The sequence below is a fragment of the Collinsella sp. AF36-3AT genome (assembly GCF_003475205.1).
Classification (GTDB): Bacteria; Actinomycetota; Coriobacteriia; order Coriobacteriales; family Coriobacteriaceae; genus Collinsella; species Collinsella aerofaciens_AF.
Genome location: NZ_QROZ01000002.1, coordinates 57672 through 115342, shown reverse-complemented (window position 1 = coordinate 115342; position 57671 = coordinate 57672). Strand labels below are relative to the sequence as shown.

Sequence of the window (57671 nt, the reverse complement as noted above, 5' to 3'; positions counted from 1 at the left end):
GCTCGGCATTGGCGCGAACGGCCTCGACCGTGCGGTAGCCAACCGAGACAATCGGCGTTCCGCCAACACGCTCGACCTCGGCAAAAATCGACTTGTCCTCAAGATCGGCCGTCAACAGCTCACGGTAGGCGTCAAACGGCACAAAGATGTTCTCCTCAAAGATGGGCTCACCGTCGGCCGTACGCACGCGCTTGATATGCAGCAGCAACGCATCCTTCTGCAGGCCAAAGAACTCCATCTCGTTTTGGCGCGCCGGAACGATCTGGCGATCGACCACATGTGCGCCCGCCTTCATGCCGTTGTCGGCACACAGCGCGGTAAACGTCTGCAGCGTCGAGGCGTGAAACTGGCGATTGATGTGCGGCGTGGAAACAAAGGTGCCGCGGCCCTGCTGCTTAACCAGGTAGCCATCGGAGCACAACTCCTCGACGGCGCGGCGCACCGTAATGCGGCTCACCTCGTACTGCTCGGCTAGCTCAAGCTCGGAAGGAATACGCTCCTTGGGTGCATAAACACCTTTCTCGATCGCATCCTTGATTTCGTCGTAAATCTGCTGGTAAAGCGGTGCATTTTTGGGCGCAGGCATATCTAATCACTCTTATCGAAATATCGAAAGTACTAATACGTATATAACGTCTAGTTTTATGATACCTCAGTTTGATAAAACGATACACCGCATACAGCAAATCCTTACCTGCCGTCGTCCTGCTGCAAACTGTCCTGCTCGCTGAGGCGCGCCTGCCTGCTGGCCATGCGCGCGGGCTTGTCGGGATCGGGTACGGCCGTGGGCATGGGCTCGTCGACATGACCGCCCCACCAGCCGCCCACAAAGTTGAGCGTGTGGAACACGTTGATCACGGCGCCGGGATCAATGTCGCACACCAGCTTGATAATATCCTGGCTCTCGTAGGTCGAGACAACGGTGTTCAGCAGGTACATCTTTTCGCGGCTATATCCGCCGATGACCTCGGCGCAGCTAATACCATGCTGAAAATGGTCAACATAGGCGGTCATGACCTCGTCTGCCTTGCGCGTCGTGATCTGCAGCGTCACGCGGTCGTAGCGATGATAGAAACTGTCGATGGTCTTGGTCGAAATAAACTGGAACACGATGGAGTACGCTGCGTTATCCCAGCCAAACATAAAACCAAAGATCGCCAGGATAAAGCAGTTGAAACCAAAGATGACGCCCCAGATGGTCTTGCCCGTGTGGTTGGAGACCCACAGCGCGATAAAGTCGGTGCCGCCGGTGGATGCGCCAGACTTAAGCGCGATGGCAGCGCCCAGGCCCGAGACCACGCCGCCAAAAATGATGAGCATGATCTTGTCGCCCAAAAACGGAGCGAAGTGAAAGATGTTGAGAAACAGCGATGAGAGCACAACCTGCATCATCGAGAAGATGACGAAGCGCTTGCTAATGCCGCTCCAGCATAGGAGCGCCACAGGGATGTTGAGCGCGAGCATACCGAGCGAGATGTCGATGTGAACGCCGCCAAGCGAGGTAACGCGATCGAGCAGGACCGCGACGCCGGTGAGACCGCTCGGAAGCAGATCAGCGGGCTGAATGAACGCCTGGATCAGAAATGTCTGGAGAACGGCGGAAATGGTGACCGCCACGGCGGTAATGGCGCGGCGGACGATGGTAAGGCGGCCGAGCACGAGCACGCGGTCCGTGAGCTGATCGATGGCATTCGCCACGTAGGCTCCCTTCGAAGGCAGATGTGGTTGTGGGGCATGCCCGCGATTGTAGCATGGAGCGAGATGAGGCGCTTTAATTCACCCTCTCTCGACGACCAAAACGGGACCAGCAACCCCCACGACCAAAGGCCCAAATTACAAGTGAGTAGACTTTACGCGACCTGCAGAGCACACCCAAAACCGCCACACCTGTGACCTGCGGTTTTGCTAAAGCAAATCCACTTTGTGCTCGGCATGTGCCAAAAAGTCTACTCACTTAGTCCGAGTCGAAGCCAAACGGATCTAAATTGAAGCCAAAATGAGCCAATCCACCGCAAGAGACGTGTGAATCCGCACTTCTTGCGGCGAATTGACGCTACAAAGCGGTCAGAATGTCGGCGAGGTTGTCGATGACGGCGTCGGCTCCCGTTTGGTCCAGGTTAACGCCCTCGTGCGGACGCAGTGCCAGGACGCGCGCGCCGGAGCGCTTGCCGGCCTCGATGCCCAAAGGCGAGTCCTCGATAACCAGGCACTCGGCAGGCTCCACCCCCAGCGCCTCCATGGCACGCAGGTAGATCTCGGGGTCGGGCTTAAACGCACTGCACTCGTGCCCGCTGATGGTGTAGTCCAGCACGTCGGCGATACCGGCAATCTCCACCAGCTCGTCAATGAGCTCGCGATAGGATGAGCTTGCGATGGCGCACTTCACGCCGCGCTCGTGCAGCTCACGCATCACCGGCTCCGTCTGCTCGTTGAGCAGCTCGGCATACGGAACGGGGTGGTCCGGGCTGTAGACCTGCTTGTACTCCACGCGCAGGCGCTCGCGCAGCTCAATATCGTCAGGCACCAGCGCCTCCCAAATGGCAGGCTCGTTAGACCCCGAAAGATCGGGGATCTCGTCAAAGTGGAAGCCCTTCTCTTCCATAAATGCCACGCGGCGACGGTTGTAGAACCACTCGGTATCGACCAGCACGCCGTCCATGTCAAACAGCACTGCCTTGATCATACGCATCTCCTCCCACCTGCCAAAAAGGGACAGGTTCATTTTGGTAGGTATTATCTGGGGTTTTGCGGCGCGACGAACACGCCCCCCAAAGCAAAAAAGGGGACGGGGCGCAAACCCCATCCCCTCTCAATCAACCCGTAAGGTCTACTTACTTGTGATTAGTAGGAAAGCTTCCACATGTAGCGACGCATGGTCAGCGGGTGCTGACGGGCCTCGGCGATCTGGTTGCCGTACTCGCGCATAACGGCGAGGTGCAGCAGCGGGTTGAAGTAGGTGACGACGCTCGCGGGCACGGCGTCAGCCAGGCCGTAGTCCTTGGAGTCGATCAGAGCGACCTTGGCGCCCATGCGCTCAAGGAAGGTGAGGGCGCGAGCGTCCATCGGACGGGTAGCACCATCGGACATGAAGAAGACGTAGGGCTTACCCTCGGTGGAAACCTCGAACGGGCCGTGGAAGTACTCGCCGGTGTTGTAGGCGGCGGCGTCGATCCACTGCATCTCGGTGAACAGGAAGGCGGCGTGAGAATAAGCCATCTTCTCGGAGGCACCGGAGGCCATGAAGTAGATCATCTTGTCGTCCTTGAAGTCCTCGGCGAACTTCTTGGCGAGCTTCTTGCAGTGCTGAGCGGCGTTCTCGCAGAGATCGAAAACGTTGGTGAGGCCGGTGATCATGTCCTCGTAGTGGTCATAGCCCTCGGTCTGCTGAAGGATCTCGAGAGCAAGAGCGATGGCATAGCCGGGCTTCTCGCACTTGGCAGCGTAGTTGGCGTGGAAGCCGTGGACGATGACGTGGTCCGCGTCGACGGTCAGAGCGGAGCCAGCCTTGTTGGTGAGGGAGACGACCGGGCAGTTGTGCTTCTTGGCGGTCTTGTTGGCCTCGACGGTCTCGGGCGTGGAGCCACCGAGGGAGCAGGTGATCACGAAGGTGTGCTCGTTGACCCAGGAAGGCGTGTCGTAGTTGAACTCGTTAGCGGTGAAGATCTGAACGTTCAGCTTGTCCGTGTTGTTGGCCAGGAAGTACTTGGCAGGGTAAAGGTCGGACATGGAAGCACCGCAGCCGACGAAGGCGACGCTGTGGATCTCGTGGTTGGACAGGACGTCAGCGACGATCTGCTTAGGGAGGTTAAGGTCGATCTCGTACATCTGACACATTCCTTTCGATTTTTTGCGGCGCCACATTGCCGGGCGCTCGCAGGGTTACCGTGGTTTGGACCGAGTCGCCGGCCCGTTGAGGATGTGTCAAAGGAACTGTCCCTTTGACACATCAAGGGATGGAAGCCTGCCTGGGGTATGGGATGCCAGGCAGGCCCCCGGGGGAAAGCGGTTAGGCGCTTGGTCGCGACTAGGCCAGGATGCCGGCCGCGGAGAGGGCGATGCCGCCCACGATGGCGATCACGAGAAGCCAACCGGTGTTGACGTTCTTCTTGATGAGCCAGTACATAAGGCCGGTGAGGCCGAGGGAGATCATCTGGGGCATCATGCCGTCCAGGATGTCCTGGATCACGACGGTGCCGTCAGCGAACTGCAGCGGGGTGGTGGCGCCGATCAGCGTGGCGATCATGCCGCCCACGGACATAAGACCCACGATACCGCAGACATACATGAGCTTCTCCATGAGGTCGCCGCCCTGGAGCTTGCTCAGGCACTCGTGGCCACCCTGGTAGCCGATCTTGGCTGCGAACCAAGTGATCAGCACGGAGGGCACGATGGAGATGAGCATGGCCAGGATCGGGCCCATGATGGAGCCCTGCTGAGCCAGCTGAACACCCAGGCCAAAGGCGATAACGCGGATGGTGCCCTGGAAGAAGGAGTCACCGATGCCGGAAAGCGGACCCATGAGGGAGGTCTTGACCGCGTTGATCGAATCGGGATCGAAGTTCTCGGGATCCTTGGCGTACTCCTCCTCCATGGAGGCGGCGAGGCCCAGGATGAAAGCGCTCGTCTGCGGGGTGCAGTTGTAGAACGCCATGTGACGGTGGTAAGCCTCTTTCTTAGCGGCGAGCTGCTTGGGGTCGGACTCGTCCGGATAGAGGCGATCGAGCGTGGGAACCATGCCGTAGAGGAAGCCCATGTTCATCTGACGCTCGTAGTTCCAAGAGGCCTGGATGGCCCAGGAGCGCCAGAAGAACTGGCTGACCTTCTTGTTCAGGGACACGTCCTTGGTTGCGGTTGCCATAGTGTGTTCCTCCTTAGTCTTCGTCGTCTTCGAGCGGATCGTAGTCGGAATCGGCACCGGCGGCTGCATGGGAACCGTTGAACTTGAAGCCCATGAAGACGACAGCCAGGCACACACCGATCAGAGCGACCGCGATGACGGACAGGTTGAGGTAAGCGGCGAGCAGGAAACCGATGAACAGGAACGGAGTCATACCCTTCTTGATCATCATGGTGAGCAGCAGGGCCAAGCCGTAGGCGGTCATGATCTTGGTCGAAACGTTAAGACCAGTGGACAGCCACTCGGGAACCATGTTGACGATGGCCTGAACCAGGTCGGTGCCAACAAAGACGGCGAGGAAGATCGGCAGGAAGTACATGACGGCGTACAGACCGGAGCCGGCGCAGATGTGCATACGGTAAGCGGTCTTGAACTTTCCGTTATCGATCGCGCTATCTGCCACATGGGTGAGGGCGGCGATGATGGAACGGAACACGATGCCGAGGAGCTGACCCAGGACGGCGACCGGGATGGCGATCGTCATGGCGGTCTCGGCGGAAGCATCGGTCAGGCACGCAAAGGCAGCGGCCACGATGCCGCCCAGGACCATATCGGGCGGAACGGCGGCGCCGACCTGCACCAGGCCCATGGACACGAGCTCGACGGCGGCACCGACGGCAAGGCCGGTGGGCACATCGCCCAGCAGCAGACCGACGAGCGTAGCGCCAACGAGGGGCTGCTCGAAGTTAAGACGACCGAGCAGGCGGGAGTCCCACATGCAGAACACGCCGACGAGGCCGACGAGCACCGCACTGATGAACGTATTCATACCCTTCTCCTTTCAGTCAGGCAAACGCCTGGTTGATTACAGCTTGGCGTCGATGTCGACGCTCTGATACGTAGGGGTCTGCTGGACGTAGAGCTTAATGCCCATGTCGAGCAGCTGGTTGACGTCGGCCTTCTGGGTGGCGTCGAAGAAGACGGAGCTGTCCTTGCCGCCGACCTGCTCGGCACCGTCGTGGTTGGCGGTGGCGCCCAGGTTGATGGCGTCGAGCTTGTAGCCCTGGCAGAACTGCAGCATCTCGGCAGTGTTGCCAAAGACGAACATGACGCGCTCGCCGAGGGTGTTGAGCTTGTCCATCTTGGCAAGGGCACGCTCAACGGTGAAGACGTTCAGGCGCACGCCCTGGGGCTTGGCCAGCTTAAGAGCGCCCTTCTTGATGTCATCGTTGGCGGCAGCGTTGTCGACGACGATGATGCGCTCGGCCTGAACCTTGGTGGTCCAGGTAAAGACGACCTGGCCGTGCAGCAGACGGTAGTCAAGACGTGCGAGGACGATCTTGGCGGGACCGGAGCTGTGACGGGACGCCTTGGCTTTCTTGGCGGGAGCCGCGACGACCTCGACCGGTGCGTTGGGGTTGGTCAGACCGGTGCGGGCCTCGTTGATGAGGGCCGCGAGCTCGGCGCCCTTGACGGGGACGGGGCTCATAGCGAGCGTGAGCGCCAGCGGGATGTTGAAACCGCTGACAACCGTGAACTTCGTGCCGTTCTTGGAAAGCTCGACCATGCTGTTGTTGACCGAGCTGCCGAGCATATCGGTCAGCACATAGACGGTGTCGTCCGCGTTGAACGTGGCGATCATGGCGTCCACCTTATTGGTGATGGGCTCCTTGTCGTCACGAGCAAGCGACACGACGTGGACGTTCGACACGTCGCCGAGAACCATCTCGAGCGTGTCTTTGGCGCCTGCGGCCAGGCCGCCATGAGATGCGAGAATGATCTGATTCATCTTGCCTCCTCCTTTTCGTTATGGTCATTATAACGTCTTATACGTTGCTTATATTGCTAATTAGTATAAAGACCGTTCGCGGGTGAAAATCGACCGTTGACGGGTTTAACGTACTTGAAACGTTGGGGCTGGGTAGGCCGGCGCTGGCTGGATAATCCCAGGTCGGACGCCGTGCGCAATCCCTTATCGCACGAAGTACCAGGGGCTTTCCTGCACGGTGGGCTCCAGCGCGATGCCGGTGCGTTCCTTAAACAGATCCATGTCCTGAGATTTTTCGGTCCACCACGCGTTGGGCTTAAAGGTCATGCTCTCGACAATACGTTTGGCAATGACGCTGTTGCGCAGCTTGGAGAAGTCGGTGTTCATAATCAGGATAGACGCGAGCACCAGCACGATGCCCAGGACTTTGATCGCACCGGCGGGCTCGGCGTAGACACCAATGCCCAGCAGTACGGTGACGACTGTCTCGAATGACATTACGACGGGAACTTTCGACGTCTCGAGCCCCATGGACAGGCCCTGCATATATAAGATGTAAGCCACGGCTGTGGGGATGAGTCCAAAGCCAAGGAACAGCAGCAGCAGCTGTGGCGACATTGCCGCGGCGACATCCGGCCACGGAGCCGCGATAGCCGCCATAACCGCACCGCCAAAAACAAAGCCCCAAAACGTGACAGCCAGCGGGTGGACCGTCTTGGTTGCTATTCGGCTAAACACCGCGAGCGACGCACCACAAAGGCCTGCAATCACGCCCGACGTGACGCCCCAAACCGAAAAATGAAAACCGGAAAGGTCGCCATTGGTCACTGCAAGCACGCAGCCAACGATGTTAAAGACAATGGCAACGAGCTTGTTGGGGGTCACGTCCTCGCGATAAAGCACGCGGCCGAGCATGACGCCAAACACCGGCGAGGTGTAGAGCAGCACCGAGGCCGTGGACATGCCCACCTCGCCCATGCACTCGTAATAGCAGGTGTTGGCGGCGGCCAAACCGACGATACCGACAAGCGCGCAGGGAACAAGCTCTTTAGGGCTTGCCTTGAACAGTGCCAGGGGACCCGATGCCTTTCCCTCACGAGCACCTCCCTGGCAACCCATGAATGCCAAGACCGGAGCCATTAAGACGGCACCCGACAACAAGCGAAAGGCAGCCATACTCTGGGACGTAACGCCCATGGCCGAGATGCCGTTTACAAAGATTCCGATGCTGCCCCACATAAGCGCGGCGATCAGCACCAGCACATAGCCCAGATTGCTTTTCTTCAACGCAGCCTCCTCGGTATTGTTTCCAATATGTTTCACACTACGTTATAGTCGTTATATACATTTTTCAAGGCACAAATCGGCAGACGGGAAAATCTGCTTTTCCGCTACAACCCATTAGTGCAAAGAGGCCAGGTTCATATGCACCAACTTGGTGCATATGAACCTGGCCCCAATGCACCAACCCCTTAACAAACACGACGACGCCGACGTTTTGGCAACGTCAGCGAGCGCCCGTCATTTGAGCCAAGGTGCCGTGAAATGAAAAGGCGCTGACCTTCTGGTCGCGCCTTTGAAATTGAACGGCAGATTGGCCAAATGCCGGGCGCGCAGCGTCGAGCCGTTACGCCGTTCGGTAGAACGGCGTAACTAGTAGTCCAGCTTCCACATGTAGCGGCGCGTCATGTAGTCCTTGTGGGTAACGGCAGAGAGTGCACGCATGTACACGTTGTTGAGGATCGGGGCAAAGATCAGGTGGTTGAAGTACTCGCTCACGCTGTCCTTGATGTCGTTGAGGCCGAGCTCCTTGGCGTCGAGCTGATAGACGCGCTCGCCACCGTACTGGTTGACAAAGCGGATGCCGCGCTCGTCGTTGCAGCGGCTGCGGCCGACGCTGATGAGCTGGAACAGCGAGGTGCGCTTGTCCAGGATCTCGAAGGGGCCGTGAAAGAAGTCGCAGGTGTTGATGGTGCAGGAGTCGATCTGCAGCATCTCCTGCACGTTGCAGATGCTAAAGACATAGGCGGCGCCAAAGAGCGGACCCTGAGCCATGACGTTGATGCAGGGCTTGTCGGCGTTCTGCTCGGCCCACTTGGCAGCGAGCGGACGGGTGTACTCGACGGCCTTGCGATAGATGGGATCGACCAGGTCGAAGGCGGCCATAGCGGTCTCGTACTCGGCATAGCCCTCGGTCTGCTGCGTAAGCTCCATGGCGATCATGGTCACGACGGCGGAGTTGGTGCGGCCCATGCAGGACTCATCGACGGCCAGGCTGTCATACTGGATCTTGTAGTCGCAGACTTCGGTGAGGCCAGACTCGTCGACATAGATGGCGATGGTGCTGGCGCCGTGATCCTTGGCGACCTGGGCGGCGACGATGGTCTCTTTGGTGCCGCGCATGGACACGACGACGGCCAGGGTGTTCTCGTTGACGTAGGCAGGCGTGGCGTGCACGAACTCGTTGCTGGTGTAGCTGGAGCTCACGACCTGCGTGGCCTCGTGCTCCATAAAGTACTGGGCAGGATAGTTGCCGCCGTTGGATCCACCGGCGCCAATCCACACGACGCGCTTGATGCCGCCCTTGTCTGCCTTGTCAGCCAAAACCTGGGAGACGACGTCCTTAACCTGTTCCTGAGTAGTCATCGTGCATCAGCCTTTCTTCTCGTTTGATGCTCTCGATGGCATACAAGTTACATACATGTTTTGGTTATGTCGACTAGTTGTATGCTATATTTGTCTTAGAAATTTTGCTGGTAAAGTTTTCGGCAAGCCATTACCAGCGGTTTTGTTGTCATGTTGGATACATGCTTGGTTCTGTAAGCATACAAGTTAGATACAGGTTGTTCGCATGAGCACTTCGTCGAAAAAGAACTTGACCCAATACGAGCGTCTGGCGGCAACGCTTCGCGACCGCATTGCCGCCGGCACCTACGCCCGCGGAGATAAACTGCCGTCCGAGATGGAACTCATGGACGAATCGGGCCTGTCGCGCAGCACCGTGCGCCATGCCCTTAAGGTGCTTGTTGACGAGGGCCTGATTCGAACCGAGCGCGGGCGCGGCGCCTTTGTGGCCGACACGCCCGCGCTCCACGAGAACAACCTGGTGTTTTCGAGCTATACGGCACAAGTCCAGGGTCAGGGCATGAAGCCCACCACGCGCACCGTGGACTCGGGCTTTGCCAAGGCGGCCGGCAGCATAGCTAAGTTCTTTGACGCCGCCATGGGCAGCAAGCTCGTCAAACTTGTCCGCCTGCGCTACCTGGACGACGCGCCACTGTGCCTGGAAACCACCTATCTACCACCGAGCTTTGAGGCACTCATCGATCGCGATATCAACGGTTCGCTCTACGCCATGCTGCGCCAAGAATTCCATCGCGCGCCGGCACAGGGACATAAGACCTTTGAGGTGTGCTATGCCTCGCAAAACGAGGCGTTTTTGCTCAACGTTGAGCGTGGGCAGGCGCTGATCTTGATCACCGACTACGTCTACGACACCGACGGCCGCCCGCTCCATATCTCCAAGCGTATCCAGCGCACCGACCGCGCCAAATACACCGAGCCCATCGGCTAGCGCACCAAACGAGGCAAAATGTACCTAATAAACGTTTTACCTGCGGTTTTTATTAAATCTCAAGCCGGCATGGCGCAAATGCCAACATCGCCTGGCAACACTCGCCGCCCAAGCTCAACTGTTCCTGCCCAAAATATCCAGCACCGTAAATCTAAGTGAGTAGACTTTTCGCGACCTGTCGAGCACATTCAAAACAGCCACCTCCGTGACCTGCGGTTTTACTAAGGCAGATACGCTTTGTGCTCGGCCTGCGCCAAAAAAGCCTACTCACTTAGCCCGCAAGGCGTCCCGAGGGGACAATCCAGGTCAAAATAGCGTACAAACGCCACGCTACTTGCGGCGATTTGATACCACAAGACAGCCAAAAACCTGCCAAAATAAACCTGTCCCTAAATGGTAGGTTTAGGAAGGTCGGGGAACCAGGTTGGTTTGGGCTGGTTGGGGGTGCGCTCGGCCAGGACCAGCTCCATCCAGCACATGTCGTACCAGCGGCCGAACTTTTGGGCACAGCGGTCGAAAGCACCCACCAAGCGATATCCCATATGGGCATGGAAGTCCTGGCTGTTGTGCGTTAGATACTCGTCGTCCTTGTCGTGCGGCACGGCGATGAGCGCGCACATGTTGGTGATGCCCATCGCGATCAGGCACTGCTTGAGCGCATCGTGCAGCTTGCGGCCCAGCCCGCCGTGGCGCACGTCGCGTGCCAGGTAAATCGACGTCTCGACCGACCAGTCGTATGCCTCGCGGCTGTTGAGCGGACTCGCATAGGCATAGCCTACCGGACGCCCGTCCAGCTCCATCACCAGATACGGATAGCGCTTGAGCGTACGCTCGATGCGCCCGGCGAACTCCTCAACGCTCGGCACCTCGTATTCGCAGGTAATCGCCGTCTGGCGCACATACGGCTCATAGATGGCAAGCAACGCCGGCGCGTCTTCGGGCGTCGCCAGGCGAATCGCCGGCTCGGACATCTCGGTCATACAACCCTTCTCTCTCAAAAACAAAGGCCGCCTTGCGCCAAACCCAGCGCAAGGCGGCCCCTCGTCATTACATCAGGCTACAGGACAGCCGCCAGCGCGTCGATGTCCTCCTGCGTCGTGGCCCAGCTGGTGCAAAAGCGCACCACCGTGTGGGTATCGTCGTACTTTTCCCAGTACTCGATCGCCGCATGCTCGCGAATGCGGGCCATGTCCTCGTTGGGCAGAATCACGAACTGCTGGTTTGTGGGCGTCTCCAAAAAGAACTGGTAGCCGCGCTCGTGCAGCACTCGACGAAGCGCCTGAGCCGTCTCGATCGCCTGGCGACCAATCTCAAAATACAGGCCGTCGGTAAAGAGCGCCTCAAACTGCACGCCCGTCAGGCGACCCTTGGCCAACAGCGCGCCGTGCTGCTTAATGCGCGGAATGGGATGCGCCGGAGCGTGCATGCCGCAAAACACCACGGCCTCGCCGCAAAGCGCGCCGCACTTGGTGCCGCCGATGTAGAACACGTCGCACAGCTGCGCCAGCTCGGGCAGGGTAATGTCGCACTCATCGGCCGCCAGCGCATAGGCCAGGCGGGCGCCATCCACAAACAGCGGAATCTCGCGCTTCTGGCACACCGCGTGAATCGCCGCGAGCTCGGCCTTGGAGTACAGCGTGCCGTACTCGGTCGATAGGCTCACGTACACGGCACCCGGGAACACCGTGTGCTCGTAGCTCTCGTTTTCGTAGAACACCTGGATATAGTTCTCGAGGTCCTCGGCGTGCATCTTGCCCTCGTAGCCGGGGATGGTGAGCACCTTGTGGCCGCCAAACTCGATGGCGCCCGCCTCGTGACAGGCGACGTGGCCGGTCTCGGCGGCAACAACGCCCTCGTAGGGCGCAAGCAGCATGTCAATCACCGTCGCGTTGGCCTGCGTGCCGCCCACCAGAAAAAACACGTCGGCATCGGGGGCCTGACAGGCCTCGCGGATAAGCTGCTTGGCACGCTCGGTGTGCGCATCGGTACCGTAGCCGGGCTGCGGCTCCATATTGGTGTCGACGAGCGCCTGCAGCACTGCCGGATGTGCGCCGTGGGAATAATCGTTGTTAAACGCGAGCATGGCAATCCTCTCTTACCGGGTATCGGCCAGATGATTCAAACGGAGCTATTGTACGCCGTTGGGATAGGCAATGCGCGCGGCAAGGCACTCAAGCGCCAGCACCAGGGCAAAGCCGCAGCTCACATCGCTCAAAAAATGCGCTCCGATCACGATGCGGCCAAAGGCGACGAACGCTGCAACAACAACCGCCGCCCAAAAGATTACACGGCGACGCGAAGGTTTTTCCGTAAAGGCTGCCGCGGGAAGCCCGGCGAGCATAAGGCCGATCGCCGCATGCGCCGTGTGTCCGCTCGCAAACGACTTGAAGCCGTCCTTGATCACGCCGGCGGCGATATAAGTCCATTTGTCGGGATTGCCGATCACCCACCACGGCTGAAAATCGAGTCCCTGCGTCACCTCGATCACGCGCATGCGCGGGCGCGACCACAGCGGCTTGACGATCACGTTGAGGATAATGGCCTGAGCGACCCACACGGCAAGTACCATCAACGCCCAGCGCGTGAGCTCATCGGGGTCGGTGTCGCGCGTGAGGCGATAGACGATGAGGTTGGCCGCAATGACCAATGCAAACGTCAGAACCAGCTGAACCGCGATGAGTTTGCCGCCAACCCGCAGGGACGAAACGATCTCGTAGCCGGCCAGGCCGATGTTGACGAGGATGCCAAGCACGGCGAGCCATTTGCTCCCCCTGGAGTCGGGACGTGCCGAGCGCACGAGCATAACGCCCGCGACGCTCGCCGTCAGCTCGAACGGCAGCTCGCCGGCGGCCTCGATAAAGCGGCCGTACATGCTGCCGATGTTGAACAGCGCGCTCGAGATCTGATAATCGAAGAAGCTGCCCACGCCCAGACAAAGGCACAGGGCAACCGCGATAATGGCGACATCTTTCTTATAGATATATCCGAACATGCTTTTCTTTCGATGAAACCAGAGCGCCCAAATGGAGCGTTTACGGCGTCGACCCGTTAATCATCGTCGGACGCACCCAGCTGCTGCAGCAGCATGAGCGCCGCGGCCACGGGGCCGGTGCCGTCGTTGGCGTCGAGACCGCGACCCAGGCCGCTGCCCGCACCGGCGCCCGCCTTGTAGGGCACCGACAGCTTGCGGCTCTTGGGGAAGTTCACCGCACCGTAACGGGTCTTGAGCTCAAAGGCCGCCTTCTTGGGCACGTCGACACCCAAAAAAGTGATGCGTCCGCCGCTGAGCGTGACGCTCTCGAGCCCCAGGCGCTCGCCGCGAATGCGGATGCGCGCGCGGTTGAACAGGTTGAGCCCCGCCAACGGCAGCTCACCGTGCGCGGCCTCGGTCTCTTCCTGTACCTCGTCGATGCTCTCCAGGTCCTCGGCCGCCGCGAGCTTGCGGTACACGAGCACGCGCTGGTCCACCGCCGGCAGGTACTCCTCGGACAAGAAGTAATCGGCCGGCAGGTTAATGCCCACGCTCGCCGCCTCCACGCCGGCGTCGTCATCGCCGCGTGCCTCGGCCACTGCCTGGCCCAACATCTGCGTAAACAGGTCAAAGCCCACGCTCGACAGGTTGCCGTGCTGCTCGGCGCCCATAAGCGAGCCGGCACCACGGATCTCCAGGTCGCGCATGGCGATGCACATGCCGCTGCCCAGATCCTGAAACTCGGAAAGTGCGGTCAGGCGCGCCGTCGCCTCCTCGGTGAGCGGCAGCTCGCCCGGGAACATAAAGTATGCGTAGGCCTGTGTGGCAGAACGGCCCACACGGCCCTTGAGCTGGTAGAGCTGTGCCAGGCCCAGGCGCTGCGAGTCCTCGATGATGAGCGTGTTGGCGCACGCGTTGTCGATGCCGCTCTCCACGATGGTCGTGGCGATGAGCACGTCGATCTTTTTGGTCGCAAACTCGATCATCACGTCCTCGACCTCGCGCGGGCTCATCTTGCCGTGCGCCACGCCCACGCGCGCCTCGGGCGCGGCCTCGTGCACGCGCGCCACGGCGTCGTCGATGGTCTTGACGCGGTTGGACACGTAGTACACCTGGCCGCCGCGACCCACCTCCAGGCGAATCGCCGCGCTCACCACATCGGGGTCGTACTCCCCCACGTGCACGATCACGGGACGACGCCCGGTCGGTGGCGTGGTAATCAGGCTCATGTCGCGCACGCCGCTCGTGGCCATCTGCATGGTTCGCGGAATCGGCGTTGCCGAAAGCGTGAGCACGTCAATCTGCTCACGCAGGTTCTTGAGCTGCTCCTTGTGCTGCACACCAAAGCGCTGCTCTTCGTCGATGATCACCATGCCCAGGTTCTTGGGGTTCACGTCGGCAGAAAGCAAGCGGTGCGTGCCGATGAGCACATCAATCGTGCCCTCGGCAAACGCCTTAAGCGCGCGCTTTTGCTGCGCCGGGGTGCGGAAGCGGCTGAGCACTTCGACCTCGAGGCCAAACGGGGCAAAGCGCTCAAAGAACGTCTCGTAGTGCTGCTGGGCCAGAATGGTCGTGGGGCAGAGCACCATGACTTGGCGGCCGGAGTCCACGCACTTAAACGCCGCGCGCAGTGCGACCTCGGTCTTGCCAAAGCCCACATCGCCGCACAGCAGGCGGTCCATGGGCTTGGGCGCCTCCATGTCGGCCTTGATGTCGGCAATGGCCTCCAGCTGGTCGCGCGTCTCGTTGTAGGGGAAGCTCTCCTCCATCTCGATCTGCTCGGGCGTATCGGGCGGACAGGCGATACCGGTAATCGACGAGCGGCGCGTATACAGGTCGACCAGGTCAAACGCCAGCTTTTTGGCGTTCTTGCGTGCCTTGTTGGTGGCACGCGTCCAGTCGGCGGTATTGAGCCTGGTCAGGCGCGGCTTGTCGCCGTCGGGGCCAACATAGCGCGTGATGCGGTCGACCTGCTCGAGCGGCACGTAGAGCTTGTCGCCGTCGGCATATTCCAGCAAAAAGTAGTCGCGTTCCTTGCCGCCCACTTCCTGGCGCGCGATCTCGCTAAAGAGCGCGATGCCATGCGTTGCGTGCACCACGTAATCGCCCGGCTTAAACGGGAAGGTAATCTGCGTAATGTCAACCTTGCGGCGGCTGCGCGCGCGGTTGGCATCCATGCGGGCGTTGAGGTCGGCGATCGAGAACACTGCCAAATTGGCGTCGGGTACCACCACGCCCTGCGGCAGAGCGGCATCGACAAAGGTCACGCGCCCGCGCGAGATGGTGGGCACGGCGGCACCGGCGGCAGCCTGGGCGGCACCCGCCTCGAGCGAGCGGGCGTTGAGCGCATCGGCCTTGCGCTCGCGAATTGCAGCATGGGCATCCTGGCGGGCAGCACGGTCGGCAGAATCCGCCGCCGCCACGCGCACGCGCTCACCAATGACACCGGCATTTTCGGGCGCGGCCGTCAGCGACTCCTCAAAGGTAATGCCCTCGTCGCCAAAGGTGAGCTCCATCGACTCGCGCGCACCGCGGTCGGGAATGGCAAACACGCAGGCGTAGCGCTTGCCCACGACCTCCTGAATGCGCGTCATAAAACGGTTGTCCGAGCCTGCGATGGCCGGCTGCTCAATCTTGAGCTCTGCCGTCACCGCACCGCCGGCACGAATCAAGCTCACGTAGTTCAGGCGCTGCTGGGCACCAAAATCGAGCTGTTGGGCACGCACGTACAGACCATCCAGGCGGTCAATCCCTGCCTCGCCGGCACTGGTCTCAATATCCTCGTAGGCGCGCAGGCAGTCGTCGAACAGCGAGCGCGGCTCGGACAGAACCACGAGTGCCTTGCCGCTCACGTGCGCCAACGGGCTTACGGTCTGGCCGTACATCACCGGCAAAAAGCAGTCGAGCTCGGGCGTGACGATACGCGCATCCACCATCTCGAGCAGCGCCGCCAGTTTGCTGTCGTCCTGGCTGGCGCGATAGAGCGCCACATGCATGTTGTGGACCGCCTCGTCGGTAAGCGCCAGCTCGCGGCACGGGAAGATCTCGATACTGTCCTCGTTGCCGATGGTCTGCCCCGTTGAGCTCACCATGCGGCGGATGCGGTCAATCTCGTCGCCAAAGAACTCAATGCGCACGGGCGCTTTCTCCTGCGCGGGAAACACCTCGACGTTGTCGCCGTGAACGCGGAACAGACCGGGCGCGTCGGCGGCGCCGGCATTGGTGTAGCCCATGCCCACCAGGCGCTGCGGCACCTCGTCAAAAGGAATCTCCTCGCCCACCGCAAAGGTCGTGGACTCCCAGTAGTGGCTCTCGACCGGCGGCACGCAGCGCAGCAGCGCGCGGGCCGAGGCAACCATGATGCAGTTGTCCCCGCGCACGATGCGCCCCAGAGCCTCGCAGCGCTGCGCCACCACGGCATCGTTGGGTGCCTGCTCGCGCCACGGATAGTCCTTGCGCTCGGGAAAACGGCACACGCGCGCCAGCCCCACATAGGCGGCAAGGCTGCGCGCAGCGCGATCGGCCGCATCCTCGCCGCTCACGATGTAGACCGTCGGGCGCGGACGGCGCGCAAACTGGGCGGCCGCCATAAGCGTACGGCCCGACTGCGACACGGCCAGCGTCACGTCCTCGCCGGCATCGAGTCCGGCCTCGACGGTCTGCAAGGCCTCGGCAGTGTAGAGCTGCGCGGCTATACGGTGAATGAGCATGCTGTTCCTCCGGCATCGCAACGCCAAAAGCCCGCCGGGGCAAGCTCGGCGGGTCGTACGTCAAAGATCATTGTTTGTCATGGTAGCGCATGGAGAGGACTCCTGCTCAAGGGCAAACCCGGCCCTGCAAAAAACGCCAGACGAAGATGCATTCCGCCTTACCCCGCTACGCGCACGCTGGGGCACAAATCTGCCAGCGGACACTCGTCGCACTTGGGTTTGCGGGCATCGCAGATCTCGCGACCGAAGGTGATCCACTGATGGTTGACCGACTCCCAATACTCGTGCGGCAAAATCTTGAGCAGATCCTGCTCGGTCTTGAGCGGCTCCTTGGCATGCGTCTTGGGACTCAGCATCAGGCGGTGCGCAATGCGGTTGACGTGCGTATCCACTGCGATGCCTTCCACGATGCCGTACCCCACGTTGAGTACGATGTTCGCCGTCTTGCGCCCCACGCCCGGCAGCTTTACAAGCTCCTTCATGTCGGCCGGTACCTCGCCGCCGTAGTCAGCAACGATCATCTGGGCGGCCTCCACGGCATGCTTGGCCTTACTCTTATAAAAGCCGAGTGACTTAATGGTGTCCGCCACGTCAGCCACGCTCGCCCCGGCCATGGCCTCGGGCGTGGGCCACTGGGCAAACAGCCGCGGCGTCACCTTGTTGACCTGCGCGTCGGTCGTTTGCGCCGAGAGTAGCACCGCGATCAGCAGGCGGAAGGGATTCTCGTGGTCCAAAAAGCACTCGACCGTGCCATAGCGACGGTTGAGGCGCTCACACACCTCGATGGCGCGCTCGCGCTTGGCGGCATTGGTCTCGCGTGGCATAACGACTCCTCGGCTCAACGGCACAATAAACTTATGGACACAATTGTCCCACGTCCGAGACGCTTACGCCTCCAAGAATGCGCCGGTCTGACGGCTCCACAGGCTCGCGTACTCGCCACCTGCCTCGACAAGCTGCGCATGCGTGCCGTCCTCGACGATCTCGCCATCGGCCAGCACCACAATACGGTCGAGCGCCGCCACGGTGGACAGGCGGTGCGCCACCACAATGGAGGTACGTCCACGCATCAGGTTTTCGAGCGCCTCCTGCACCAGCGCCTCGGACTCGCTGTCCAGGGCAGAGGTCGCCTCGTCGAGCACCAGAATCGGCGCGTCGGTGAGAATCGCGCGGGCGATAGCCACGCGCTGACGCTGGCCGCCCGAGAGCTTGACGCCGCGCTCGCCCACCATGGTGTCAAAGCCATGGGGCAGGCGGTCGATAAACTCCAGGGCGTTGGCCAGGCGCGCGGCCTCGCGAATCTGCTCATCAGTGGCGTTGGGACGACCGTAGGCAATGTTTTCGCGAATGGAGCGGTGGAACAGCAGCGCCTCCTGCGGCACGTAGGCCACCTGACGGCGAAGGCTCTGCTGCGTACAGCGCGAGACGTCCTGGCCGTCCACGAGCACGCGGCCGCCCTGCACATCGTCCAAGCGCAACAGCAGCTTGGTGAGCGTCGACTTGCCCGAGCCCGATTTGCCCACCAGGCCCACGCGCTGGCCCGCCGCCACATGAAGTGTCAGGTCATCGAACACGTTCTCGCCCGCCGCAGCGTCACGGTACGCAAAGCTCAAGTGTTCAAAATCAATCGCGCCCTCGGTCACTTTGAGCTCAGGGGCGTCCGGGTCGTCTGCCACCAAACGTGGCTCGTCCAGCACGCGCGTCATCTCGGCCGCATCGCCCAAAGCACGGTTGATGCGCTGCATCATGGAACTCACGTAGTTCAGACGCATGGTGAGGTTATAGGTGTAGGTAAAGATCATGACGAGCGAGCCGGCCGAGATGCCAAACCACGCGTTGCCGCCCGCCACGAACACACTCACCACGGCCATGGTGATGACGATAAGGCCCGAGGTCGTAAAGTTGCGCTGCATCATGGCGTGCATCGAGACCGTCTCGGCGTCGCGCGCGGCACGATCGGCGGCGTCGAACAGATCGCGTTCAAAGTCCTCGCGCCCGCAGGTCTTGACGGCCAAGATGTTCGTGACCGCGTCGGAGAGCACGCCCGAGAGCTTGTTCTGCGCGGCGGACGTCGCAGCCGAAAGCGGCATGATGTGCTTGTACATAAGCCAGACAAACGCGATGTAGACGACCATGATGCACACCAGGATCACGGTAAACGTCGGCACCACCGGGGCGAGTGCGGCCACGGTGCAGATGACCGAGGTGATGGTGGGGATGAGCGAATACACCGTCACGTCGACCAGACCCGTGTAGCCGCTCATAAAACGGCTCGTCTGGCTAACGAGCGATCCGCCAAAACGGCTGGTGTGAAATGTCATGGATTGGTTGGAGAGCGTGTCGAAGCACAGACGCGCCAGGTGATAGTTGCCTGCGATTTCGAGCTTGTAGACGGTGTAGTCCTGTAGCTTGGAGAGGATCTGACCCACCAGGTTAACGAGTACGAGCGCCAGGATATAGGGGGCGAAGACCTCAAGCACCTGGTCACCCGCCACGGGACCGGCTTGAACGCGGTCGACAATGAGGGCCATCACGTAGGTGTTGGCAAACGTGAGCAAAAAGATGTAGCCCGCCGACGAGAACACCGAGAGAAAGACGATCAGCGGCTGCGTGCGCGTGACGTCCCAAAAACGCTGTAGCGTGCGGCGCACGGTGGAGCGTTTGAGCGGGCTGGTGCTTCTCTGAGACATGGGCTTCCTTTCGCATCTGATAGGGCGAAACGCCATTGTTGCACATTGAAGCGCACTTCAGGCAAGCACGATGCGAAAAGCAGCGGGGCATCCGCGTTTGCGCCGGCGCCCCGCCGCCAGGCGCAGTTAGCCCTCGTCTTCTTGGTCTGTGAGATGGTCCGCGGGCGTGAGTCCCAAGATCTCATCGGCTTGGTCGGCGTCTTCCAGCGCGTCGATGTCCTTGAGCTTGCGCTCCATGACGTTGGTGCGCGTGGTAATGATGCCCTCGACCGTTTTGCCCGCGGTCTCGATCTGCTGCTGGGCGCGACGCAGCGCCGCCTGATAGCGCGGCAGCTCGGCCTTGACAGCGGAGAGCACGCGCAGTACATCGTCGGTGCGTTTTTGCAGCTTAAACGTTTGGTAACTCATCTGCAGACTGTTGAGAATGGCCGCCATGGTGCTGGGGCCGGCAACGTTGACGTGATAGTCGCGGCCCAGGGTCTCGATAAGCCCGGGGCGGCTGACGACCTCGGCGTACAGGCCCTCAAACGGCACGAACATAATGCCAAAATTGGTGGTCGCGGGCACGCTCAGGTACTTTTCGCAGATGTCCTTTGCCTCGCGTTTCACCATAGCGTCGAGTGTCTTGCGCGCGGTGGCCACAGCTTCGGCATCACCCGACTCTTGCGCGTCGAGCAGATGCCCGTACGCGTCGCCCGGGAATTTGGAGTCGATCGGCAGCAGCACGGGATCGCCCTCGTCCACCGGCAGCTTGACGGCAAACTCAACGCGCTCCGAGGCGCCGGGCTTGGTGGCGACGTTTTCCAGATACTGGTCGGGCGTAAGGATGTCCGCTAGGATTGCACCCAGCTGTACCTCGCCCAAAATGCCGCGCGCTTTTACATTACCCAGCACGCGCTTAAGGTCGCCCACGCCAGTGGCGATAGATTGCATGTCGCCCAGGCCCTTGTACACGGCCTCGAGCTGGTCGCTCACCTGCTTAAACGATGCAGACAGACGGTCGTTGAGCGTGCGAGAGAGCTTCTCGTCCACCGTCGCGCGCATCTGATCGAGCTGCACGTTGTTGTCTTTGCGGATGGCGCCCAGCTGAGCATCGACCGTCTCGCGCACCTTGTCCAGGCGATGCTCGATGCCCTCGCGATTGGCGCCGAGCTGTTGGGCCGTCTCACGGCGCAGGTCATCCATCCGGTCACCAGCTTGCGAGAACTCGCGTGCGATGACCAGGTAACGTTGCTGCTCCACGGCCGCATCGGTCGTCTGCTGCTGCGCGATGGCATTTGCCGTGCGGCGTGTTTCGGCCAGCGCGACGTTCAGGGCATCGAGCGCGTTGTTGGCCTGCTCGAGTGCTGCCAGCGTTTCCGCGCTACTGTCGCCACGCTCCCGCAACTCGGCACGAAGGCCCTTGAGCTGCAGGGCACAGGCCGCAGCGACCCCCACCGCCACCAAAGCAATCACAATAAGTGCAATATCAATTGCAGACATAAACTCCGCCCAACAAACCCAATCGATCATCAATCAAAACCGCGATCAATCTTACCCCGCCACACACACGGATCACTCACTGCCTTGCAGACAAATTTCTCTTAGAGCCGCGGACGCTAAAACGCTAGCTCTCCCAGCCGGCGCGGATGGTTGTTATGACGTCACCCAGGCGCTGGCCCAGGGCCGCTAGATGTTGGAGCACCTCGTTGGGCGATGCACCGTTGAGGATGCACGTGAGGGCATACGACGCCAGAAAGATGGCCGCAAGCCCCAACGGGACGAGCACGATCATCGCCAAGGTGCGCAGGCGCTGGCCCACGCGGCGACGACGCGCACGACGCTTGTCGAACGCGAGCTCCTGCGCATATGAATCTTGCTGTACGGAATAGGCCTCTGGTGCCGATTCGCACCCGGGCACAGCTGCAGGTACAGCAGCGGGCACGACATTTTGCGCAAAGGGCTGGACTGCCGCCCCTTGCATTTGTATCTCCATGAGTCGTTGCTGCTGACGCAGCATGCGCTCAGCTTGTTGCTGCGGAGTCTCAAGAAACAGATCCATGCTGGCCTCCAAAATCGGAGCATTCGACGCTTACGACCAGCATCCCGCACCGCCATGACCGCGACAACGCAATCGCCGGCAATAGCCACAAAGTTTCTTTTGCTCAAAAGCTGTCGAAAAGCTCAACAACTCCCCTACCAGCACTTTCTCTGAGCTTTTTTCGCCAACAATCTTTTGGCCTTCCGCCCTTACGCCAACTGACCAAAATCTAACCAATAGCTTGACGAAAATTGTGGAGACCGGGACCCCACAAAAACGTGCCGTCCCAAAAAGGGGCGGCACACAAACTTCTTATCAGCTTTTCTGTAACGAGCACGCGACGACCCAAAGCGGGCCGGGAGGGCCGGATTACCTTCCCTCAACGCGACCCTGCGAAGCCGTGAGCGAGGAGGGAAGGTAGTCCGGCCCTCCCGGCCCAGCTCACGCTAGCGTCACGCGCTAGTAGTTCACCACCTGCTCCTCAAAGTACGCCTTGGGGTGGTTGCACACCGGGCACACCTCAGGCGCCTCGGTACCCACATGCAGGTGCCCGCAGTTCAGGCACTTCCACACCTTTACGCCCTCACGCTCAAACACCTCGCCCGACTCGATGCGCTCGACGAGCTTGTTGTAGCGCTCCTCGTGGGCCTTCTCGACGGCGGCAACACCACGGAACTTTGCGGCAATCTCGGCAAAGCCCTCTTCCTCGGCGGTCTTGGCAAACTCGTCGTACATCGTGGTCCACTCGTAGTTCTCACCCGCGGCGGCATCGCGCAGATTGTCCAGGGTATCGGGGACGGCGCCATCGTGCAGATACTTAAACCACAGTTTGGCGTGCTCGGACTCGTTGCCAGCCGTCTCGGCAAAGATGTTCGAGATCTGAACGTAGCCGTCCTTCTTTGCCTTGGAGGCATAGTAGCGATACTTGGTGTGTGCCTGGGACTCACCGGCAAAAGCGGTCTCGAGGTTCTTCTTGGTTTGGGAATTCTCAAAATCCATAGGTGTACTTCCCTTCAACGCATGCCGCCCGTAGGCTTCGAGCGGCCTCGTCTTTAGGATGCCCTCATGCCGGAAATCTAAACCTTACAATCCTGTTCTTCAGATTTGCACGGGCTAGATGCTCAGCCAGCGATCGCCCTCGGCTCGGCAAAAGCCCTCACGCTCCAGGTCGGCCAGAATGCCCGCGACAAGCTCGCGCTCGACCGGTCCACGCCCAGCCGCCGCTTCCATCTCGTTAACGCCCACCACGGCATCAGCAAGCGTAATCCCCGCCGGCTGGCCATCGCGCGCTGCCAGCAACATGCGCACGATATGCGCGCGCTTTTGGCGACGTGAGCCCTCAAACTTTGATTGACGGCTATAGCCCGCCGAGCGCCTGGACGGATTGGGCAACGTCTTTTTTAGATATGCGCCGTAATCTAGCAACGCGTAATACCACGCGCGCGGCGTATCGGCATCATCGAGCGGCACGGCAAAGGGAGCGATCTCGTCGGTCGCCGCACCGGGGGCCGCCGGACAGGCCGCCTGAATCAGCGGCACCAGCTCGCGATCGGGAACAGCCGGTACATCGGGAAAGAAGTGATGCAGAAAGACCGTGCGCACGTTGGTCTCCAGATACACGCCCGGAAGATCAAACGCAAACGACCGGATACCTTGCGCCGTTGCCGGGCCAATACCAGGCAGAGCGACCAAGTCACGCGTCTCGTGCGGAAACTCCCCGCCCCAATCCTCTACGACCCGTTGAGCGGCCCCGTGAAGCGCCAGAGCGCGTCGGTTGTAGCCCATGCCCTGCCAAGCGTCCAAAACATCGGAAGGCGCGGCCTGGGCAAGCGCCTGCACGGTCGGAAAGCGATCGAGCCACGCCGGCATACGCGTCTCCACGCGTGGTACCTGTGTTTGCTGCAGCATGACCTCAGAAAGCCAAATGATGTACGGATCGCGCGTGCGGCGCCACGGAAGGTCGCGATAACGCAGGACCCCTTCCGAACGAATCATCGAACGAAAGGGGTCCTGAATCATATCTATGCTCCTTATGCGGCGCTATTCCTCCCGGCAAGCGCACGCGCAGGTGGCGTGCTCGGGAAACGCTTCGCGGTCGGCGAATTTGGGATCGACGGCCGGGAACTGGCGGTGAGCGACGATGTCGCCGAGCGAAACGGAATCGAGGTAATCGCGCATCAACGCTTGAGCTCCGGCCCACAGGGGATGATAGCAGCACGTGCCCATGCGTGCACAGTCGCCATCGGGTGCGGTGCAATCATTCATAACCATAGGGCCCTGAACGGCCTCGACGACCTGGCGGATGGTGACGTCGTCCGGACTGACCTTGAGACGCATGCCACCGTGGACGCCACGCAGGCTCTCCACAATACCGGCCTGGACCAAACCGTGCTGAATCGAGCGGGCAAACGAATACGGAACATTGACCTCTTCGGCAGCGGTGCGAACAGAAAGCAAACGCTCCGGATCCTCGGCAAGCATCGCCAGCATACGAAGGGCGTAATCAGTCTTCCTCGATATGTCCATTTTTCCCCTTTCAAGGAATACGAACAGCTCGAACGAGCTCCGGGGCCGAGCTTGTGTCGAGACGCTAAATGACCGCAGGACATCCAAATGGTAAATCGGATATCCACTGAGTGCCGCGCTTGGAGCGAAATGCATCAGATGCGGCCTACAGTGCAATTTAGTATAACCTAACCCCCTGTCTCGTTGAACAGGTGTTGCGCAACAAAGCTGTTGTTCAGACAGATAGACTTATTAGATTTTACTTGCGTTCCCGAAGGCGCGGGGATTCTGGGCGAAGATGCGCCAGGGCGATCGTTCTATCGAAACAAAGTGCATCAAACGCAAAAAGCCACGTCCGAAGACGTGGCTTTAATTGCGTTGGCGGGAAGTACGGGGCTCGAACCCGCGACCTCCGACGTGACAGGCCGGCGCTCTAACCAAACTGAGCTAACTCCCCAGGCAGGCGTTCGCGTTTGTTTCCGCTCGCGTGCGCTGCGGGGATTAGTATACACAGAAGTCTGTCCGGCGCGCAACAACTTTTTTGAAAAAATTTTTCGGTCCCTCCGGGAGGGTCTCCGGGGCTGGGGGCGGGGGTTAAGTTTGCTGCTCTACAGTCCTGCGCAAGACGGAAAGCACATTAAGTGCTTTCCTTTGCGTGCGGAACTCGCGACAAACTTAACCCCCGCCCCCAGCCCCGGAGACCCTCCCTGCCGTCACTTTCTTCAACCAGTTCTTGTTGCTCGCCGCTTCGCGGCTCGGCGGCCCCGTTCTCCGTGGCGGGGTTGTCTTAGATTCTTGTTGGGACTCTGCCTTTGGCTGAAAGAAAACGGGGGATGCATCCCCCGTTTTTGTTGCGGTTAGTCCAAGTCAATAAACTTGGTGCTTAGGATCTTGCCGTCTTTAACGAGCATTCTGGCCATGGTGGGGCCTCGGGTGCCTCTGGGGTAGCTGGCGCTGCCCGGGTTGAGGACTAAGCAGCGGCCCACTTGGGCTTCTTTGGTTACGTGGGTGTGACCGTTGATGGCTACGTCTACGGATCCCACCGGAAGGTCTTCGCGGTAATGGGCTACGGCGAATTTGAGGCCTTCGTAGGTAAAGAGCGCAAGACGGTCTACATCGGGGCCGTAGTCGCGGTAGTAATCGTTGTTGCCCAGTACGGCCCGCACGGGGGCGATGGTGCATAGGTGCTCGTAGTCCATCTCTGACGTGAGGTCGCCGGCGTGGATAATCAGGTCTGCGCCTTCAAGCTCATCCAGGAGCGCAGGCGAAAGATAGCCGTGGGTGTCCGAGATGATGTCAATACGCTTGGCGCTTGCACTGTTCATGGGATCCCTTCCGCAAAAAACGATTCGGCAGATACATACAAAAAAGGCCCCACGGCTCCGCAGACGATGGGTCTACAGGGCTGCGGGGCCAGTGTGCTAGAGACTCAGAGCCTTCTTGAGCGGCACGACGCGGCGGCGCGAAACCGGCACGCGTTCGTCGACGCCCGTAATGCCCAGCTGGATGGCGCCCGAGGGCACCGTCTCGACGTCCGTAACGCACGCCAAGTTGACGATATAGCGGCGGTGAACACGGAAGAAGCCAAAGTCGCAGAGCTTGGCCTCAAACTGCGCCAGCGAGGTCGTCGACAAAAAGCGATCATCGACGGTATAGATGCAGGAGTAATCGTCCTTGGCCATGATAAAGCGAATGTCGTCCACGGGAATGAGCACCTTGCGGCCACCCTTTTCCACCGGGATACGCTCGATGGTCACCTTGCTGTCCGTAACCGGCTTGGCGCGTTGCATGACCTTCTCGATCGCGCGATCCAAGCGAGCTTCCTCGACCGGCTTCATCAGATAATCGACGGCATCCACGTCGAATGCCTCGACCGCATGGTCGCTATACGCAGTCACAAACACGATCGCCGGCGGATTTTTGAGCTTATGCAGCGCCTCGGCAAGTTGCAGGCCCGAGGCACCGGGCATCGAGATATCGAGAAACACGACATCCACGCGACTTTCCATAAGCATCTCGATGGCGGAGCGGACGCTCGACGCCTCCGTGATCGTGCCGATCTTGCCCGTTTGCTCGAGCAGGAAGCGAAGCTCCGAGCGAGCCGGCGCCTCATCATCCACAATCATCGCACGCAGCATAGGGATAAAACCTTTCGTCAACTAACTACGCCGGGCATCCGTCGCATGACGTTGAGCCCGTAGCCTTTTATTTTACTCTTGAATGTCAAAGATGCTCTCTGACAAATCAAGATGAAGGAGCACTTTGGTGCCCTTGCCCGGCGCCGATTCGACACGCGTATAGGAGTGCGGCCCATAAAAGCGATGGATGCGCTCCGAAATATTGTGCATGGCCACACCGGCGCCGCCACCCTGGGGAGAGCTGGCGTCGGGACGGGCAGAGCGCTCGTCAAACAGTCTGGCGGCGGTACCCTCATCCATGCCCACGCCATTATCGGCCACGGCAATCAAGATTGCATCCTCGCCGTCTTGGTGAACGGTCACGTCGATCCTCAGGGCGTCGTCATCGCCCATACCATGACGTACGGCGTTCTCGACAATCGGCTGGATCACGAACGCCGGCACCAGCGTATCTTCCACGTCCTCGGACACATCGAACGTCGCAAGCACGCGGTCCTCGCCAAAGCGGGCCTTCTCAAAGGTAAGGTAGCGCTTGGTCTGTGCGACCTCGCGCGAGACCGGAATAAGCGATCCCGAGTTGTCGAGCGTGGCACGATAGAACGATGAGAACTCACGAAGCAGTTCGCGAGCCCGCAGCGGGTCGGTGCGCGTAAACGATGCAATGGTGTTCAGCGTGTTGAACAGGAAGTGCGGGTTAATCTGCGCCTGCAGCGCACGCACCTCGGCGCGCGCCGTGAGCTCCTTTTGCACCTCGAGCTCGTGGATGGCGAGCTGTGTGGACAAGATCTCGGCAAAGCCCGAGGCAAGCGCGTACTGGGTACGGTCGACGGCGCGCGGGGTCTTGTAGTAGAACTTGAGCGTACCGACGGTACGATCGCCCACCTTGATGGGGGCGATAATGCCGGCGGGGACTTGGTTGTGCGAGCCGTCCGAGCCCACGACATCCACCATACGGTTGAACGACTGCACGATGCCATGTTCGATAACGTAGCGTGTGGCAAGCGTGTGGATGGGAGTATCGGGCAGCAGTTTTTCCTCAAACTCGCCCGCGCAGGCAAGCACGTTGCCCTCGTCGGTGATGGCCACCGTCATGGCGCGCGTCTCGGGCAAAATGCGCCGGCACACCAAACGCGCCGACTCCTGCGTCAGACCGCCCTTAATGTCCTCGAGCATGGCCGAGGCCACCGAGAGCGTCTCCTCGGTGTACTGGGAGCGCACCGAATCGGGATTGAGCGTCAAAAAGATAAAGATGCACAGAAAGATGCACAGCAGCGCGCAGGCAATCACCGTGGCGATCGGCTCGATACCGGTCACCAAGGCAAAAATAAAGTACACCAGCACGCAAATGGCGCAGGCAACGGCAATGATGCGAAAGATTGATATTGAACTATCGCGCTGGGCGCGGCGGTCGATCATTCGGCCCCCTCCAGGATACTGATCAGTTGTGCGTCACGCCAAAGCCCGTCCATGATCTTGGGCCAAAAGCTCTGGAAACGCAGGTAGCTTGCAGCGTTTTGGCGCGCATAGGCCTTTGCCTCGCCGATACCATGGCGCCAAATGCGCAGGTAGCCCTCATGCTCGCGGGTAAACACGCTGCGGACCATAGCGGTCTTGTGCACGCGGTCGTCGAGCTCGCGCGAAATCCACGGGCCCGGGTAGGGCATGAGTGATGCCGCCGTAACGGGAATGAGCTCCTTTTGATGCGCGGCGAACGTCAACTTGGCCCGTTCGTAGTACCAACGGTATACATCCTGCATAAAGCGCGGTGAGCGCTTTTCGGACTCCGGAGGCAGATGGCGCACGGTCCACTCGTTATCGAACCACACATCGTAGCCAAACATACGCATGTTAAAGAGGTAATCCAAGTCCTCGCCGCGGGTGATAAACGGGTCAAAGGCCACACGCGTAAAGGCGCGGGCGTGCAGGGCCATCAGGCCGCCGCACACGTAGTTGGAGCGCGAGATGCGGGTGCCCGAGAGCGCCTTTTTCATCCAACGGTTGAACTCGATGCGCTTGGTCCACCAACGATGGCAGATGCCCGCCTTGTCCGTGGGAGCAAGCGGCGATCCGTCGCGATCGTAGAAATAGCCGCTCTTGACCAAGATCGGCAAGCCCTGACGCGTCTGCTGCCCCAACGCATAGGTCGCGCGCTTCATAAAGTCGGCGTCGATGACAGTCTCATCGTCATCCAAAAAGATAACCGCGTCATGCCCCAGCACAGCGGCACAAGCTAGCCCCATGTTGCGGATGGCACCGTAGCCTCGCAGGCTCACGCACTCGCCCGAACCCTTAGGCGCGATCTGAGCAACCCGGTCTGCGATGCGCGAGGCCTGGGTGTTGGTGACAACGGTGACCTTGAGCGTGGGATGCGCGTCGACAATCTCGTGCACGCGCAGCGACACATCGGCTGTAGCAGAAACGGGACAGACCACCAAAAGGATGATGCGCGGGATGTCGCGCACCTGTTCAAGCGAGGCCAGGCAGCGGTCGAGTTCGGGATTATCGGCGTTGAGTCGTGTCGAATGGTCATAGGTGCCAGGGGCGTTTGCGCGAGCGTCATCGCCCGCCCAATACGTTGGAATCACGACCGTGGCGTTCATGCCTTACCCTCCCTGCAACACAAAAACGGGACGCCGCCAAACACAGGCGACGCCCCGCGACCTAGCTGATTCCATCATACCCACTTGGGCAAATCATTGCTCGCAAGTCGCAATGTTTATTGCGGATAACCCCAAAAGAGTACCGTGGACAGGCACAATAGCCGCTCGCTCCTATGCGGCATGCTCTGCCGCCCGAGTCATGCGGGACAAGCGGACCAGCAGCATAAAGCCCACCACCAGCAGCACGCCGATAGACAGGACGCCCAGCGAGGGGTTGCCGGTCAGCGAGGTGACAACCGACACCAGGAAGGTGCCCATAACGCTTGCATAACGACCAAAGATGTCAAAGAAGCCGTAGTACTCGTTGGACTTTTCCTTGGGAATAATGCGGCCAAAGTAGCTACGGCTGAGCGCCTGCACGCCGCCCTGGAACAGGCCGACCAAAATGGCAAGCACCCAAAACTCAAAGGCGGTCTTTAGGAAGAACGCGGCAAAGAGCACGATGCCCATATAGGCGGCGACTGCCACCAAGATCATGTTGAGCGTGCCCACGCGTCCGGCGAGCTTGCCGTAGATGATGGCGGACGGGAAAGCCACAAACTGCGTGACGAGCAGCGCCAGCACCAGCTGCGTCGAATCGATGCCCAAGGCCGATCCGTAACTGGTGGCCATGGAAATGACCGTGTGCACACCGTCGATATAGAAGAAGAACGCGATCATGTAGACCAGCACGGTCTTGTTGTGAGCGATCTCGCGCATGGTGTGTCCGACCTCGGAGAACACACCGCCCACGATGTGGCCGATGGTGTCTTCGGGCTTGCGCTCGCGACCGTACTTTTGCTTATAGGTGCGAATGAGCGGCAGGGTAAAGATGAGCCACCAGGCACCAGTGATGATAAACGACAGACGCGTTGCCAGCATGGTGGGGACGCCAAGAGCGGGGCCACCCATGATGAGCGCCAGGCAGATGACGAACGGCACGGTGGAACCGATGTAGCCCCAGGCATAGCCCGAGCTGGACACGGCGTCCATGCGCTCGTCGGTGGTAATGTCGGGCAGCATGGCGTCGTAGAACGTCATAGAAGAGTTAAGGCCGATGGTGCACAGCACGTACACGGTCAAAAATGCCATGGCGGACATTGGGATAGCCTGCGCCAGGCAAAGCACCAGGCCCGTGAGGAAGAAGCCCAAGAAGAACTTGATCTTGTTGCCGGCGTAGTCGGCAAGTGCGCCCAGAATGGGCATGAGCATGGCGATGACCAGCGAGGCGATCGTCTGCGCATTGCCCCAGGCGACCACCAGGTCGGCCGAGGAAGCGCCGGTATTGATGGCGTTAAAGTAAATGGGCACCACCGAGGTATTGAGCAGCACGAGGGCCGAATTGCCCACATCATACATAACCCAGTTACGCTCGAGCTTGGTGTATTTCATGGACAGGGACCCTTCGTATTCGCCCGATATGCAGTTAGTTCATCGTACCCCAATTGTCCAGAACCGCCGGTAAGGATTCGGCAAAGGGGCACTCACGGGCCCTATTCCTCGCGGTCGAACTCCTCATCGGCTTCGAGCACGCGACCGCTGTAGTTGATGTGGCCGGTCACGGCGTCCATGTCGCCGGTCTCGATAAAACGTGCGACCGTGCACTCGTAATCGACCAGCGCGCGATCAAAGACCTCGGGGAAACTCTCGTTCGAGACCTCGTCGGTAAAGGGATTCTTCCATGTCAGATGGCCCAGGTTACCGGTGCGCTCGGGCAGCTCCGTCGTCACGCGATGGGCAAGGCCGTCGAGCAGCGAGTAGTCGTGCACCAAGCCCTCAACCAGCGAGATCGCGCGCGTCTTTGCGGAGCCGGCCGGCTCAATCGCGCGGTAAAGTCGCTGCATATTGGCAACGGCAGCACCGTACTCCCCCGCCGGAATGTCAATGCCGTACACGCGTCCGGCAACATAGCTCATCAGCACGCCGGCCACGCGATTGATGCGATCGGTGGTGACGATCTCGCCCGCCGGCGGGTAATCGTCAACCGTAGCGCCATCGCGTTTAAGCTGCAGCATCAGTACATCCAGGTCGCTCTCGATCACGGCATGGACCTGACTGCTCGAATCCTCAAGCTCTGAATCGGACTCCACGATGCCAAACTGCTGCTCATAGACAAAGGGGTGGGCGTTGCGGTCGAGCACGTAATGAGACAGCAGGCCCAGCGCAAAGGCACGACCCAAGCTGGCGTCGCGCGGCAGCAGATGCGACACGCCGTCGCGCAGGCACGCGAACTGGCGAGACATGCGCGACCGATGCATGACCTGCGCCAGCAGCGTGCAGTCGGAAACACGCGGTGTCAGAATGTGAAAGAAAAACGGGTCGGGGCCTTGGTTGCCCAAGATAAAGGCAATGCGCTCTTCATCGGACGTGATGACGCCCTGCGGAAGACGGTCGATGCTTTCCTCGCCAAACAGATGATGGGTGATAAGCGCGGGCATAATGATCCTTTCGATTTCATTCGATGCCACCCATTATGCCCACCGCGCGCCCATGCCAAACCTGCGATGGTAAACGACGACACGCAAGCCTCTTACGCAAGCCCCAAGTGTGCTTTAACCTCGGCAGCGCGACGGCGGGACACGGGCACCGTCGAGCTCACGCGGTCGAGCCTGAGCTCCATCAACCCCGTGGAGCCAATCTCAACATTGTGCACGTCTTCCAAATTGACCAGGTAGCTGCGATGAACGCGAATAAAGCCCTCGGAATCCAAGCGACGCTCGAGCGAAGAGATCGACTCATTGATCAGGTACGTTCCCTCGGCGCAGATGGCGTTGCAAAAATCGGCGCGCGCCTCAAAGTAGCAGACGTCTGCGGCGGGAATGAACACCTTTTTGCCCCCGCGGTCCACCGTCAGACGCAAAGGCTGGCGCGGAGCGTGGATAACACGACGGACACCCAAGGCCGCCTCGATCTTGTCGAGTGCCTTTGACAGGCGTGCGTCCTCAACCGGCTTGACGACATAATCGACGGCATCGAGGTTATAGGCATCAGCCGCATACTCGGCAAACGCCGTCACAAACACCACGACCGGCGGCGTCTTTAGGTTCTGCAGCGTCTCGGCAAGCTCAATTCCCGAGCGACCGGGCATGGTAATGTCTAAAAACAACACGTCGGGCTTGTTCGACAGAATCGACTCTACGGCTTCGGTGACATTGCCCGCCTCGGCAATCTGGCCCACACGCGTATCCTTTTCCAACAGATAGCGTAGTTCAGCCCTAATTGGGGGCTCGTCATCAACCACCAAGATGTTCCAGCCTTCGGACATATGTGCTTCCCCTCTTTTTCTCTCAATCCAACCGCGTGCTACGCCGTCAACGGCGCCGGCTCATGCGGCTCGCCGTTCAGCTCGACGATGACCTGCGTTCCCACGCCCTCCTGGGACTTCACGCGCATGCCGGAATCTTCTCCGTAAAAGAAATGGATGCGCTGAAGCACGTTGAAGAGCGCCAGGCCGCAACCTCGCTTGACGGAGCCGTCGGCGGTAATGCTCTCGGGCTCCTCTCGGCGATGTTGCTCAAACAGATGCGCGCAGACCTCTTCGCTCATACCGATGCCGTCATCCTCGACGATGATCTCCAAACCGTCATCGGTCTCGAAAGCCCTAACATGAATAGAAAGCGGCTCGGTCTCGCGCTGCGCGTGCTTGATGCAGTTTTCGAGCAACGGCTGCAAGATAAACGGCGGCACCATGCAATCGCGCACCTCAAAGTCGATATCGACCGAGACGCGCAGACGGCCGTCGCCATAACGAGCCTGCATAAGATTGATATAGCGAGTGCCCTGTTCCACCTCGTGCTCGAGCGTTGTGAGGGTATCGGAATCAGAAAGCGTCTGACGGTAGTAATTGGAAAAGTCGATGAGCAGCGACCTGGCCTTGTCCGGCTCGGTACGTACGAGCGACACAATGGTGCTGATGGTGTTAAACAGAAAATGAGGATCGACCTGCGATTGCAAGGCGCGCAGCTCCACGCGGGCCGTAAGCTCGTCCTGGCGCTCGAGCTCAAAGCTCGCAAGCTGCGTGGAAATGAGGTCGGCAAAGCCCGAGGCAAGCGCCGTCTGGCGCATATCGATGCTGCTCAGACGGGGATAATACAGCTCGAGCGTGCCCACGCAATGCCCGCGCACAGTAAGCGGTGCGACAATACCGGCGCGCAGGCGCGGAAAGTAGCCACCTGTCTCGGTCGAGGCATCGCGCGAGAAAACGCTTTGCTCACCGCTGTTGATCACGTTGAGCGTAGTCCGCAGTACCACCGGGGTGCCCGCGGGGCATTTTGCCGAGTCCTCACCCCAGCTTGCCAACACCTGCTTGCCGTCGGTAAAGCAGATGGCAGAGGCGATAGTTTCGGACAGGATGATCTTAGAGGCACCCAGGGCAGCTTCGGGCGTAAGGCCGCGCGACGTGTAGGCGAATATTTTCGACGCGATGGCGAGCGTGCGGTCGGTTGCGCTCGATGTGAGGTCGTCGGGAACGACAAAGACGTACGAGAAGAAGAAGCACAGCATGACCAAGCCGGCAATGACGACAACGGCCGGAACAGGATTGGGATTATCGGTTAGATCCCAGATGAGCAGCAGGATAAGCAGCGGAACGACAATACCGAGCAAGATGGCTTGAACCACATGCTGAGCGGTACGAAAGACCTTGGTAGAGTTGTAGCTCTTGCCCAGAATCACCCTATTGAGATCCACCGTCATCTCCTTCTTACTGACGCACCCCATAGCAATAAAGAGGGCCGCAAGCGACCCTCTCCATTGCATTATGCAATCAAATACTGTGTTTTACATCAAGCCATCGATGAACGGTAGCTTAGGCGCTGTACTTGTTTGCCTCGCCGAAGGTGCCAGCCTCGACAATCCAGCCGTCCTTCATGATGACGTCCATGTTGTCGGTGTTGAGCACGTGGATGTCGGCGGCGACGTCACCGTTGACGACCAGCAGGTCGGCGCACTTGCCGGCCTCGATGGAACCGGTCTCGTCCTCGATGTGGCACATCTTGGCACCGTTGAGGGTGGCGCAGGTGATGGTCTCGACCGGGGTGAAGCCGATCTTGTCGACGAACTCGTACATCTCCTCGATAGAGCAGGTGCCGTACGGGGTGACGAAGGAGAAGGAGTCGGAGCCGATCGTCATGACGACGCCGCGCTTCTTGGCCTCGCGCAGGCAGTCGTAGTTGCGCTGCAGCTCCTTCTCGACCAGGGTGCCCTCGTACTTGTCGTGCAGCTCGGGGACGTAGACGGGCGGATAGGTGGCGTACCAAGTGGGCAGGAAGGCGATCGTCGGGGTGAAGAAGGTGCCCTGCTCGGCCATGAGGTCCATGGTGCGCTCATCGATATCGAAGCCGTGAATCAACTGCTCGCAGCCAAAGCGAACGGAATCGTAGGCAGCGGCGTGGTTGTTGTAGCAGTGGCTCCACACGGGGATGCCGACCATCTTTGCCTCTTCGACCACGGCCTGGATCTCCTCGGAGCAGTAGTGCTGGTCGCGGCCGGAGTCCCAGCGCCAGATGCCGCCACCGGTAGCCCAGATCTTGATGGCATCGGGGTTCTCGCGCAGGCGACGACGGACGGCCTTACGCAGATCCCAAGGACCGTCGACCTGATCGCCCCAGGGGTGCGATTCCTTGTTGAGCTCCTGGCTGCAGTGGTGGGAGTCGCCGTGGCCGGCAACGCGGCAGAAGCCAAGGCCGGTTGCCAGAACGCGCGGGCCCTTGAAGACGCCCTTGTCGATGCAGTCGCGGATCTGGATACCAAAGCGACCGATCTCGCAGACGGTGGTGAGACCGTGGGTGAGGCAGTCGTAGGCCTGCTTGACGGCGACGGCCTGCTTCTCGAGGAGCGGCTGCATGACCCAGTCGGTGTCATCGTCGGTCAGGTTGCCCGAGAAGTGCAGGTGGGTGTCGATCAGGCCGGGAAGGACGGTCTTGCCGGCGGCGTCGATAACCTCAACGCCCTCGGGAAGGTCCTGCATGACACCGGCGTACTCGATCTTGCCATTGTCGTCGACGAGAACGAGGGAGTTCTCGACCGGCTCGGCACCGGTACCGTCGATGAGCTTGCCGCCAACGATTGCATACTTAGTGGACATGGTTCCTCCTTATGGATCCATATAGTGGGCGAGGCCGCGTTGGGTTAAGGCCTCACAAAACTACCCAAGTGGTGCCGGGTTCGGTGCGCGGGAGAGAGGGCCCCGCGCACCCGATCCGCCCCGGCTAGGCGTTATTTTTTGCGGGAATTGGTGAAGGCCATGAGGGCCAGGCCAACAGCCAGCCAGCCGATCACGATGCTCCACTCCACCATGTTGAGGGAGGCGGGAGAGAACGGGATCACGAGCAGGCCAATGATGGTGCCGCAGGCAACGATAGCGAGGCTGATGCCAAACTTGCCGCCGGGCACCTCGTAGGGACGAGGCAGGTCGGGCTCGGTGAAGCGCATACGCAGGCAAGCGAGGGCGACCATGCCGCAGGAGAAGATGAAGGCGAGGGCCGACACGTTGGTCAGAGGGATGAGCATGTTCTTGCCCAGGAACGGACCGACGACGGTGATGACGCCCAGAACGACGCAGGCGAGCTTGGGAGCGCCGGACTTGGGATCGACCTCGGCGAACTTCTCGGGCAGCTGACCCTTGCGGCCCATGGCGAGCATGATGCGGCTCGTGGCGCCGTAGAAGGAGTTCATCGGGCCCATGGGTCCAAGCGTGGCGATGACGAGCATGGCCAGGTACAGGAGCATGTTGATGCCCTTGAGGCAGGCAAGCGCGGGAACCGGGCTCTTAACAAACTCATGCCAGTCGAGGATGGTGCCGAACGAGTAGATGCAGACCATGTAGAAGCCGCCGGCGGCCAGCAGAGCCAAGGAGATGATCTTACCGAACTTGTTCCAGTTGAGGCCCTCGGCTGCTTCCTCAGCCTGCTGAGGAATGGTGTCGAAGCCGGCGTAGAAGAACGGGGTCAGAACCAGGACCGAAACGATGCCTGCGAACAGGCTGGTGCCCTCGGTAGCGGGCTTGCCGCCGCCAGCACCGGTGACCTGGGAGAACACGGGCATGGCGTTGTCCGGCGAGCCGGTGAACAGCGAGACGCCCATGGCGAGCAGCATGCCGCAGAGCAGGGCCTTGGTCAGGAAGGCCTGCAGCTTGGCGGCCGAGCTGGCACCGCGGAAGTTGAGGAAGATGACGTAGGTTGCAAAGCCGAGCGCGATTAGCGTCGGGAACAGGTAAACGTCGGCGCCCAGGATGGTGTAGAGCTTGACGGCGCGCAGCCACTCAAGGCCGGGCAGGCTGCCGAACATCTCGGACACGAGGGTCGAGATGGCGATGGCCTCCCACGGGCACAGGATGCCGTTGCCCAGGGCCAGGAGCCAGCCGGTGATGTAGCTCATCGTACGGCCAAAGCTACGATCGACATACTCGACGATGCCGCCCGAGATGGGGATAGCAGCCGTGAGCTCACCGAAAACAGCTCCGACGGGCACGAGGAAGATTGCACCCAAGAGGAATGCGATCATAGCGGGAACGGGACCGCCGCCCACGACCATCCAGTCGCCGACCTGCAGAACCCAACCGGTACCGATGATGGCACCGAAACCGATGGTGAAGAAGTTCCAGAGCGAAAGCGTTTTCTTCATGCCGCCGTTGTCCTCGACTGCAACTTCTGCGTTCTTGTCCGCCATTGTTCCCCTCCTTTCCTTTTTGACGCCCCCTGGCGTCACCCCTTGCGCGGTCCGTTTTGCCGCGCGCTTTTATTCCATGGCTTTAAGATACGGCCTTGGCGCAGCAGCGCCGCTCGCAGCTCGACCGAAGGCAGAACTGCAAAACGAGCGGCACCGTTTTTGGGACGAACGGCACGGTTTGCCGCTCATTGTTGCCGCCCGCCCAACGGGCGTACGCTCATCGGGCGCATAGAGAGATGTTTTTGAGGCTGTGCGTTTTGCGCCTTTCGTACCGTTTACCGAGCTTTTGACGCGCAGACCCATTTGTTGCACATCTTTTTTGTAGGATAGACAGGTTATACATGAGACAAGGCGGTACGAATGGCATACGGATACAACGACGGTGATCAACGGCGACAAAGCGTTCGCCTTGCTGGCCGTACCACGCCGACGCCCAGAAGTGCCACGAGCAGCAATCCGCAACGCCCTCAAGAGCAACCCAGGCCTTCGTCTCGGCAGCAGACAAGCAGAACACGGCAGAGTGGCCGTCCTAGCACGGGCCCAAGCGCACAGCAAGACAGCCGCTTGGGCGCGCGCACTCGACAGCGCCAGGCCGAGGTTCCGCAACTGCGCCGCAACGGCGCACGTCAGCCCGGCATCCATATCAACCGCTTCTTTTCGCTTCCCCAAGGCGGACGCGACGGCAAGCCTTACCGCTCGACATCGCACGCGAATGCCCCCGCCCTGCCGGCTCGTCGGCTTCGCCTCGCGCTGTGCTCTATCCTCACCTGTCTGGTCTTTGTGCTTATGAGCTCCTGTATGTCCCACGGCTCGGCCGGTCTCGAGCCCACCGCCGAGGACAAACTGCTCAAGGCCCCCGTCGCGCCCGGTTATTCTTTCGCCTTTTCGACCCCGCGCTCGCAATGGCAAGCCGGCACGATGCCCCATATCTATCAGATCGACCCTGCGTGGTCGGAGCTGCCTTACGCCGGCGGCACCATCCGCCAAAATGCCTGCGGGCCTACGTGCCTCACCATGGTCTATATCTTTAAGACGGGACGCACCGATATGACCCCCGTCGATATGTGCGCGCTTTCTGAGGCGGGCAATTACGCCCCCACCGGTGCAACCGAATGGTCGTTTATGACGAGCGGGGCGTGGCAGTTGGGACTTAACGGAACGGAACTCCATAACGATCGCGACTCGATGACTCAGGCGCTGCGTTCGGGAGCGCCCGTCATCGCCGCCGTTCGGCCGGGCACGTTTACTAACGTAGGCCACTACATTGTACTTTACGGTATTGACGACGCCGACCAGATTGAAGTCTTCGATCCCAACTCGGCCAGCCGCAGCGCCCGCCGCTGGGGCGTTGTAGAGGTCCTCAACGAAGTCGAAGCCATGTGGGCCTACTACTAGTCATTGGGCACTCATTGGGGACAGACTTAAATGAGTGGTCCCAGGCTGCCCGGAACTGCCGACACGGAAAGCGCATCCCATTTTGGAGCTCAATAGCGGGATGCACTTTCCGTTAGCGGCCCGTTTGGGAAACTACGTTCCACTTTCCGGCAACATTCCGGGATGCATTTTCCGGTTGAGGCCCTCAAGGGAAACTATGTCCCATGTTGGACGCTCATTCTGGGATGCGCTTTCCGCAGTTGATTGATGCGGGCTTTAAGGACTGTTCCAAGCTGCCAGCAGAAAAGGAACGTCCCCAAGTGCCGGGTTTCCGCAGTCATTGGGGACAGACTTAAATGACTAGTCTTTTAAGAACGTCCCCAATGACTACCCACAGAATGAGGGTCTCATCGGGGACTAGGTAAATAGCAAAAGCCCCCGCGGCCGAAACGGGCCACGGGGGCAGCAGGCTTGCAAGGGTTAACTCAAGTCCTCGCCATTTGATGCAATGACCTTTTGATACCAGCAGAAGCTGTCCTTTCGGTAGCGATCGAACGTGCCTTTGCCCGTATCATCGGCATCGACATAAACAAAGCCATAGCGCTTCTTCATCTGCCCCGTCGAGGCCGACACCAAATCGATACAGCCCCACGGCGTGTATCCCATCAGGTCAACACCGTCCTCGACAATTGCATCGCGCAGCGCAAGAATATGCCTTCGCAGGTAATCAATATGATACGCATCGTGGACTTTGCCGTCTTCCAGCGCATCGAGTCCGCCCACACCGTTCTCGGCGATAAAGAGCGGAAGATGGTAACGATCGTGGTAGCCGGCAAGCGTCACGCGCAAACCCAGCGCATCGATCTGCCACTTCCAGGCAGTCTCTTTATCCTTGAGGTACGGATTGCGCAACGTCGGGAACACGTTGCCCTCCGCCTTCTCGGCGATCACCTGATCATCGGCGCACACCAAGCGCGAGCAATAGTACGAGAACGAGATGAAGTCGACCGTATGCTCTGCCAGATACTCCGTATCGCCCGGCTCAAAGGGCACGTGAACACCCTCTTTCTCGAGTGTACGCAGCTTCCAAGCAGGATAGGCGCCCGCAGCCATCACGTCTGTGTAGAAGTAGCGGCCGCGGTCCTCCTCATACGCAAGCCATACGTCCTCGGGCGCACAACGGTACGGATAGGTCGCACCGGCAGCGACCATGCAACCCACCTTGTTTGCGGGATCGATCTTGTGCAGAATCTCGACAGCGCGAGCGCTCGCCATAAACATATGGTGCGAGAACGCCGCGGTCACGGCTGCACGGTCACGCTCACCCTCGAGCGTGACACCCGCGTTGAGATAGGACAGCGCCACGCTGTTGATCTCGTTGAACGTAAGCCAATAACGCACGAGGCCCTGGTACGCGCGTCCGACGGTCTCGACGTAGTGCGCATACCGCTCGATCATCTCTCGGCTTTGCCAGCCACCATAGCGCTCGACCAGAGCCAACGGATAGTCGTAGTGCGACAGCGTCACAAGCGGCTCGATTCCATGCTCGCGCAGCGCCTCGAATACCTGACGGTAAAACTCCAAGCCCTCGCCGTTGGGCTCGGTCTCCATCCCTGTGGGAAAAATACGGCTCCAGCAAATTGAAAGACGCAGGCACTTAAAGCCCATCTCGGCAAAGAGCTCGACATCCTCGTGCCAATGATGGAAGAAGTCGTTGCCCCAGCGGCATGGATACTGCCTGTCCGGATCGTCCACGGGCTTTTGCCTGCCAAACATTACATCCCAGCGGTCGGAACCCTGTGGGATCAGGTCGGAGTGCGACATGCCGCGGCCGCCCTCGTTCCAGCCCCCTTCGGCCTGGTTGGCGGCGAGGGCACCACCCCACAAAAAGCCCTCGGGCATACCGGCGGCAGACGTTCTGTCAAAGTAACTCATGCTACTCAGCATCCTCGGCAGAAGCTGCCGCGGCGTTCTCCTGCTCCTGAGCCAGGAGCTGGTTATCGTACACCTTAAAGAACGGGTACCAGACCACAGCCATGACCACGATCAAAACGATCGTAAACACCCAGATGCGCGGGTCGAGGCACTGGACAAAGCCCTGAACGAAGATGGGGAACGTGCCGCTCACCAAGATGTAGAAGTTAGAGACAAGACCCAGTGAGACCGCACCCCAATACAGCAGGGCCGAGATCATGCCGCCTAGCACAAACGGAATCATGAGGATCGGGTTGAAGATGATGGGCGCGCCGAAGATCGCGGGCTCGGAGATACGGAAGAAGCTCGGCACGATCGATGCCCTGCCAAATGCCTTGAGCTGCTGCGACTTTGCCCTAAACGCGCAGAGCGCCACAAAAGAGAACGTATTACCCGTGCCGCCGATGAGGTTGATGGCCAACGACATGAGCACCGGGTGGAACTCAAGCGGCTGCCCGGCAGCATAGAGCGAGGCGTTGGCGGCAAAGGCGGCAAGCGAGACCGGGGCGGTGATGGGCATTACGATCATGTTGCCGTGGACGCCAAAGCACCAAAACAGCAGCGTCATGAAGCAGATAAGCAGTGCGCCGGGCACAGAGTCAACTGCGACGGAAAGCGGGGCAGCGAGCAGCTTCTCGATAACCGAGGGGATGGACAGCGCGGGATCGATCATCTGGATCAGCAGGTTGCCGCCAAAGAAGATGAGGATGTTGGCGAGCATAGGTACGATGGCGCCAAAGGTTTCGGACAAAAACGGCGGCACGCCATCGGGCATCTTGATGGTGATGCCCTTGGTCTGGCAGAAGCGCGTGACCTCGACGGAGACCAAGGCAACGATGATGGCGGTAAACAGGCCCTGCGCACCCAGATAGGTGCAGGGGACCGCCTGGAGCACGGACTCGTCAGCAAGCTGGTAGTAGGACGACGGCGCCGCGGCGATCAGGAACATCACCAGCGAGGTCATGCCGGCGTTAAGCTTGGGCATCTTGTAGGTGCCCGCCAGGTTATAGGCGATTGCGAACGTCACGATCACCGACAGTATGCCCATCGTCATATTGAAGGGGATGAGCAGCGTGAGCTTATTGGCCGTCGCAAAATCGAGCCAAGGGCCAAAGACGGACCAGAACCCGCCCTGCGCCACCAGGTCGGCCGTGACCGGCGGGTTGGCGAGGATCATAAAGACGGCAGATACCAAGATGAAGCTGATCGCGCTCATAAAGCCCTTTTGCATGGAGGCAAAGTGGCGCTCGGTGCCGCAGAAATTGGCGATAGGGGTCAGTTTTTCCTGAAGCAGGGTCATGAACTTCTCCATGGTTGCCTCCTAACCCAACAGCGACTGGGCGAGTGCCAGCACGTTGGCGGCGTTGCCCATGCCGTAGTCCTGTGCGGGGATGACCGCGGTCGGCTTACCGCTCCCCTGCTTGACGGTGTTGAGCTGGTAGGACACCTGCGGCCCCAAGAGCAGCACGTCATAATTGGCGCACGTCTCCTGATACTCGCCGATACCCACCGCATCGATATCGAGCTCGATGCCGTTTTGCTCCGCATATTTCTCGAGTTTCTTCATCAGAATGCTTGTAGACGACCCGCTGCGCAAACAAGAAGGATCTTCATAAGGGATTCCCTTCGCATTGATTGGTTGGATAGTCACCGCACGCCGCTAGGCGTTCTTGGTTGCAGTGCACTCATACAGGCAGATCAGCTCCTGCACGAGCTCCTGAGCAAGCATGGAGCACATGAGGTGGTCCTGAGCATGGACCAGCAACACATCCACCGACAGATGCTCGCCCGCTGCCTCAGTCGAAAGCAGCTGCGTTTGGATGTGGTGAGCCTTGATTCCCGCATCCTTTGACTGCTTCATGAGTTTGGCGGCGGCGTCAAAATCCCCCGCTTTTGCCTTTTCAAGGGCTTCGAAGGCAAGGCTGCGTGCCTCTCCCGCTGCAGCGACCAGCTGAAACGAAACCATCTCGGTTCCCTGATCGTCCATAACGGTCTCCTCTCCCGTGATTTTTGGTTTGTACTTGAATATTCGAAACGCCTATCTCCCGCCCGCAATCCTCGAGGTTTATTGCAGGTAGACAGACAGGGTTATCGACAAAAGAAGTCTTAAGCCGTATGCGCTTGCACAAGCGCCATCAGCTCATGCCAGGACCGGCGCTCGCGTAGGCGCTCGACCCCCTGGCGGTCCATAAAGATCTCGGCGAGCAGTGAGCTCAAGATCCGCGCCTCATCGCCGCCCGACCGAGCAAACGACACCATAAAGACGATATCGACCTCATGGCCGTATTCGTCCCAAAGAATGGGATGTTCGAGCAGGCCCACGGTAACAAAGGCCTCGGCGCTCAAGGGATGCATCCCATGGGGCATGGCTACCCCATTGCCAAACGAGGTGGCACTCGCGCTCTCGCGCTCGGCGACCTCTTGGGCAAACTGGGCATCGACACGGCCGCTCTCGACGGCGCGCTCGGAGAGATATCGGAGAACGGCCTGCTTCGACGGCGCCTCAACGCGGTTGAAGAACAGGGCACGGCTAAAGAAAGAGCTTACGGAGTCCGATTGCGCAGTGTCGTCGCTCAGCACCTTGCGGATAGCGTTGACATCGCTCGTCTCCAAGAAGAAATCGGCCTCGCGGACGGGCACGGGCAACTTGACGTTGAGCGGCACCGTTGTGAACACGTAGTCGATGTGCGAAAAATCGAACGTTCCCACGCGGGCGACATCGCATGTCTCAATCGAATCGATATACATGCCAAACTGCTTGCGGTACTGGTGCTCGAGCATACGGGCGCTTCCCGCTCCCGAGGCGCACACGATCAGGATGCGCTTGCGACGCGGCTGGTCGGCTTGCTGCTCGAGGGCCAGGGCAAATGCCATGGCGATGTAGCCGAGCTCTTCATCAGAGGGCTGGCTGCCAAAATGACGCTCGAGTACCTGCGAGGTGCCAGCTGCCATCGAATAGGCCAACGGAAACCTCGTCTTGATATCGGGCAGCATGGGGTTATCCATATGCATGTGATATTCAAGGCGATAGCCCAGAGGGCCGATATGCCGAGCAAGGTTCATGCGAAGTTCAAGATCGCCGCTAAAGTCAAACCTAAACTCATCGTTGACCGCACGTACCATCTCGGAAGCAATCTCCCACATCTCGTCCGAGATAACGGCAGAGCCCTTCTCGGGCACGCCCGTGCCCCTGCCGAGCAAATGGATTGCGATAAAGGCAACCTCTTCTCGGGGCATGCTCACGCCCAGGGCATCCTTGATGTTTGCGGCAATCTGGAAAGCCGCGGCGTATTCGCGCGTTCCCTCCAGTTTTTGAACGTCCGATTCTGCAGCTGGGACATAGCAGCCCTGCTCGATGCGGCCAAGAGCAATGTAAAGATGCATGATGAGATTGCGGGATGCCAGCGAGCTCACCGTGACGGGCGAGGCCGTCAGGGCATCGTCCACACATGCGGCGATGGCCCGCAGGCGCTCGGCGAGCTTTGCATCGTCGGTGTCGGGCAACACGGGCCTCACCAGCGAGGCCAGGCACAGGCGCCGTTGTGACTCCCCGCCCGCAACGCGGATTCCGTAGCGTGGGCGCTTTTCGAGCGTTAAGTCAAATTGGGCGAGTTTCTGCTCTACCAGACGCATGTCATTGGACAGAGTTCGCGCCGAAACGTAGAGTAAATCCGCATACTCCTCAATCGTCACCCACTGGGACCGCATGAGGAGGTCGTTAAGAAGGAAGGACACACGGCCGTCGCGCGTATCAGGAATGCCCGGATGGGCCAGAGCCGCACCGTCTAGCAAGCGAGCAAGCTCATCTGCACGTGCAACATCGATACGATACTGCCCCTTGCTGCCAACGATGCGTGCAACCCCTGCAAGGTTGTCGTTTGCGCGATGGATATAGTTTCTCACGGCGCGCTCGCTTACCTCGAGACGCTTGGCAAGTACCGCGACAGCGACAGGCTGAGCGTCCTCGATCATATTTACAAGCTGCTTGACGCGAGCATCCATGTCCTCCTCCTTTCCCTGCGTCTAGTCTAACGCGGTAAAGAATGACACTCCACGTCGCGCTCGTTCCGCCAACTCGGAACAGGTTGCGGGGAGTCCAGCTGAGCTATGGAGAGCCTGGGGAGAGGGCCCGAAGGCAATGCGTCGGTGTGGGATGCGCCTTCCCAGCCATTGGGCAGTCATTGGGGACAGACTTAAATGAGTAGTCGTTGTGAACGTTGTTGTTTGACTAGTCGTTTAAGAACGTCCCCAATGGCTATTAAGGACTGTCCCAAGCTGCCGGCAGGAAAGGACCGTCCCCAAGTGCCGGGTTTGTCCCCAATGACTAGGTGAATAGCAAAAGCCCCGCAGCCGGAGCGGACTGCGGGGCTCATGAAGAGAGGCTAGTTTGTGGGCGTCTTGCCTGGCGCCCACGGGAGAGGCAACAGAGTAGAGGCTACTCGTGGATGCGGGTACCGGAGAGGCCGGCCATGGTCTCGGCGGCCTTGTCCAGGGCGCCGATGATGCAGGTGCGGCCCTTGCGGGAGCGGGCGAACTTGATGGCGGCGCGGACTTTGGGCTCCATGGAACCCTTGCCGAACTGGCCCTCGTCGGCCAGGCGCTCGGCCTCGTCGGCGGTGAGGTCCTCGAGCTCCTCCTGGTTGGGCTTGCCGAAGTTGATGGCGACATGCTCGACGGCGGTCAGCAGGAACAGGACGTCGGCATCGCAGTCCTCGGCCAGCAGCTCGCCGCCCAGGTCCTTGTCGATAACGGCGGGAACGCCCTTGTAGCAGCCCTTGTTCTCGTAGTCGCGGACGACGGGGATGCCGCCGCCACCGCAGGCGATGACGATGAACTCGTTGTCGAGCAGGTTGAGGATGGAGTCAGCCTCGACGATCTTCTTGGGATCAGGGGAAGCGACAACGCGACGCCAGCCGCGGCCGGAATCCTCGACGAAGACCTTGGAAGGATCCTCGGCCATGAACTCCTTGGCCTGCTCCTCGGTGTAGAAGGGGCCGATCGGCTTGGTCGGGTTCTTGAACGCGGGATCATCCGGGTCGCACTCAATCTGGGTGACGACGGTGGCGGCGTGCCAACGCTTGTAGCGCTTGTGCATCTCGCGGCCGATGCCCTGCTGCAGGTGATAGCCAATGTAGCCCTGGGACATGGCGCCGCACTCGGGCAGCGGCATCTCGGGGGTGCCGATGGCGTCGTGGGCAGCGGCGAAGGCGTTCTGGATCATGCCGACCTGCGGGCCGTTGCCGTGGGTGATGATGATCTCGTTACCCTGCTCGATAAGACCAAGGAGAGCGTGGGCGGTGTTGCTCACGGCCTGGATCTGCTCGACGGGGTTGTTGCCGAGGGCGTTGCCGCCGAGGGCGACGACAATACGATCGGGCTTGCCAAGAGGCTTAGACATTGCTGGAATCCTTTCTGTAAAAGGCCTACAACCCATTAATAACCCGCGTCCGTGCAATACGCGAGTTTATTAAGGTTTATATTCTCTTTATCGCTCATTTTATTCATTTTGAAAATAGTTTAACGGTGAACGGTCGTTTTTACCCGCTCAGCGTAAAGAAGCCCAGCTCACACATGTTTACGTCATCTACGTGCGACTTTATTTAATTAGAGCAGAGATTAGGCTGGATTATGCAAACTATATCTTTGCTAAACACATAACGGACACTGCAACTATTTACTCGCACTATACGAGATTCTATGCACTTGCAAGACAAGTATGCACCCCTGCAATAACACGGGGCTTTTCATCCAACAAAAGGGATAGCCAATCGCGCTTCACTTTGCGGCAAGCGACTGTGAGTTTGCAGTATAGAACTTTACCGTCGGGTATTGCATGAACGCCGCTGACGCACTTTCGCTCCTGCCCACCCAAGCAGCCGAGAACGCTAACGGCGTCCCCAGCGTTTTCGCAAAATACCGTGCTGGCTCGCTGGCTTTGAGGCCTAAGTGAGCTTTGCTATTTGCCAATTTTTGTATGATTTGGGCCAAATCTATCTGCCAATTTTTGTATGATTAGGGCAAATCTATTTGCCAATTTTTGTCATTTGGGGGTTTTAATGCTACGCCGTAAGGTCACTAATAGGCTTTTGAACTGGAAAAATAACTCTCATAAGGCTTTGCTTGTTACCGGTGCGCGTCAGATTGGCAAGAGCTATGCAATTCGCGCGTTTGGTAAAGACAACTACGCGTCGTATTTTGAGGCCAATTTGCTGCTCGATACCGAGGCAAGAGATGTGCTCATTGGCGCTAAGAACGCCGTTGACTTTATCAACCGCGTGGCCCTTCTTGCGGATGCACCGCTTGTTGAGGGAGATACGCTTATCTTTGTCGATGAAATACAGGAGTATCCGCAGATCGTCACGCTCATGAAGGCGCTGGTCGAGGACGGGCGCTTTAGCTATGTCTTCTCGGGGTCTATGCTTGGGACTGAGTTTAAGGGGATCTCTTCTTTCCCGGTGGGGTATGTCGAGCACATTGTTATGCGGCCAATGGATTTTGAAGAGTTTTGTTGGGCAAACAGCATCAGCGAGAATGTGCTTGCAGACATCCGCAGCTGCCTTGTCGAGAGGCGTCCCGTCGAAAACTATATTCATGAGGCGATGCTCAAAAACTTTAGAGCTTATATCGTTTGCGGCGGCATGCCGGAGGTCGTACAGAACTATATCGATTCGGGTTATTCACTCGTGAGGACGCGTGAGCTTCAAATTCAGCTGGTCGATCAGTACAAAAGCGATATCTCTAAATATGCATCGACTCGAGCGTTTAACGTTCGCGCGATTTTCGAACAAATTCCCGTTCAGCTTGAGGCGGAGTCCCATCGCTTTGTTGTTTCATCCCTGGGCGAGGGGGCTCGCCTTCAAAAATACGAGCAGGATTTCCTATGGCTGGTGAACGCGGGCGTCGGTTTGATGGTCGCCCAGGTGACGGAGGCCCGGAGTCCTCTTAAGAGGACAGAGAAGGCGACCGCCTTTAAACTATACGAGTCTGATACAGGCATGCTCGCATCACGGTATCCCGGCAGCACGGCACGCGCTGTCTACCTTGATATGAAAACCCCCAACCTCGGCGGTCTCTATGAGAACGTGGTCGCGCAGGAGCTTGTCGCCCTTGGAACTGATGCATGGTACTACCAGACACGCGAGGTCGGCGAAGTTGACTTTGTGATCGAAGGCACTCGCGGGCACGTTGTCCCAATCGAGGTCAAATCGGGCAAGAAGGTTCGAGCCCATGCGGCCCTCGACCGTCTGATGAGCGTGAGCGAGTACAAAATCCCCGAGGCCGTTGTGCTAAGCCACGAGAACCTCAGCAAAGAGGGCAAGGTTCTGTACGTTCCAATCTATATGACATTCTGCCTCGATGAGTTTATGGAAAAGGACGACCCCAACAACGATTTCTCGTTTGCACCCATATCCCTCTAGGCCATCTGGGTCCGCAACTAGGTCCCCCTCTATGCCCAAAGCAGCGCGTGGTTTCGCGGCAAAGCCGCGAAACAGCGACCGGGACAAGGCACCCCACCAACCACGTCCTTCATCAGCCCACACAATCTGAGGACGTAGTCGTAGCAGGATCTGAGGGCTGACCTTCGCGGACACTCCGCAGGACGAAAGAACCCCCGCCGCACGTAGTGCGCAGCGGGGGTTCTTTCATGTCCGAGGACGTCCGCGAAGGTCAGCCCTCAGATCCTGCGGTGGGAGACTTAAGCCTCGTTGTACACCGTCTTGAGCTTCAGCAGGTGCTGATAGCGGTCCATAGCGGCCTGCTCGTTCTCCTTGAAGAGCTCCTCGGCGCGCTCGGGGAAGGAACGCGTCAGCGAAGCGTAACGGGCCTCGTTCATCAGGAACTCCTGATAACCGCCCGCGGGCTCCTTGGAATCGAGCGAGAACTTCTTGCCGGCAGCAGCCTCGGGGTTGAAGCGGAAGAGGTTCCAGTAACCGCACTCGACAGCCTTCTTCATCTCGGCCTGGCAGTTCTGCATGCCGCCCTTCTTGATGGAGTGCATCTCGCAGGGGCTGTAGCCGATGATGAGGGACGGGCCGTCGTAGGCCTCGGCCTCGTGGATGGCCTTGAGGGTCTGAGCCGGGTTGGCGCCCATGGCGACCTGCGCCACGTAGACGTAGCCGTAGCTCATGGCAATCTCGGCCAGGGACTTCTTCTTGGTCACCTTACCGGCAGCGGCGAACTGAGCAACCTGGCCCAGGTTCGAGGCCTTGGAGGCCTGACCGCCGGTGTTGGAGTAAACCTCGGTGTCGAAGACAAAGACGTTGACATTGTGGCCGGAAGCCAGGACGTGATCCAGGCCACCGAAGCCGATGTCGTAGGCCCAACCGTCGCCGCCGAAGATCCAGAAGGACTTCTTGGTGAGGTAAGCCTTGTCGGCGAGGATTGCCTTGGAAGCCTCGCAGCCGCACTTCTCGAGCTCGGCAACGTAGGCAGCGGCAGCGGTCTTGGAGGCCTCGGCGTCGTTGACAGAGTCAATCCAAGCCTGGCCGGCAGCCTTGAGCTCGTCGGACGGACCATCGGCGGCGATGATGTCCTGGGTAGCGGCAATCAGCTTGTGCTGAACAGCCTCATAGCCCACGGCCATGCCCAGACCGTGCTCGGCATTGTCCTCGAACAGGGAGTTGTTCCACGCCGGGCCGTGACCGTCCTTGTCCTTGCAGTAAGGAGCGGTGGCAGCGGGGTTGCCCCAAATGGAGGAGCAGCCGGTGGCGTTGGAGATGAACATGCGGTCGCCGGCGACCTGGGTCACCAGACGTGCATAGGCGGTCTCGGCGCAGCCGGCGCAGGAGCCAGAGAACTCCAGGTAGGGCTGCTTAAACTGGCTGCCCTTAACGTTGGCCGCGATGAGCTCCTTCTTCTCGGAGACGTTCTCGACCATGTAGTCCCAAACGGGCTGCTGGTCCATCTCCTGCTCGGTGGGAACCATCTCGAGGGCGCCCTTGGGGCAGACCTTGACGCAGTTGGTGCAGCCCATGCAGTCGAGCGGGCTGACGGCCATGGTGAACTTCATGCCCTTGGCCTTGGGGCCCATAGCGTCGAGCGTGCGGGTAGCCTCGGGCGCGGCGGCAGCCTCGTCCTCGGTCATCGCGAACGGACGAATGGTGGCATGCGGGCACACATAGGCGCACTGGTTGCACTGGATGCACTTGGTCTCGTCCCAGTGAGGAACGACCACGGCGACGCCGCGCTTCTCGTATGCGGAGGCGCCCAGCTCAAACTGGCCGTCGGCGCAATCGACAAAGGCGGAAACGGGCAGGCTGTCGCCATCCATGCGATCGATGGGCTCGAGCAGATTCTTGACCTGCTGGGCGATGGCAGACTTGGTCTCCTCGGAGAGCTCGACGGGAGCGGCATCCTCAGCGGTAGCCCAGTCGGCCGGAACCTCGAACTTACGGAAGGCGGTAGCGCCGGCATCGATGGCCTTGTGGTTGGCATCGACGATGGCCTGGCCCTTCTTCATGTAGGACTTGGTAGCCGCGTCCTTCATGTACTGCAGGGCGTCCTCGGCGGGCAGGACCTTGGCCAGCGCGAAGAAGGCGGACTGGAGCACCGTATTGGTGCGCTTGCCCATGCCGACCTTGGCGGCCAGGTCGATAGCGTCGATCAGGTAGACGTTGACGTTGTTGTTCGCGATGTAGCGCTTGGCCACGGCGGGCATGTGCTCGGCGAACTCCTCGTCGCTCCACTGGCAGTTGACCAGGAAGGTGCCGCCCGGCTTGACGTCGCGGACCATCTTGAAGCCCTTGACGATATAGCTGGGGTTGTGGCAAGCGACAAAGTCGGCCTTGGTCACGTAGTACGGCGAACGGATCGGGGAATCACCAAAGCGCAGGTGCGAGACGGTGACGCCGCCGGTCTTCTTGGAGTCGTACTGGAAGTAGGCCTGGACGTACTTGTCGGTGTGGTCGCCGATGATCTTGATCGAGTTCTTGTTGGCGCCGACGGTACCGTCGCCACCCAGACCCCAGAACTTGCACTCGATGGTGCCGGGGGCTGCGGTGTTGGGCGCATCCTCGGCCTCGGGCAGGCTCAGGTTGGTCACGTCATCGACGATGCCGATGGTGAACTCGCGCTTGGGCTCGTCCTTCTTGAGCTCCTCGAAGACAGCGAACGCGGACGCGGGAGGCGTGTCCTTGCTGCCCAGGCCGTAACGGCCGCCGACGACCTTGATACCCGTCTTGCCGGCCTCGTAGAGAGCGGAGACGACGTCCTGGTAGAGCGGCTCGCCGATGGAACCCGGCTCCTTGGTGCGGTCCATGACGGCAATCTTTTTGACGGTCTCGGGGAGAACGTCGACAAAGTGCTTGATGGAGAACGGACGGAACAGGCGAACCTTGACCAGGCCGACCTTCTCGCCGTGAGCGTTGAGGTAGTCGATGACTTCCTCGAGCACGTCGCAGAAGGAGCCCATGCACACGACGACGCGATCGGCATCGGGAGCGCCGTAGTAGTTGAACAGGCCGTAATCGGTGCCGAGCTTCTCGTTGATCTTCTTCATGTAGCCCTCGACGACGGCGGGAAGCTCGTCGTAGACCTTGTTGCAGGCCTCGCGGTTCTGGAAGAAGATGTCGCCGTTCTCGTGGCTGCCGCGGGTATGCGGGTGCTCAGGGTTGAGCGCGTGATCGCGGAAAGCCTGGACGGCGTCCATGTCGCACATCTCGGCAAGATCCTTGTAGTCCCACATGGCGACCTTCTGGATCTCGTGGCTGGTGCGGAAGCCATCGAAGAAGTTAAGGAACGGGGTCTTGCCCTCGATGGCGGCAAGGTGAGCCACCGGCGAGAGGTCCATGACCTCCTGGACGTTGCCCTCGGCGAGCATGGCGAAGCCGGTCTGACGGCAGGCCATGACGTCGGAGTGATCGCCAAAGATGTTCAGGGCGTGCGAAGCGACGCAACGCGCGGAGACGTGGAAAACGCCCGGGAGCTGCTCGCCCGCGATCTTGTACATGTTCGGGATCATCAGGAGCAGACCCTGAGAAGCCGTGTAGGTGGTGGTCAGAGCACCGGCGCCCAGCGAACCGTGAACGGTACCGGCTGCACCTGCCTCGGACTCCATCTCGACGACCTTGACCGGGGTGCCGAAGATGTTCTTGCGACCCTGGGCCGCCCACTGGTCGACATGGTCGGCCATCGGGCTGGACGGCGTAATGGGATAAATTCCCGCTACCTCGGTGTACGCATACGAAACATATGCGGCCGCCTCGTTGCCGTCCATAGACTTAAACTTACGCGCCATATACCCCTCTCCTCTCATATAGGTATACAGGCCCCGGCGATCGCCGGGATGTTGGCGTGATGGGATTTTCGCTGTTGCTTCCAATCATCTGGCAGGCGGACTTGGCAGCAGGTGCATGGCGTGGAGAGAAGGCATGCCAAGGCGAGGGGCGCTTGCGCACCGCAGGCCCAGCTACCTGTCTTGCACATGACCGAGCGCCGCAAAGGCCGCATGCCGGATGCTCCCGGGCACGCCCCGGCGATGGGAGGCGCCCGCAACGGAAATCCGCATGCGGGTTTATTGTACCCCGCCGTCAAGTGTAATTTCGGCAAATATAGGCGGGCGGTAAAGGTTTACCTTGGGTGACCGCCAAGGGCCAAAATGGCCCCTCCATCCCCGGGCGACTGGCTCTGACGCGCCAAGGAGTGTCCCCAAGTGCCGGCAGAAAAGGAGCGTCCCTATCTGCCGGCTAGAGGGCACCAAGGAGGATGGCGTAGGTGGTGGATTCGCCGAGTTTGAGCTCGTCGCCGGGGTTGAGCTGGGCGGAGCGACCGGGCTCTACTTGAATACACACGCTCGTGGCCCCGTTTACCACCACGGTGCCGTTCGTGGATGACAGGTCCTCGACAAACCATGTGCCAGAATCGTCGCACCAGATATGGGCATGGCGGGCCGAGACATCGTCGCCGACATCGGTGATGTCGCCCTCCCCCGTTGCCAGCGCGCCGACCTCGACGCCTTCCTCACTCGGCTGGATCCAGCGCGGGGCGCTCACCACGTAGCCGTTTTGCACGCGCAACAGTCCCAACGGATGCGCCGGCGCGGCCTCGTGCTCGCCCGCGACCGAAGATGTGCTCAGCGAGCGCGGCGTCGACGTGGCGCCGCCACAGGTCGCATGAGCGTAGTCGATGGCATAGGTCACCGACGAGCGGACATCTGCCGAGCAACCCACGGCGACAAACAGCACCAGGATGGCCTCGGCGCGCTCGGCGGGCATGAGCTCAGCCGCCTGCGACAGGCGCTCGAGCGCATTGCGATAGAGATTCGTGTCCTGATGGCATTCCTCGAGTGCCCGCACCATGGGCTCGCCAGCGGGGCCGCACACCATATTGGTCACGGCCGCGGCGTCCATGGGATTGCGCCGCCGCAAGGCCAGCTGCGACATAATGCGCGCGGCCGAGGTGCCGTAATCGGCAAAATAACGTTCCTGCAGCGTGCCGACCGGCGCGCGCACGATAAAGCGCGAAACCCAGGAGCGATCGGCGGCACGGCTCTGCGGACTACGGCCGTCGGCGAGCGGGCGGCTCGAGAGCACCAGGCCGCACAGTTCGATATGGCTCAGGTGCGCTGCGCGCTTAAAGATGTCAAACATTGCCCCGCACGGGGTGAGCTCGGCTTGAGAAGCCATGGCTTAGCCCTCCTTGGTCGCAGAGATAGTGTCGGATACTTCGGCCGGCCCGCCAAAGGCGCGGGCAGCCGCGGCTCCGCCGGCAAGCGGCGTCGCCATGGGAATTTTCACACGTCGCGCTGACACGACGGGAAGCTCAAAGGCAAACCCCATCGCCAGCAAAAACCACGTGAGCGCATAGGTTGCAATTATGGCGGCCACCAGGCCATCCGCCACGGCATGCTGGGAAAACACGGTACATGCGAGTGCAGCCAGAGCCGGGACCTCGCAGGCGGAAAGGGCCAACACGCCCTGCAGGAACCCCGCGCGGCGATTGCGCGCCAAGGCTCCGGCGGCAATGCCCACCATGCCCGGCAGCGCCAACGCCAGCGCGGCGATAATGGCTGGCAGCTTCCCGGACCACATAAGCGGTCCCACGATGAGCGTTACATGAGCGCCCGACGCCAACAGCGCCGCTGATACCACGACCACAGCCCAAAGCACGCCGCATACCGCCGTCGCACCAACCATCGCCGCGCGCCGGGCCGTGTGCCCCGATACCTCCATCGGGCACGGCATGAGCGGCTCGGCGCGAAGCGAGCGGGCGACATTTTGCGCATAGTGGTCACAAAACGCCGAAAGCGCCGCCTCCACCGCAGCCGGCTCGGGACGATCTTCCTGATGGCAGGACAGGCAGGCCATCACCACATCGAACAGCTGAGCATCGACAAACGCCAGCGCATCGCGCAGATCCTCGGAATTTGGATCGAGCCCCAGCTGCTGAGCCTGTTCGGCCGCGGCAAGTGCCACATCGGGCTCGCGTCGCAACAGTTGCGTCAAGTCGCAGCCGGGCGCGTGGGCGCCGACGGGATAATCGGGCAGCGTATCCATCTTGAGGCGATAAGGGCTGGCAATATCGCGCGTCTTTTTGCGCGAGCCCGAAGTACCCGACGCACCCGGCGCTACTTCGTACGGCGCGACACCGGCGATGAGCTCGTAGACCGTACTCGCCGCCGCATAGACATCGATTGCCGGCGACATGCGAAGCATGCGCAGGTCGGGGATATCGTCGGTGAGCATCTCGGGCGGGGCGTAGGCCACCGTCGCGCGGCGCAACGTGGCATAGCACTCGGTAAACGATGCCTTGCCGCCGGTGCCGGCCACCGCAGAGGCGGGCTCGAGCGCCAGCGACGAGCCAAAGTCGATCAAGCACAGGTCGAAAGTGCCTTCGGCAAGCTGTCGGTCGAGCGGCAGGCGCGCCGTGCGCACCATAATATTAGCGGGCGAGATATCGCGATGGACGAACCCCTCGCCTACCAAGCTCATGCGGCAGAGCAGATCGAACAGGTCGCGACCCAGGCGCGCCGCCACGAGCGGCGACAGACGCCCGGCATCGTCCACGGCAAGGCGCGAGCGCAGGCGAGCGAGCGTCTCGCCCTCGACCCACTCCATGACAATCGCGGGCACGCCGTCGACCTCGCCCCACCCGTATAGGCGGGGAAAGCCCTTAAGGCCCGAAAGGGCACGATGGCATTCATATTCCTCGCGAAACGCCGCCTTGAACTTGGTGACCAGCGCCTCGTGGGCGACATCGTCATCAAATTCGTCGCGCGCCGGCAAGATGAGCTGCTTGAGCGCCACGGCCTCGCCCTGCGCGTTGACGGCACGCGTCACGCGGCCGATGCCGCCGCGGCGCATGGTGGCGTCGTCGGCAAACAGCATCGTAAAACGGCGCAGGTAGGCGGGAAGCTCGTCCGTGCCCAGGGCGACGGCCGGCTCAAACCCGTCGACGCGCGCCAGGCGCAGGCCCACCATGGGATCGTGGGCAAGCGATTGGGTTGTGGCGGAAACGAGATTGGTCATCATAGAGCGATCGCCGCCACATTGTTATTGAAGTTGTTGAGCGCGACGTTATCGTCGCCGTGATGTCCGACCCATTGACACAGGTTTGTGTAGCAGCCCCAAAGGTTGGCGAATTGTCGATACCACTTTGACTGGGGAGGAAACGTCTGCCGGCCAAACTCGGCACGGATAACAAACATGTCATTGACCAGGCTGTCGCACGGTCCGGTGTCGCCCGTGGCGTTATAGGTCGACACCACGCTATTGGCGCGGGCGACATAGCCATCGAGCATGTTGTATTTGGTCACGAGCCAACTGTGGATACTCTCCTCCTCGGCAGCTGAGAGGCTACCCGAGCCCGTGTCGCCGCCGGCGCCGCCGTCCATCGAGCCACCACTCGAAGATCCGCCGCCAGAAGCGGAGCCCGAACCGGAACCGCCGTCCGAGCCCGACGAACCGGTGCCAGAACCGGACCCATCCGAGCCGCCGGGTTTACCCGCCTGCTGCGTACCCTGTTCCTTCTGCTGCTCCGCCTTGTTAACGATAGATGCCACGCTGTTGTTGGAAAGCTTCGTAATGACCTTGGTGTTGGTGAGCACGATGGTCTTGCCGTTTGCCAGCGTGATCTCGTTGTCCGATGTTTCGGGACTGTCCGCATCGTCGCCACCGAACACAACGTGCGAGACCACGCTCGCCCACGCATATCCAGTTGTCGTTCCCAAGTCGCTTTTGGCCTTGCGCCCAATATGCAGATCGCGCGCAGCATGCGCCTGCACCATGGACGGCACCGTCATGCCATAAGCCGAAACACTGGCTATGGCCAGCACGAGCGAGCAAGACAGCAGCACACACGCCCGAGGCGCCAGGCCCAGCCGGCGTCGCATGCGCACCGCGGCGCCATGCTTTGTCTGAGTGCCCCCGGGCCGCATGCGTTCTCCTCCAACAAAAACACGCCGCTCAGGAGCGGCGCATTCTTTCATATCCACAGTTGAGTGTATCAGCGAACCCAAAAGGTTGCGCAACGAATGGGCAAATACGAGGTGCGAGCGGACCCATCCACGCGATAAGCGGATGAAAAGCAGGTTTGTTGCACAACAAATAAATGAACGCGCACCCAATTATGAGTGCCCCGTGCGGCAGGCCGACGGGACATGCCGCGAAGCTGACGCCGCTTAGATCGCGCGGCGGGCCTCGATAGCGCGGCCAAGCGTAAGCTCGTCGGCATACTCCAAGTCGCCGCCCACGGGAAGGCCGCTCGCAAGACGCGATACCTCAACGCCCAATGGCTTGATGGTGCGAGCAAGGTAGCTCGCCGTGGTCTCGCCCTCAATGTTGGGATTGGTGGCGATAATGACCTCGTGGATGTCCTCGCGGCCCAGACGCGCCAGCAGCTCGCGGATATGCAGCTGCTCGGGACCGATCTTGTCCATGGGGCTGATCACGCCGCCCAGCACATGGTACAGGCCATGGTAGCTGCCCGTACGCTCAATCGCCTGGACGTCGCGCGGCTCGCCCACCACGCAAATGCGAGTGGTATCGCGCATCGGGTCCTGGCAGATGGAGCACTCGTCGGCCGTGGCGTAGTTAAAGCAACGGCTACAAAAGTGAACCTCCTGCTTGACCTCCAGGATGGCCTCGGCCAGGCGGCGGGCCTCCTCGGCATCGGCCTCGAGCAGGTAATAGGCGATGCGCTGGGCCGACTTGGGACCAATGCCCGGCAGGCGGCCCAGCTCATCGAGGAGTTTTTGCAGACTATGGTTGGCACTCATATATATGCGCGTCTTAGAACGGCATGCCCGGGATGTTGAGGCCGCCGGTGATGGCGCCCATCTGCTTGTTGGCGAGCTCGTTGACGCCGCGAACGGCCTCGTTGACAGCAGCCATAATCATGTCCTGCAGCATATCGACGTCCTCGGGATCGAGCGCATCGGGATCGATGGTGAGGTTGACGAGCTCCATCTCGCCGTTGACGGTCACCTTGACCATGCCACCGCCGGCAGAGGCGTCGACGGTCTGGGACTTGAGGTTCTCCTGCGCGGCGGCAAGCTGCTCCTGCATCTTGCGGGCCTGCTTCATCATCTGCTGCATGTTCATACCGGCCATGATGGCTCCTTTACGTGCGGCCGCACGCCGAGCTGCAAGGGCAGCCGGAGCGCGGCGGGACTTTCAAACTCAAAAATCGTACCACGGCGCGGGGCAGGCGAGCGGGGCGGAAACACTACCTCAGTCGATATACATGTCCTGGAGCGTGACGATTTGCCAATCTTCGCGTCCGGCGAGCTTCTTCTTTGTCGCGGCGCTCACATCATGCTTGCAAAACAACATGAAATGAGAGGCTGCGAACCCTTTTACCAAGCCTCGCTTGCTTTCGAGGTCGTCAATCTCTGCCGACTCGTCAAACGATTCCCTGTATTTGCACTCCCCGATCACCAGACGCTTTGACACCCGATCGGCAGCTAAAACATCGATATCATCCTGAGCCCGTTTGTCGGGATTCGTTCCCCACCACGACGACACTGCCGTTGCCGGAATTGGCAACTTGCCCTGTTTCGCCTGCTCAACCAGCCACTCGGCACACAACGCCTCAAACCGATGACCCAGGTATTCGTTCAGTTGCTCTTCTGGAAGCGCGTTGACAACTGCCTGGCCCAAACCGCCCTCGATATCGGACGAATACGGCATGACGAACCGGAACCAAAATGCATAGCACGGCTCGGAAAGCCGATAGATTCCGCGCTTGCTGGTTTCGACACTCTCGCCAAACGGAACGACCTTTTCGATAATTCCCACCGATTCCAGTGCCTTGAGATAGCGGGGCAACGTTGTCTGGGCAACACCCACGCGATCTGCGATCTGCTTTGCGCGGTTTGCACCGGCAGCCACAGCCCGCAAAATCGAGTTATACATTGCCGGCTCCTGAAACTCCTGACGAATCAGGCCCTCAGGCTCGCCATAGAGAAACCCCATGGGATCGAAGTAAAGCCGGGCCAGATTCTCCTTGAGTCCTATGCTCGAATCCAGCTGCTGCAGATAGTACGGGACACCGCCAAAGCAGCCGTAAAATTTAAAAGCCTCATGAGCGCTCAGACCCGGAAGCATCTTGGCTGCATCCCTAAATCCAAGGTCGCGCACCTTGATTTGAGCCGTGCGCCGGCCAAACAGGGGGCTTTTGCGTCCCAGCACATTGCTTTCCATAAAACCCTGATTGCTGCCGCAAAGAATGAGAAATGCGTTCGTTTCCCTGAAGGCCCGGTCGATGGCGACCTGGAAAATCGAGGGCAGCGCCTCGTTGCGCATCGCCGCATAGGGAAACTCGTCGAAAACAAAGACAAACCGCTCGGTGCGCGCTCGGTCGGCGA

General features: G+C 60.2%; 46 protein-coding genes and 1 tRNA gene (2 of these 47 cut by a window edge). 3 read left to right on the top strand and 44 right to left on the bottom strand.

Annotated features, from left to right (window positions below; genetic code table 11):
* From DW003_RS02915 to DW003_RS02875, 9 genes are all read right to left on the bottom strand, one after another.
* On the bottom strand, positions 1–586 hold the 5' portion of the coding sequence (locus DW003_RS02915; protein ID WP_055252132.1) for a GntR family transcriptional regulator. The gene continues 134 nt to the left of window position 1, outside the view; the window shows 586 of its 720 coding nt (coding positions 1–586); its start codon is at positions 584–586; its stop codon lies beyond the left edge, outside the window.
* Positions 587–690: 104 nt separating this feature from the next.
* Positions 691–1698 (bottom strand): YitT family protein, encoded by a 1008-nt coding sequence (locus tag DW003_RS02910; RefSeq protein ID WP_118387441.1) that lies wholly within the window; start codon positions 1696–1698, stop codon positions 691–693.
* 355 nt (positions 1699–2053) lie between these two features.
* Complete coding sequence (locus tag DW003_RS02905; protein ID WP_158573172.1) at positions 2054–2683, bottom strand: HAD family phosphatase; 630 nt, start codon at positions 2681–2683, stop codon at positions 2054–2056.
* 158 nt (positions 2684–2841) lie between these two features.
* The gene (locus tag DW003_RS02900; protein WP_226814256.1) at positions 2842–3825 is read right to left on the bottom strand and encodes an SIS domain-containing protein; all 984 of its coding nucleotides are present in this window, start codon (positions 3823–3825) and stop codon (positions 2842–2844) included.
* A gap of 199 nt (positions 3826–4024) precedes the next feature.
* Entirely contained in the window at positions 4025–4858 is an 834-nt protein-coding gene (locus DW003_RS02895; protein ID WP_118387437.1) for a PTS system mannose/fructose/sorbose family transporter subunit IID, read from the bottom strand.
* A 13-nt stretch (positions 4859–4871) separates the two neighbouring features.
* Positions 4872–5666 carry a PTS sugar transporter subunit IIC gene (locus DW003_RS02890; protein ID WP_118387435.1) on the bottom strand — a complete coding sequence of 265 codons (795 nt, stop codon included), beginning with the start codon at positions 5664–5666 and terminating at the stop codon, positions 4872–4874.
* A 36-nt stretch (positions 5667–5702) separates the two neighbouring features.
* A complete protein-coding gene (locus DW003_RS02885; protein WP_118387433.1) occupies positions 5703–6626 on the bottom strand; it encodes a PTS mannose/fructose/sorbose transporter subunit IIAB in 924 nt (307 codons plus the stop codon).
* Between the two features lie 183 nt (positions 6627–6809).
* Complete coding sequence (locus DW003_RS02880; protein ID WP_117758488.1) at positions 6810–7892, bottom strand: DMT family transporter; 1083 nt, start codon at positions 7890–7892, stop codon at positions 6810–6812.
* Positions 7893–8258: 366 nt separating this feature from the next.
* Positions 8259–9251, bottom strand: a complete 993-nt coding sequence (locus tag DW003_RS02875) for an SIS domain-containing protein (RefSeq protein ID WP_006235139.1) — start codon at positions 9249–9251, stop codon at positions 8259–8261.
* A gap of 205 nt (positions 9252–9456) precedes the next feature.
* Between DW003_RS02875 and DW003_RS02870 the strand changes: the two genes are divergently transcribed.
* Positions 9457–10179: a GntR family transcriptional regulator gene (locus DW003_RS02870; RefSeq protein ID WP_118066177.1), complete on the top strand. Its 723-nt coding sequence runs from the start codon at positions 9457–9459 to the stop codon at positions 10177–10179.
* Between the two features lie 389 nt (positions 10180–10568).
* Here the strand turns inward: DW003_RS02870 and DW003_RS02865 are convergent, their stop codons facing one another.
* The 22 genes from DW003_RS02865 to DW003_RS02760 all read right to left on the bottom strand — a co-directional run bounded on the left by DW003_RS02865 (position 10569) and on the right by DW003_RS02760 (position 36520).
* Positions 10569–11159: a GNAT family N-acetyltransferase gene (locus DW003_RS02865; protein ID WP_118387431.1), complete on the bottom strand. Its 591-nt coding sequence runs from the start codon at positions 11157–11159 to the stop codon at positions 10569–10571.
* Positions 11160–11236: 77 nt separating this feature from the next.
* Complete coding sequence (locus DW003_RS02860) at positions 11237–12262, bottom strand: low specificity L-threonine aldolase (RefSeq protein WP_118387429.1); 1026 nt, start codon at positions 12260–12262, stop codon at positions 11237–11239.
* Between the two features lie 45 nt (positions 12263–12307).
* A complete protein-coding gene (locus DW003_RS02855; protein ID WP_118387427.1) occupies positions 12308–13171 on the bottom strand; it encodes a phosphatase PAP2 family protein in 864 nt (287 codons plus the stop codon).
* Positions 13172–13227: 56 nt separating this feature from the next.
* A complete protein-coding gene (gene mfd, locus DW003_RS02850; protein WP_118387425.1) occupies positions 13228–16860 on the bottom strand; it encodes a transcription-repair coupling factor in 3633 nt (1210 codons plus the stop codon).
* A gap of 158 nt (positions 16861–17018) precedes the next feature.
* Positions 17019–17684 (bottom strand): endonuclease III, encoded by a 666-nt coding sequence (gene nth / locus DW003_RS02845; RefSeq protein WP_118387423.1) that lies wholly within the window; start codon positions 17682–17684, stop codon positions 17019–17021.
* A gap of 63 nt (positions 17685–17747) precedes the next feature.
* Complete coding sequence (locus tag DW003_RS02840) at positions 17748–19550, bottom strand: ABC transporter ATP-binding protein (protein WP_118387421.1); 1803 nt, start codon at positions 19548–19550, stop codon at positions 17748–17750.
* Positions 19551–19676: 126 nt separating this feature from the next.
* On the bottom strand, positions 19677–21032 hold the full coding sequence (rmuC, locus tag DW003_RS02835) for a DNA recombination protein RmuC (protein WP_118387633.1): 1356 nt from the start codon (positions 21030–21032) through the stop codon (positions 19677–19679).
* A 124-nt stretch (positions 21033–21156) separates the two neighbouring features.
* Positions 21157–21591, bottom strand: a complete 435-nt coding sequence (locus DW003_RS02830) for a hypothetical protein (RefSeq protein ID WP_118093954.1) — start codon at positions 21589–21591, stop codon at positions 21157–21159.
* A 438-nt stretch (positions 21592–22029) separates the two neighbouring features.
* Positions 22030–22569, bottom strand: a complete 540-nt coding sequence (rbr, locus tag DW003_RS02825; RefSeq protein ID WP_118387419.1) for a rubrerythrin — start codon at positions 22567–22569, stop codon at positions 22030–22032.
* 114 nt (positions 22570–22683) lie between these two features.
* Positions 22684–23589 carry an adenine glycosylase gene (locus DW003_RS02820; RefSeq protein WP_117758024.1) on the bottom strand — a complete coding sequence of 302 codons (906 nt, stop codon included), beginning with the start codon at positions 23587–23589 and terminating at the stop codon, positions 22684–22686.
* A gap of 21 nt (positions 23590–23610) precedes the next feature.
* Positions 23611–24096, bottom strand: a complete 486-nt coding sequence (locus DW003_RS02815; RefSeq protein WP_118387417.1) for an Rrf2 family transcriptional regulator — start codon at positions 24094–24096, stop codon at positions 23611–23613.
* Between the two features lie 358 nt (positions 24097–24454).
* Positions 24455–24532: transfer RNA gene (locus DW003_RS02810), tRNA-Asp, on the bottom strand.
* 400 nt (positions 24533–24932) lie between these two features.
* Complete coding sequence (locus DW003_RS02805; RefSeq protein WP_117584170.1) at positions 24933–25400, bottom strand: YfcE family phosphodiesterase; 468 nt, start codon at positions 25398–25400, stop codon at positions 24933–24935.
* 96 nt (positions 25401–25496) lie between these two features.
* Positions 25497–26213, bottom strand: a complete 717-nt coding sequence (locus DW003_RS02800) for a LytTR family DNA-binding domain-containing protein (protein WP_006235156.1) — start codon at positions 26211–26213, stop codon at positions 25497–25499.
* A 72-nt stretch (positions 26214–26285) separates the two neighbouring features.
* On the bottom strand, positions 26286–27629 hold the full coding sequence (locus DW003_RS02795; protein ID WP_117584171.1) for a histidine kinase: 1344 nt from the start codon (positions 27627–27629) through the stop codon (positions 26286–26288).
* A complete protein-coding gene (locus tag DW003_RS02790) occupies positions 27626–28813 on the bottom strand; it encodes a glycosyltransferase (RefSeq protein ID WP_118387415.1) in 1188 nt (395 codons plus the stop codon). The genes DW003_RS02795 and DW003_RS02790 overlap by 4 nt, the downstream gene beginning before the upstream one ends.
* Before the next feature lie 171 nt (positions 28814–28984).
* Positions 28985–30244: an MFS transporter gene (locus DW003_RS02785; protein ID WP_118271078.1), complete on the bottom strand. Its 1260-nt coding sequence runs from the start codon at positions 30242–30244 to the stop codon at positions 28985–28987.
* Between the two features lie 101 nt (positions 30245–30345).
* Positions 30346–31290 carry a zinc dependent phospholipase C family protein gene (locus DW003_RS02780; RefSeq protein ID WP_118271077.1) on the bottom strand — a complete coding sequence of 315 codons (945 nt, stop codon included), beginning with the start codon at positions 31288–31290 and terminating at the stop codon, positions 30346–30348.
* 92 nt (positions 31291–31382) lie between these two features.
* Positions 31383–32117 carry a LytTR family DNA-binding domain-containing protein gene (locus DW003_RS02775; RefSeq protein WP_118387413.1) on the bottom strand — a complete coding sequence of 245 codons (735 nt, stop codon included), beginning with the start codon at positions 32115–32117 and terminating at the stop codon, positions 31383–31385.
* Between the two features lie 38 nt (positions 32118–32155).
* Positions 32156–33547 (bottom strand): sensor histidine kinase, encoded by a 1392-nt coding sequence (locus DW003_RS02770; RefSeq protein ID WP_233545473.1) that lies wholly within the window; start codon positions 33545–33547, stop codon positions 32156–32158.
* A gap of 112 nt (positions 33548–33659) precedes the next feature.
* Positions 33660–34937: an amidohydrolase family protein gene (locus tag DW003_RS02765; RefSeq protein WP_117634436.1), complete on the bottom strand. Its 1278-nt coding sequence runs from the start codon at positions 34935–34937 to the stop codon at positions 33660–33662.
* A 131-nt stretch (positions 34938–35068) separates the two neighbouring features.
* Positions 35069–36520, bottom strand: coding sequence for an APC family permease (locus tag DW003_RS02760; RefSeq protein ID WP_117735418.1), 1452 nt, complete (start codon positions 36518–36520; stop codon positions 35069–35071).
* Positions 36521–37084: 564 nt separating this feature from the next.
* On the opposite strand from DW003_RS02760, the gene DW003_RS10035 reads away from it, so the two are divergent.
* On the top strand, positions 37085–37915 hold the full coding sequence (locus DW003_RS10035; protein WP_233545471.1) for a C39 family peptidase: 831 nt from the start codon (positions 37085–37087) through the stop codon (positions 37913–37915).
* A gap of 459 nt (positions 37916–38374) precedes the next feature.
* Here DW003_RS10035 and DW003_RS02750 read toward each other — a convergent pair whose 3' ends face one another.
* The 6 genes from DW003_RS02750 to arcC all read right to left on the bottom strand — a co-directional run bounded on the left by DW003_RS02750 (position 38375) and on the right by arcC (position 45266).
* Complete coding sequence (locus DW003_RS02750; RefSeq protein ID WP_255413729.1) at positions 38375–39829, bottom strand: family 1 glycosylhydrolase; 1455 nt, start codon at positions 39827–39829, stop codon at positions 38375–38377.
* Between the two features lies 1 nt (position 39830).
* Positions 39831–41180 carry a PTS sugar transporter subunit IIC gene (locus DW003_RS02745; RefSeq protein ID WP_117776361.1) on the bottom strand — a complete coding sequence of 450 codons (1350 nt, stop codon included), beginning with the start codon at positions 41178–41180 and terminating at the stop codon, positions 39831–39833.
* Positions 41181–41189: 9 nt separating this feature from the next.
* On the bottom strand, positions 41190–41435 hold the full coding sequence (locus tag DW003_RS02740; protein ID WP_316242807.1) for a PTS sugar transporter subunit IIB: 246 nt from the start codon (positions 41433–41435) through the stop codon (positions 41190–41192).
* A 93-nt stretch (positions 41436–41528) separates the two neighbouring features.
* Positions 41529–41855 carry a PTS lactose/cellobiose transporter subunit IIA gene (locus DW003_RS02735; RefSeq protein ID WP_117648559.1) on the bottom strand — a complete coding sequence of 109 codons (327 nt, stop codon included), beginning with the start codon at positions 41853–41855 and terminating at the stop codon, positions 41529–41531.
* A gap of 119 nt (positions 41856–41974) precedes the next feature.
* Positions 41975–43870 (bottom strand): BglG family transcription antiterminator, encoded by a 1896-nt coding sequence (locus DW003_RS02730; protein WP_118387409.1) that lies wholly within the window; start codon positions 43868–43870, stop codon positions 41975–41977.
* Between the two features lie 433 nt (positions 43871–44303).
* Positions 44304–45266 carry a carbamate kinase gene (arcC, locus tag DW003_RS02725; protein ID WP_099432554.1) on the bottom strand — a complete coding sequence of 321 codons (963 nt, stop codon included), beginning with the start codon at positions 45264–45266 and terminating at the stop codon, positions 44304–44306.
* A 658-nt stretch (positions 45267–45924) separates the two neighbouring features.
* Here arcC and DW003_RS02720 point away from each other — a divergent pair.
* Positions 45925–47286 (top strand): ATP-binding protein, encoded by a 1362-nt coding sequence (locus DW003_RS02720; protein ID WP_158573171.1) that lies wholly within the window; start codon positions 45925–45927, stop codon positions 47284–47286.
* Positions 47287–47564: 278 nt separating this feature from the next.
* Here DW003_RS02720 and nifJ read toward each other — a convergent pair whose 3' ends face one another.
* The 7 genes from nifJ to DW003_RS02685 form a co-directional block, all read right to left on the bottom strand.
* Positions 47565–51104, bottom strand: a complete 3540-nt coding sequence (nifJ, locus tag DW003_RS02715) for a pyruvate:ferredoxin (flavodoxin) oxidoreductase (RefSeq protein WP_118387405.1) — start codon at positions 51102–51104, stop codon at positions 47565–47567.
* A gap of 448 nt (positions 51105–51552) precedes the next feature.
* Positions 51553–52491, bottom strand: coding sequence for an FHA domain-containing protein (locus tag DW003_RS09985; RefSeq protein ID WP_199665658.1), 939 nt, complete (start codon positions 52489–52491; stop codon positions 51553–51555).
* A 3-nt stretch (positions 52492–52494) separates the two neighbouring features.
* Positions 52495–54336 (bottom strand): hypothetical protein, encoded by a 1842-nt coding sequence (locus tag DW003_RS02705; protein ID WP_118387403.1) that lies wholly within the window; start codon positions 54334–54336, stop codon positions 52495–52497.
* On the bottom strand, positions 54333–55241 hold the full coding sequence (locus DW003_RS02700; protein ID WP_118387401.1) for a hypothetical protein: 909 nt from the start codon (positions 55239–55241) through the stop codon (positions 54333–54335). Before DW003_RS02700 ends, DW003_RS02705 begins: the two co-directional genes overlap by 4 nt.
* Positions 55242–55484: 243 nt before the next feature.
* Positions 55485–56081, bottom strand: a complete 597-nt coding sequence (gene recR / locus DW003_RS02695) for a recombination mediator RecR (protein ID WP_118335648.1) — start codon at positions 56079–56081, stop codon at positions 55485–55487.
* Positions 56082–56094: 13 nt separating this feature from the next.
* Positions 56095–56415: a YbaB/EbfC family nucleoid-associated protein gene (locus tag DW003_RS02690; RefSeq protein WP_006235174.1), complete on the bottom strand. Its 321-nt coding sequence runs from the start codon at positions 56413–56415 to the stop codon at positions 56095–56097.
* A gap of 120 nt (positions 56416–56535) precedes the next feature.
* Positions 56536–57671, bottom strand: partial view of an ATP-binding protein gene (locus tag DW003_RS02685; protein ID WP_118387399.1) — the 3' portion only. Its footprint extends 271 nt past the window's final position; 1136 of the gene's 1407 nt are visible here — the last part of the coding sequence; the start codon falls outside the window, past its right edge — the gene reads right to left on this strand; its stop codon occupies positions 56536–56538.

Excerpts from the sequence above, each read along its gene's own strand:
- DW003_RS02750 (WP_255413729.1), bottom strand. The coding sequence starts at position 39,829 with ATGAGTTACTTTGACAGAACGTCTGCCGCCGGTATGCCCGAGGGCTTT.
- DW003_RS02885 (WP_118387433.1), bottom strand. The coding sequence starts at position 6,626 with ATGAATCAGATCATTCTCGCATCTCATGGCGGCCTGGCCGCAGGCGCC.
- DW003_RS02735 (WP_117648559.1), bottom strand. The coding sequence starts at position 41,855 with ATGGACGATCAGGGAACCGAGATGGTTTCGTTTCAGCTGGTCGCTGCA.
- DW003_RS02780 (WP_118271077.1), bottom strand. The coding sequence starts at position 31,290 with ATGCCCGCGCTTATCACCCATCATCTGTTTGGCGAGGAAAGCATCGAC.
- arcC (WP_099432554.1), bottom strand. The coding sequence starts at position 45,266 with ATGTCTAAGCCTCTTGGCAAGCCCGATCGTATTGTCGTCGCCCTCGGC.
- nifJ (WP_118387405.1), bottom strand. The coding sequence starts at position 51,104 with ATGGCGCGTAAGTTTAAGTCTATGGACGGCAACGAGGCGGCCGCATAT.
- DW003_RS02720 (WP_158573171.1), top strand. The coding sequence starts at position 45,925 with ATGCTACGCCGTAAGGTCACTAATAGGCTTTTGAACTGGAAAAATAAC.
- DW003_RS02870 (WP_118066177.1), top strand. The coding sequence starts at position 9,457 with ATGAGCACTTCGTCGAAAAAGAACTTGACCCAATACGAGCGTCTGGCG.
- DW003_RS02785 (WP_118271078.1), bottom strand. The coding sequence starts at position 30,244 with ATGAAATACACCAAGCTCGAGCGTAACTGGGTTATGTATGATGTGGGC.
- DW003_RS02705 (WP_118387403.1), bottom strand. The coding sequence starts at position 54,336 with ATGATGACCAATCTCGTTTCCGCCACAACCCAATCGCTTGCCCACGAT.
- DW003_RS02905 (WP_158573172.1), bottom strand. The coding sequence starts at position 2,683 with ATGATCAAGGCAGTGCTGTTTGACATGGACGGCGTGCTGGTCGATACC.
- recR (WP_118335648.1), bottom strand. The coding sequence starts at position 56,081 with ATGAGTGCCAACCATAGTCTGCAAAAACTCCTCGATGAGCTGGGCCGC.
- DW003_RS02795 (WP_117584171.1), bottom strand. The coding sequence starts at position 27,629 with ATGATCGACCGCCGCGCCCAGCGCGATAGTTCAATATCAATCTTTCGC.
- DW003_RS02800 (WP_006235156.1), bottom strand. The coding sequence starts at position 26,213 with ATGCTGCGTGCGATGATTGTGGATGATGAGGCGCCGGCTCGCTCGGAG.
- DW003_RS02860 (WP_118387429.1), bottom strand. The coding sequence starts at position 12,262 with ATGCTCGCGTTTAACAACGATTATTCCCACGGCGCACATCCGGCAGTG.
- DW003_RS02745 (WP_117776361.1), bottom strand. The coding sequence starts at position 41,180 with ATGGAGAAGTTCATGACCCTGCTTCAGGAAAAACTGACCCCTATCGCC.
- DW003_RS02805 (WP_117584170.1), bottom strand. The coding sequence starts at position 25,400 with ATGAACAGTGCAAGCGCCAAGCGTATTGACATCATCTCGGACACCCAC.
- DW003_RS02875 (WP_006235139.1), bottom strand. The coding sequence starts at position 9,251 with ATGACTACTCAGGAACAGGTTAAGGACGTCGTCTCCCAGGTTTTGGCT.
- rmuC (WP_118387633.1), bottom strand. The coding sequence starts at position 21,032 with ATGTCTGCAATTGATATTGCACTTATTGTGATTGCTTTGGTGGCGGTG.
- DW003_RS02820 (WP_117758024.1), bottom strand. The coding sequence starts at position 23,589 with ATGATTCAGGACCCCTTTCGTTCGATGATTCGTTCGGAAGGGGTCCTG.
- DW003_RS02900 (WP_226814256.1), bottom strand. The coding sequence starts at position 3,825 with ATGTACGAGATCGACCTTAACCTCCCTAAGCAGATCGTCGCTGACGTC.
- mfd (WP_118387425.1), bottom strand. The coding sequence starts at position 16,860 with ATGCTCATTCACCGTATAGCCGCGCAGCTCTACACTGCCGAGGCCTTG.
- DW003_RS02830 (WP_118093954.1), bottom strand. The coding sequence starts at position 21,591 with ATGGATCTGTTTCTTGAGACTCCGCAGCAACAAGCTGAGCGCATGCTG.
- DW003_RS02890 (WP_118387435.1), bottom strand. The coding sequence starts at position 5,666 with ATGAATACGTTCATCAGTGCGGTGCTCGTCGGCCTCGTCGGCGTGTTC.
- DW003_RS02775 (WP_118387413.1), bottom strand. The coding sequence starts at position 32,117 with ATGTCCGAAGGCTGGAACATCTTGGTGGTTGATGACGAGCCCCCAATT.
- DW003_RS02855 (WP_118387427.1), bottom strand. The coding sequence starts at position 13,171 with ATGTTCGGATATATCTATAAGAAAGATGTCGCCATTATCGCGGTTGCC.
- DW003_RS02790 (WP_118387415.1), bottom strand. The coding sequence starts at position 28,813 with ATGAACGCCACGGTCGTGATTCCAACGTATTGGGCGGGCGATGACGCT.
- DW003_RS02815 (WP_118387417.1), bottom strand. The coding sequence starts at position 24,096 with ATGGACATATCGAGGAAGACTGATTACGCCCTTCGTATGCTGGCGATG.
- DW003_RS02840 (WP_118387421.1), bottom strand. The coding sequence starts at position 19,550 with ATGTCTCAGAGAAGCACCAGCCCGCTCAAACGCTCCACCGTGCGCCGC.
- DW003_RS02760 (WP_117735418.1), bottom strand. The coding sequence starts at position 36,520 with ATGGCGGACAAGAACGCAGAAGTTGCAGTCGAGGACAACGGCGGCATG.
- DW003_RS09985 (WP_199665658.1), bottom strand. The coding sequence starts at position 52,491 with ATGGCTTCTCAAGCCGAGCTCACCCCGTGCGGGGCAATGTTTGACATC.
- DW003_RS02770 (WP_233545473.1), bottom strand. The coding sequence starts at position 33,547 with ATGACGGTGGATCTCAATAGGGTGATTCTGGGCAAGAGCTACAACTCT.
- rbr (WP_118387419.1), bottom strand. The coding sequence starts at position 22,569 with ATGGATTTTGAGAATTCCCAAACCAAGAAGAACCTCGAGACCGCTTTT.
- DW003_RS02740 (WP_316242807.1), bottom strand. The coding sequence starts at position 41,435 with ATGAAGAAACTCGAGAAATATGCGGAGCAAAACGGCATCGAGCTCGAT.
- DW003_RS02690 (WP_006235174.1), bottom strand. The coding sequence starts at position 56,415 with ATGGCCGGTATGAACATGCAGCAGATGATGAAGCAGGCCCGCAAGATG.
- DW003_RS02700 (WP_118387401.1), bottom strand. The coding sequence starts at position 55,241 with ATGCGGCCCGGGGGCACTCAGACAAAGCATGGCGCCGCGGTGCGCATG.
- DW003_RS02865 (WP_118387431.1), bottom strand. The coding sequence starts at position 11,159 with ATGACCGAGATGTCCGAGCCGGCGATTCGCCTGGCGACGCCCGAAGAC.
- nth (WP_118387423.1), bottom strand. The coding sequence starts at position 17,684 with ATGCCACGCGAGACCAATGCCGCCAAGCGCGAGCGCGCCATCGAGGTG.
- DW003_RS02765 (WP_117634436.1), bottom strand. The coding sequence starts at position 34,937 with ATGTCCACTAAGTATGCAATCGTTGGCGGCAAGCTCATCGACGGTACC.
- DW003_RS02730 (WP_118387409.1), bottom strand. The coding sequence starts at position 43,870 with ATGGATGCTCGCGTCAAGCAGCTTGTAAATATGATCGAGGACGCTCAG.
- DW003_RS02895 (WP_118387437.1), bottom strand. The coding sequence starts at position 4,858 with ATGGCAACCGCAACCAAGGACGTGTCCCTGAACAAGAAGGTCAGCCAG.